Annotated in this window: 57 protein-coding genes, 3 pseudogenes and 1 riboswitch (2 of these 61 only partly in view); of the genes and pseudogenes, 32 read left to right on the top strand and 28 right to left on the bottom strand. The window is 59.6% G+C overall.

Features of this window, described 5'->3' with window-relative positions; genetic code table 11:
• The 6 genes from J5M56_RS04400 to J5M56_RS04375 all read right to left on the bottom strand — a co-directional run.
• On the bottom strand, positions 1-598 hold the 5' portion of the coding sequence (locus J5M56_RS04400; protein WP_207869932.1) for a Ku protein. It extends 242 nt beyond the left edge of the window; the window shows 598 of its 840 coding nt (coding positions 1-598); it begins with the start codon at positions 596-598; its stop codon lies off the left edge, out of view.
• A 67-nt stretch (positions 599-665) separates the two neighbouring features.
• Positions 666-1,268 (bottom strand): nucleosidase, encoded by a 603-nt coding sequence (locus J5M56_RS04395; protein WP_207869930.1) that lies wholly within the window; start codon positions 1,266-1,268, stop codon positions 666-668.
• A 129-nt stretch (positions 1,269-1,397) separates the two neighbouring features.
• Positions 1,398-1,568: a KGG domain-containing protein gene (locus J5M56_RS04390; RefSeq protein ID WP_060477369.1), complete on the bottom strand. Its 171-nt coding sequence runs from the start codon at positions 1,566-1,568 to the stop codon at positions 1,398-1,400.
• Between the two features lie 160 nt (positions 1,569-1,728).
• Positions 1,729-3,012, bottom strand: coding sequence for an MFS transporter (locus tag J5M56_RS04385; RefSeq protein WP_207869928.1), 1,284 nt, complete (start codon positions 3,010-3,012; stop codon positions 1,729-1,731).
• 4 nt (positions 3,013-3,016) lie between these two features.
• Positions 3,017-3,925 (bottom strand): aldo/keto reductase, encoded by a 909-nt coding sequence (locus tag J5M56_RS04380; RefSeq protein WP_207869926.1) that lies wholly within the window; start codon positions 3,923-3,925, stop codon positions 3,017-3,019.
• A gap of 88 nt (positions 3,926-4,013) precedes the next feature.
• The gene (locus J5M56_RS04375; RefSeq protein ID WP_060477366.1) at positions 4,014-4,895 is read right to left on the bottom strand and encodes a Dyp-type peroxidase; all 882 of its coding nucleotides are present in this window, start codon (positions 4,893-4,895) and stop codon (positions 4,014-4,016) included.
• 193 nt (positions 4,896-5,088) lie between these two features.
• Here J5M56_RS04375 and J5M56_RS04370 point away from each other — a divergent pair, with 193 nt between their 5' ends.
• Positions 5,089-5,976 (top strand): bile acid:sodium symporter family protein, encoded by an 888-nt coding sequence (locus J5M56_RS04370; RefSeq protein ID WP_186477272.1) that lies wholly within the window; start codon positions 5,089-5,091, stop codon positions 5,974-5,976.
• On the opposite strand, the gene J5M56_RS04365 is transcribed toward J5M56_RS04370, so the two are convergent.
• On the bottom strand, positions 5,933-6,406 hold the full coding sequence (locus tag J5M56_RS04365) for a sterol desaturase family protein (RefSeq protein ID WP_207869924.1): 474 nt from the start codon (positions 6,404-6,406) through the stop codon (positions 5,933-5,935). The genes J5M56_RS04370 and J5M56_RS04365 overlap by 44 nt on opposite strands.
• A 386-nt stretch (positions 6,407-6,792) precedes the next feature.
• On the opposite strand from J5M56_RS04365, the gene J5M56_RS04360 reads away from it, so the two are divergent.
• Positions 6,793-7,506, top strand: a complete 714-nt coding sequence (locus tag J5M56_RS04360) for an MgtC/SapB family protein (protein WP_207869922.1) — start codon at positions 6,793-6,795, stop codon at positions 7,504-7,506.
• Here the strand turns inward: J5M56_RS04360 and dksA are convergent.
• On the bottom strand, positions 7,503-7,910 hold the full coding sequence (gene dksA / locus J5M56_RS04355; protein WP_186477275.1) for an RNA polymerase-binding protein DksA: 408 nt from the start codon (positions 7,908-7,910) through the stop codon (positions 7,503-7,505). The two genes, J5M56_RS04360 and dksA, sit on opposite strands and share 4 nt — an antisense overlap.
• A 26-nt stretch (positions 7,911-7,936) precedes the next feature.
• Positions 7,937-8,260, bottom strand: a complete 324-nt coding sequence (locus tag J5M56_RS27205) for a hypothetical protein (protein ID WP_347709417.1) — start codon at positions 8,258-8,260, stop codon at positions 7,937-7,939.
• Here J5M56_RS27205 and J5M56_RS04350 point away from each other — a divergent pair.
• Positions 8,165-8,548, top strand: a complete 384-nt coding sequence (locus J5M56_RS04350) for a GNAT family N-acetyltransferase (RefSeq protein WP_347709416.1) — start codon at positions 8,165-8,167, stop codon at positions 8,546-8,548. The two genes, J5M56_RS27205 and J5M56_RS04350, sit on opposite strands and share 96 nt — an antisense overlap.
• Here the strand turns inward: J5M56_RS04350 and J5M56_RS04345 are convergent.
• The 3 genes from J5M56_RS04345 to J5M56_RS04335 form a co-directional block, all read right to left on the bottom strand.
• Entirely contained in the window at positions 8,527-9,510 is a 984-nt protein-coding gene (locus tag J5M56_RS04345; RefSeq protein WP_207869918.1) for a DNA-binding protein, read from the bottom strand. The genes J5M56_RS04350 and J5M56_RS04345 overlap by 22 nt on opposite strands.
• Before the next feature lie 543 nt (positions 9,511-10,053).
• Complete coding sequence (tenA, locus tag J5M56_RS04340; protein WP_081016608.1) at positions 10,054-10,719, bottom strand: thiaminase II; 666 nt, start codon at positions 10,717-10,719, stop codon at positions 10,054-10,056.
• A complete protein-coding gene (locus J5M56_RS04335; protein ID WP_060477359.1) occupies positions 10,716-11,363 on the bottom strand; it encodes a TenA family protein in 648 nt (215 codons plus the stop codon). The genes tenA and J5M56_RS04335 overlap by 4 nt, the downstream gene beginning before the upstream one ends.
• Before the next feature lie 79 nt (positions 11,364-11,442).
• A riboswitch (TPP riboswitch) is annotated at positions 11,443-11,556 on the bottom strand.
• A gap of 171 nt (positions 11,557-11,727) precedes the next feature.
• Here J5M56_RS04335 and J5M56_RS04330 point away from each other — a divergent pair.
• Complete coding sequence (locus J5M56_RS04330) at positions 11,728-14,043, top strand: EAL domain-containing protein (RefSeq protein WP_207869916.1); 2,316 nt, start codon at positions 11,728-11,730, stop codon at positions 14,041-14,043.
• 65 nt (positions 14,044-14,108) lie between these two features.
• A complete protein-coding gene (locus tag J5M56_RS04325) occupies positions 14,109-15,062 on the top strand; it encodes a site-specific integrase (RefSeq protein WP_207869914.1) in 954 nt (317 codons plus the stop codon).
• A gap of 25 nt (positions 15,063-15,087) precedes the next feature.
• Here J5M56_RS04325 and J5M56_RS04320 read toward each other — a convergent pair whose 3' ends face one another.
• Positions 15,088-16,563 carry a helix-turn-helix transcriptional regulator gene (locus J5M56_RS04320; protein ID WP_207869911.1) on the bottom strand — a complete coding sequence of 492 codons (1,476 nt, stop codon included), beginning with the start codon at positions 16,561-16,563 and terminating at the stop codon, positions 15,088-15,090.
• A gap of 197 nt (positions 16,564-16,760) precedes the next feature.
• On the opposite strand from J5M56_RS04320, the gene J5M56_RS04315 reads away from it, so the two are divergent.
• A complete protein-coding gene (locus J5M56_RS04315) occupies positions 16,761-17,747 on the top strand; it encodes a hypothetical protein (RefSeq protein ID WP_060477355.1) in 987 nt (328 codons plus the stop codon).
• Positions 17,748-17,821: 74 nt separating this feature from the next.
• Positions 17,822-18,001 carry a CsbD family protein gene (locus tag J5M56_RS04310; RefSeq protein WP_060477354.1) on the top strand — a complete coding sequence of 60 codons (180 nt, stop codon included), beginning with the start codon at positions 17,822-17,824 and terminating at the stop codon, positions 17,999-18,001.
• Between the two features lie 81 nt (positions 18,002-18,082).
• Here J5M56_RS04310 and J5M56_RS04305 read toward each other — a convergent pair whose 3' ends face one another.
• Both J5M56_RS04305 and J5M56_RS04300 read right to left on the bottom strand, forming a co-directional pair.
• Positions 18,083-19,222, bottom strand: coding sequence for a glycerate kinase (locus J5M56_RS04305; protein WP_186477283.1), 1,140 nt, complete (start codon positions 19,220-19,222; stop codon positions 18,083-18,085).
• A 112-nt stretch (positions 19,223-19,334) separates the two neighbouring features.
• Positions 19,335-20,432, bottom strand: coding sequence for a sugar diacid recognition domain-containing protein (locus J5M56_RS04300; RefSeq protein ID WP_207869909.1), 1,098 nt, complete (start codon positions 20,430-20,432; stop codon positions 19,335-19,337).
• A 163-nt stretch (positions 20,433-20,595) separates the two neighbouring features.
• Here J5M56_RS04300 and J5M56_RS04295 point away from each other — a divergent pair, with 163 nt between their 5' ends.
• The gene (locus J5M56_RS04295) at positions 20,596-21,924 is read left to right on the top strand and encodes an MFS transporter (RefSeq protein ID WP_207869907.1); all 1,329 of its coding nucleotides are present in this window, start codon (positions 20,596-20,598) and stop codon (positions 21,922-21,924) included.
• 128 nt (positions 21,925-22,052) lie between these two features.
• Entirely contained in the window at positions 22,053-23,573 is a 1,521-nt protein-coding gene (locus J5M56_RS04290; protein ID WP_207869905.1) for an apoptosis inducing factor family protein, read from the top strand.
• Here the strand turns inward: J5M56_RS04290 and J5M56_RS04285 are convergent.
• Positions 23,570-24,265 (bottom strand): TraX family protein, encoded by a 696-nt coding sequence (locus J5M56_RS04285; protein WP_186477287.1) that lies wholly within the window; start codon positions 24,263-24,265, stop codon positions 23,570-23,572. The two genes, J5M56_RS04290 and J5M56_RS04285, sit on opposite strands and share 4 nt — an antisense overlap.
• A 1-nt stretch (position 24,266) precedes the next feature.
• Positions 24,267-25,352, bottom strand: a complete 1,086-nt coding sequence (locus tag J5M56_RS04280) for a metal-dependent hydrolase (RefSeq protein ID WP_207869903.1) — start codon at positions 25,350-25,352, stop codon at positions 24,267-24,269.
• A 605-nt stretch (positions 25,353-25,957) separates the two neighbouring features.
• On the opposite strand from J5M56_RS04280, the gene J5M56_RS04275 reads away from it, so the two are divergent.
• Positions 25,958-27,040, top strand: coding sequence for a 3-deoxy-7-phosphoheptulonate synthase (locus J5M56_RS04275; protein ID WP_207869901.1), 1,083 nt, complete (start codon positions 25,958-25,960; stop codon positions 27,038-27,040).
• 110 nt (positions 27,041-27,150) lie between these two features.
• Here J5M56_RS04275 and J5M56_RS04270 read toward each other — a convergent pair whose 3' ends face one another.
• The gene (locus J5M56_RS04270) at positions 27,151-29,850 is read right to left on the bottom strand and encodes a hypothetical protein (RefSeq protein WP_207869899.1); all 2,700 of its coding nucleotides are present in this window, start codon (positions 29,848-29,850) and stop codon (positions 27,151-27,153) included.
• Between the two features lie 199 nt (positions 29,851-30,049).
• Here J5M56_RS04270 and J5M56_RS04265 point away from each other — a divergent pair, with 199 nt between their 5' ends.
• From J5M56_RS04265 to J5M56_RS04235, 7 genes are all read left to right on the top strand, one after another.
• The gene (locus tag J5M56_RS04265; RefSeq protein WP_060477345.1) at positions 30,050-30,331 is read left to right on the top strand and encodes a peptidylprolyl isomerase; all 282 of its coding nucleotides are present in this window, start codon (positions 30,050-30,052) and stop codon (positions 30,329-30,331) included.
• 7 nt (positions 30,332-30,338) lie between these two features.
• Positions 30,339-32,267 (top strand): extracellular solute-binding protein, encoded by a 1,929-nt coding sequence (locus J5M56_RS04260; protein WP_347709415.1) that lies wholly within the window; start codon positions 30,339-30,341, stop codon positions 32,265-32,267.
• A complete protein-coding gene (gene yejB / locus J5M56_RS04255; RefSeq protein ID WP_207869895.1) occupies positions 32,264-33,322 on the top strand; it encodes a microcin C ABC transporter permease YejB in 1,059 nt (352 codons plus the stop codon). Before J5M56_RS04260 ends, yejB begins: the two co-directional genes overlap by 4 nt.
• A complete protein-coding gene (locus J5M56_RS04250; protein ID WP_060477342.1) occupies positions 33,322-34,338 on the top strand; it encodes an ABC transporter permease in 1,017 nt (338 codons plus the stop codon). The genes yejB and J5M56_RS04250 overlap by 1 nt, the downstream gene beginning before the upstream one ends.
• A gap of 96 nt (positions 34,339-34,434) precedes the next feature.
• Positions 34,435-35,205: a 3-hydroxybutyrate dehydrogenase gene (gene hbdH / locus J5M56_RS04245; RefSeq protein ID WP_207869893.1), complete on the top strand. Its 771-nt coding sequence runs from the start codon at positions 34,435-34,437 to the stop codon at positions 35,203-35,205.
• 158 nt (positions 35,206-35,363) lie between these two features.
• On the top strand, positions 35,364-35,639 hold the full coding sequence (locus tag J5M56_RS04240) for a peptidylprolyl isomerase (RefSeq protein WP_186477295.1): 276 nt from the start codon (positions 35,364-35,366) through the stop codon (positions 35,637-35,639).
• 133 nt (positions 35,640-35,772) lie between these two features.
• Positions 35,773-38,115: an autotransporter outer membrane beta-barrel domain-containing protein gene (locus tag J5M56_RS04235; RefSeq protein WP_207869891.1), complete on the top strand. Its 2,343-nt coding sequence runs from the start codon at positions 35,773-35,775 to the stop codon at positions 38,113-38,115.
• Here J5M56_RS04235 and J5M56_RS04230 read toward each other — a convergent pair.
• Positions 38,112-38,735 carry a LysE family translocator gene (locus tag J5M56_RS04230; protein ID WP_207869889.1) on the bottom strand — a complete coding sequence of 208 codons (624 nt, stop codon included), beginning with the start codon at positions 38,733-38,735 and terminating at the stop codon, positions 38,112-38,114. The two genes, J5M56_RS04235 and J5M56_RS04230, sit on opposite strands and share 4 nt — an antisense overlap.
• Positions 38,736-38,865: 130 nt before the next feature.
• Here J5M56_RS04230 and J5M56_RS04225 point away from each other — a divergent pair, with 130 nt between their 5' ends.
• Entirely contained in the window at positions 38,866-39,684 is an 819-nt protein-coding gene (locus J5M56_RS04225; protein ID WP_186477298.1) for an AraC family transcriptional regulator, read from the top strand.
• A 60-nt stretch (positions 39,685-39,744) separates the two neighbouring features.
• Complete coding sequence (locus J5M56_RS04220) at positions 39,745-40,359, top strand: LysE family translocator (RefSeq protein WP_186477299.1); 615 nt, start codon at positions 39,745-39,747, stop codon at positions 40,357-40,359.
• Here J5M56_RS04220 and J5M56_RS04215 read toward each other — a convergent pair.
• Positions 40,313-41,032: a metallophosphoesterase gene (locus J5M56_RS04215; protein WP_207869887.1), complete on the bottom strand. Its 720-nt coding sequence runs from the start codon at positions 41,030-41,032 to the stop codon at positions 40,313-40,315. The two genes, J5M56_RS04220 and J5M56_RS04215, sit on opposite strands and share 47 nt — an antisense overlap.
• Before the next feature lie 246 nt (positions 41,033-41,278).
• Between J5M56_RS04215 and J5M56_RS04210 the strand changes: the two genes are divergently transcribed.
• Positions 41,279-42,013 (top strand): carbon-nitrogen hydrolase family protein, encoded by a 735-nt coding sequence (locus J5M56_RS04210; RefSeq protein ID WP_207870147.1) that lies wholly within the window; start codon positions 41,279-41,281, stop codon positions 42,011-42,013.
• A gap of 13 nt (positions 42,014-42,026) precedes the next feature.
• Here J5M56_RS04210 and J5M56_RS04205 read toward each other — a convergent pair whose 3' ends face one another.
• The 3 genes from J5M56_RS04205 to J5M56_RS04195 form a co-directional block, all read right to left on the bottom strand.
• Positions 42,027-42,527 (bottom strand): methylated-DNA--[protein]-cysteine S-methyltransferase, encoded by a 501-nt coding sequence (locus J5M56_RS04205; protein ID WP_207869885.1) that lies wholly within the window; start codon positions 42,525-42,527, stop codon positions 42,027-42,029.
• A 24-nt stretch (positions 42,528-42,551) separates the two neighbouring features.
• Positions 42,552-42,884, bottom strand: a complete 333-nt coding sequence (locus tag J5M56_RS04200; RefSeq protein WP_243430495.1) for a hypothetical protein — start codon at positions 42,882-42,884, stop codon at positions 42,552-42,554.
• Between the two features lie 185 nt (positions 42,885-43,069).
• On the bottom strand, positions 43,070-43,438 hold the full coding sequence (locus J5M56_RS04195; protein WP_207869884.1) for a hypothetical protein: 369 nt from the start codon (positions 43,436-43,438) through the stop codon (positions 43,070-43,072).
• A gap of 238 nt (positions 43,439-43,676) precedes the next feature.
• On the opposite strand from J5M56_RS04195, the gene J5M56_RS04190 reads away from it, so the two are divergent.
• Positions 43,677-44,015: a hypothetical protein gene (locus J5M56_RS04190; RefSeq protein ID WP_060477332.1), complete on the top strand. Its 339-nt coding sequence runs from the start codon at positions 43,677-43,679 to the stop codon at positions 44,013-44,015.
• A 36-nt stretch (positions 44,016-44,051) separates the two neighbouring features.
• Here the strand turns inward: J5M56_RS04190 and J5M56_RS04185 are convergent, their stop codons facing one another.
• Positions 44,052-44,210: a hypothetical protein gene (locus J5M56_RS04185; RefSeq protein ID WP_186477304.1), complete on the bottom strand. Its 159-nt coding sequence runs from the start codon at positions 44,208-44,210 to the stop codon at positions 44,052-44,054.
• Between the two features lie 191 nt (positions 44,211-44,401).
• Between J5M56_RS04185 and J5M56_RS04180 the strand changes: the two genes are divergently transcribed.
• The 5 genes and pseudogenes from J5M56_RS04180 to J5M56_RS04160 all read left to right on the top strand — a co-directional run bounded on the left by J5M56_RS04180 (position 44,402) and on the right by J5M56_RS04160 (position 47,133).
• The gene (locus tag J5M56_RS04180; RefSeq protein ID WP_186477305.1) at positions 44,402-44,638 is read left to right on the top strand and encodes a hypothetical protein; all 237 of its coding nucleotides are present in this window, start codon (positions 44,402-44,404) and stop codon (positions 44,636-44,638) included.
• A gap of 123 nt (positions 44,639-44,761) precedes the next feature.
• Complete coding sequence (locus tag J5M56_RS04175; protein WP_060477330.1) at positions 44,762-45,085, top strand: YceK/YidQ family lipoprotein; 324 nt, start codon at positions 44,762-44,764, stop codon at positions 45,083-45,085.
• Positions 45,086-45,168: 83 nt separating this feature from the next.
• Positions 45,169-45,383: pseudogene (locus tag J5M56_RS04170) on the top strand (GrpB family protein); the annotation flags it as partial.
• Positions 45,384-45,633: 250 nt separating this feature from the next.
• Positions 45,634-45,930 (top strand): hypothetical protein, encoded by a 297-nt coding sequence (locus tag J5M56_RS04165; protein WP_207869883.1) that lies wholly within the window; start codon positions 45,634-45,636, stop codon positions 45,928-45,930.
• A 330-nt stretch (positions 45,931-46,260) separates the two neighbouring features.
• Positions 46,261-47,133 (top strand): hypothetical protein, encoded by an 873-nt coding sequence (locus tag J5M56_RS04160; RefSeq protein ID WP_207869882.1) that lies wholly within the window; start codon positions 46,261-46,263, stop codon positions 47,131-47,133.
• A gap of 798 nt (positions 47,134-47,931) precedes the next feature.
• On the opposite strand, the pseudogene chrA reads toward J5M56_RS04160, so the two are convergent.
• From chrA to J5M56_RS04140, 4 genes and pseudogenes are all read right to left on the bottom strand, one after another.
• Positions 47,932-49,137 (bottom strand): annotated as a pseudogene (chrA, locus tag J5M56_RS04155) (chromate efflux transporter).
• Positions 49,138-49,396: 259 nt separating this feature from the next.
• Positions 49,397-49,684 (bottom strand): annotated as a pseudogene (locus tag J5M56_RS04150) (integrase); the annotation flags it as partial.
• 235 nt (positions 49,685-49,919) lie between these two features.
• Complete coding sequence (locus J5M56_RS04145; protein ID WP_207869880.1) at positions 49,920-50,561, bottom strand: DUF1109 domain-containing protein; 642 nt, start codon at positions 50,559-50,561, stop codon at positions 49,920-49,922.
• Positions 50,548-51,138 carry a sigma-70 family RNA polymerase sigma factor gene (locus tag J5M56_RS04140; protein WP_060477327.1) on the bottom strand — a complete coding sequence of 197 codons (591 nt, stop codon included), beginning with the start codon at positions 51,136-51,138 and terminating at the stop codon, positions 50,548-50,550. Before J5M56_RS04140 ends, J5M56_RS04145 begins: the two co-directional genes overlap by 14 nt.
• A gap of 225 nt (positions 51,139-51,363) precedes the next feature.
• Here J5M56_RS04140 and J5M56_RS04135 point away from each other — a divergent pair, with 225 nt between their 5' ends.
• The 6 genes from J5M56_RS04135 to J5M56_RS04110 all read left to right on the top strand — a co-directional run.
• On the top strand, positions 51,364-51,651 hold the full coding sequence (locus J5M56_RS04135; protein WP_060477326.1) for a DUF2282 domain-containing protein: 288 nt from the start codon (positions 51,364-51,366) through the stop codon (positions 51,649-51,651).
• Positions 51,652-51,667: 16 nt separating this feature from the next.
• Entirely contained in the window at positions 51,668-52,501 is an 834-nt protein-coding gene (locus tag J5M56_RS04130; RefSeq protein WP_207869878.1) for a DUF692 domain-containing protein, read from the top strand.
• Entirely contained in the window at positions 52,498-53,253 is a 756-nt protein-coding gene (locus J5M56_RS04125) for a DNA-binding domain-containing protein (protein WP_207869876.1), read from the top strand. The genes J5M56_RS04130 and J5M56_RS04125 overlap by 4 nt, the downstream gene beginning before the upstream one ends.
• A 10-nt stretch (positions 53,254-53,263) precedes the next feature.
• Positions 53,264-53,731 carry a DoxX family protein gene (locus J5M56_RS04120; protein WP_207869874.1) on the top strand — a complete coding sequence of 156 codons (468 nt, stop codon included), beginning with the start codon at positions 53,264-53,266 and terminating at the stop codon, positions 53,729-53,731.
• A 218-nt stretch (positions 53,732-53,949) separates the two neighbouring features.
• Positions 53,950-54,300 carry an integrase gene (locus J5M56_RS04115; protein WP_243430494.1) on the top strand — a complete coding sequence of 117 codons (351 nt, stop codon included), beginning with the start codon at positions 53,950-53,952 and terminating at the stop codon, positions 54,298-54,300.
• 32 nt (positions 54,301-54,332) lie between these two features.
• On the top strand, positions 54,333-55,713 hold the 5' portion of the coding sequence (locus J5M56_RS04110; protein ID WP_060477322.1) for an ABC-F family ATPase. The gene runs 206 nt beyond the window's last position; 1,381 of the gene's 1,587 nt are visible here — the first part of the coding sequence; its start codon is at positions 54,333-54,335; the stop codon falls past the right edge of the window.

Here is a 55,713-nt window from a genome sequence, read left to right as displayed (position 1 = left end):
CAACCAGCCGCTTGGCCATGGCCAACTCACGCTTGTCTGGCTTGCTTTCGGTAACCGTCTTGTCCAGCTCGAGGCTATCCAACCCACGCACTTCCTCGGGCCAGCGCAAAGTGATCATCACGACGGCATCGTCCAGCGGTCGTAGCAAAGCCAAGTGCTGGCGGGTATGCAGCACTACCGTTGCCAGCGCCACCTTACCGGTACTGGCCAATGTTTCACGCAGCAACGCATAGACCTTGCCACCTCGCTTGTCGGGGCTCAGGTAATAGGGCGTGTCGAAATGCTGGAGTGGGATTTCTGCCGCATCGACAAACGAGAAAATATCGATGGTCTGCGTGGCTTCGGGGCGGGCCTTGCGAATCTCGTCTTCGCTGATAACCACGTATCGGCCCTTCTCGTATTCAACGCCTTTGACGATATTGTCCTTGTCGATTTCCTTGCCGGTGACCTTGTTGATGCGCTTATAGCCTACTGGCTCCATGCTGCGCTTATCGAGCCAGTCAAAATCGACGCGCTCGGTACGCACAGCGGTATTGAGTGAAACCGGTATATGCACCAAGCCAAAACTGATAGCGCCTTTCCAGATAGCCCTGGCCATTACAGGTACCCTCCCGATTCGGATAGTAGGACTGATACCTGAAATGACTACCGCTAGCGGCGAAGGTTTACTCCAGACGCGCAACCGGATGGCTGAACAGCACCCGTTTGAAAGCCTCGGCGGCCAGGTGCACCTGCACGGCCCAATCATCGGCAGCATCGCTGCCAGCGTCATCTGAAACGTACTTCAGGCAAACGAAAGGTATGCCTTCATTGCGCGCGATCAGCGCAAACACATAGGCTTCCATGTCGACGACGTCGTAGGGGGCATCACCGTGGTTGATCTCGAAGCTGTCGCCGCTGCCGCAGGTTTCCAGCGGCAGGCCATCAATTGCATGACCATGCTCCAAAATCACAGGGGTATCGGAGAGTGGCGTCTGGTAGCGGGCGAAACCTAGCGGGGTCACGTCCATGTCGCGCTGCACGAAACGCGTGCAACACACAACCTCACCTTTGCCATGGCGCTGGCTACCGGCCGAGCCGAGGTTCACGATCAGTTTGGGGCGTTGCTGCGCTATCGCCTTGGTCAGAGCAACCGCGGCATTGACCTTGCCAATACCGGTGAACAATGTGTTCATACCGGTGAACACATCCCCTGCTTCGGCTTCCAAGGCAAATACGAACAAAATGTCGGAGGGAGAGATAGTGGGAAACTGCTGGGTCAGCATCATGGAGCTGGGATTCCAAATGGCATGCGGTTGAAGCATGCATTCTGTGCAATCGATTGCCGATTGCAACCCTCCCATTTGCCACAGCCTGTGTCTGCAGTGCCAGGGCGCCCCGGCACTGCATACCATCAGTTACGAACGCCCGCCCTTGCGGCCTGATTCGTGATCCTGGTGCGCTGCGCCTCCTGAGGCTTGGCCACCTTTACGGCCCGCTTCGGATGCCTTTTGCTTGTCGTTTGCAAAGTTGCCTGGATTCTTGTTGCCGCCCTGGCTGCCGCTGCGGCTGTTGTCTTTGTTGGCCATGGTGTGGAACCTCATTTGGCTTGAGAATGGACGGCGTTGTGCCGTACATAAATTCCGAGTCCAGCCCCCGCGCAAGATTCGCTTTATCGCCAAGCCGTCAGACCGGTGGCCCTAATAAACCGTTCAGGGTGTATTTGGTGCGCGAATAGCCGCTTCATGGCTACGCCGACTTCGACGCTTCCTTGAGCTGATGTTGGCGGCCCAGCCAGTGCCCGACGACGCCCCAGCCCAATGCGATCAACGCTGCGATCATAAGCGTTGCTTGAGGATGGTCAGCTAACGCATCAAGCCCTCGCTTGACCCAGCCGCCAAGCGCATCACCGCCGCGATAGACCACCGTGTCGATGAAGTTCTTGGCCTTGTATTTATCCTCGGCCGGCAGCACGGTGAACAGCATCTCGCGGCCCGGCCTGACCAAGGCGTACTCACCGGCGCGCCTCACCACCATTACAACCACAAATACCGCGAACACGGGGGCAAAGGCCAGCCAAACGAACCCGGCGGCGATCACTAACGGAACGGCCACCAGTAACACCCCGACCCCCAGGCGTCTGGCCAGGCGCCCGGTAAGAAACAGCTGGGTCACGATAGCCAGTGCCTGCACTACGGCATCGATAAGCCCGAACACCTGGGTCTGGCGGGTGCGGTCGGTAAAAGTCTCACTGACGATGCGCGCCTGTTCGAAGTAGAGAAAAGTACTGACGCTGGCAAGTAACACGACGAACACGCCGATCGCCAGCAAAAAGGGAGAACGAGCAACCGCCGTAGCCCCCGCAAAAGGGTTGCCGCCCAGGGGCCGGGATGAAGCGGCCCCGCCGATGACGGCTTCCCGGTAACCATCTCGCCAGTGCTGCACGTAGGAACAGGCAGCTACGCTGCCTACCAATAGTAAAGCCGCCAGCAACAGCAGCCCTGCATGTCCCAATGGCGCCACCAGCAGCGTACCTAGAACAGGCCCACTCAGGCCGCCCATACTCGCACCGGCTGCCAGCAGGCCGAACAGGCGTTTGCCTTGGCTGGTCGAAAACAGGTCGGCAAGTACGCTCCAGGCCAGGGAAATGCTGAGTAGGTTGAACACAGACAACCAAATGTAAAAAGCCCGAGCACCCCATATCGACTCTGCATCAAAGGCAAAAAGCCACGCGAACAGCGATAACTGGCAGGCGAACAAGCCGTAGGTCCAAGGCAAGATGTGACGGCGTTGCACCTTGCTAGCCAGCCAGCCGTAAAGTGGCAGGCAAACCAATGTGGCGAGGAAAGTGCCGGTGAAGAGCCATTGAAGGTTTTCGACCCCGCCGGCTATGCCCATGGTTTCGCGCACCGGGCGCAGCATGAAATAGCCCGTGAAAAGCAAATAGAACAGCAGCCAGGCTGCTACCACCGCAGGGCCTTCGCCGGGACGGATATTCAGCCCCCGCTTAAGCCCTTCGAGCCAACTGCTCATGATCTCAGGCGAACTGCTTGATCAGCGCTTGCCGTTGCGCCTGGCTCAGCAGTGGTTCATAACCGGCTTTAAGCTGGTCGATCTGGCGATCCGGGCGGCTGGTCGCGGGGATCACCGTAGTGACTGCCGGGTGGCTTATGGCGAACTTGAGAAACAGCTGCGCCCAGCTGCCGATGCCGGCCTCGGCAGCCCACGCCGGTAGGGGCTGGCCTTTGACCCTGGCAAATAGGCGACCGTCATCGAATGCACGATTGACCAGTACAGCGACACCTTTGTCCTGACATAACGGTAAGAGCTCGTGCGCAGCTTGGGGGGCAGTGACCGAGTAATTGATCTGAATGAAATCAAGCCTCTGGCTGCGCACAATTCGCGCCAAGGACTCGTGGCCGCTATTCAAATAATGGGTGACGCCGACGTAACGCGTTTTGCCCTGCTGCTGTAGCTCCCGGGCATAGGGCAACTGCGTCTGCCAGTCGCGCAGATTGTGGACTTGCAACAGATCGACGTTGTCCGTGCGCAGGCTCTTGAGTGTTCCCAACCATTGCGCCTGGGCATCGGCGGGGTTGTCGGCAGCGATTTTTGTGGCGATGAAACATTGGTGATGCCAGCCGCCCTCTTCCAGCAACTGGCCCAGAATGCTGTCAGCACCACCATAATTGGGCGAGGTATCGATGACTTTGCCACCCCCCTGGAAGAAGGCTTGGAGAACCTGCTTGAGCTGCTGGTACTCCGGGGAGTTGGCTGCTACCTCGAAGCTGCCGGAAGTGCCGGCACCGATGATTGGCAGAGCCTCGCCCGTGGCTGGAATAATACGGGTCAGCAAGCCGCCCGTGCTGCCTGCATACAACCAGGGCGTGGCGGCTGCTACGGATAGAGTCGCGCCAGCGCGTAAGACATCGCGACGTTTAAGCATAGGAAAGCTCCCGCCCCGGAGGGAAACTTTCAAGGCTAGCCGTTGAGGCCTGAACTGATCGGCGATTCTGTATCCGGATGTAAAATGACTAAGCCTGCAACAGCGCCCGCAAGTCCAGGCCGCCCTCGCCCATGGGGGGGCACCAGTAGTAGCCGCCGGTCAATGGCCGGCTAAAACGGTATAAAGCATCAGTGACGCCATCTTCCAGGCCGCTCATACGCCGCAACTGGGCTTCGAAAGCCTCAAAGCTGCGGCCGAGGGCGACGAATGCCAAGCCAGCACCGCGATTATCGGCCCAAGATACCGAGCGGCGGACCATGAAAGCTTCTGGCGCATAGCTTTCCTGCGCCGTACGCTTGACATGGGCAGACGCTGGGGCGTCATCAAGCTCTTCGTTGTCGCTCAGGCGGCGGCCGATGATATTGTCCTGATCGGCTTGAGGCAGCGCCTTGAAATACGACAGGTCATGTTTCCAGAGCTGGAAGGCGGCAAAGCTCGAACCGTCCATACCCGGCTGACCGTTAGCCAGAATGGCGGCGTGCACAGCATCGTCGTCGGAGGGGTTTTCAGTGCCATCTTCGTAACCGGTCAGGTCAAGGCCACCGCGATGCAGGAAACCATCGACGCTATCGGCCAGGCGCAACGCGGGTGCCAGCATCTGTTCAAGTGCCTGGGCTTGCAAAACCAGATCACCGCGTTCATCGCTGCGTAGCCACAACCAAAGCGCGTGCTGAGTACTTGGGTTTTCCACGGCGGCGTCAAGCTGTGGGAACGCACGCAAGCCTGGGATGTCGCGGCCTAGGGCTTTGACCAAGGGTGCGCCGATACCAAGGATCAGGCTACGGCCGTCTACGTGTGGCAACAGGGTATCCAGTACCGCGGGCAACGCCTCGGGCGACTGCAGGGCGAAGAACAGGTGACGAGCGTGCACCGGCACGGGCGTAGCAAGCAGACCTTGTTGGAAAGGCATTACAGGCGAATCCTCGGCAAAAAAGCGAATGCTACTGCGCCAAGAGCCCTATCGCAACGCGATATGGCGACGCTCTGTGCCGCAGTTTAGCGAGTGTTCGGTAACAACTGGTAAACAAGTGCTGGCTCAGTGCAATCATACAACGCCTAGAGCCCACCTAGACTGCTTGCATCCTTCACCCGAGTGCCCGCCCATGACCGCATCCCCGTTGCTGACCGCATTTCTTCCTTTGGCGCTTGGCATCATCATGCTCGGCCTAGGATTGTCTTTGACCATGGCCGATTTCGCTCGCGTGCTGAAATACCCAAAGCCGGTGATGATCGGCCTGTTTTGCCAAATCCTCCTACTGCCATTGGTATGCTTCCTCATTGCGAATGGGTTTGGCCTTGAAGCGGCGCTGGCGGTCGGCCTGATGTTGCTTGCAGCGTCACCAGGGGGCACCACCGCCAATCTGTTCAGCCACCTGGCCCACGGCGATGTGGCGCTGAATATCACCCTGACGGCGGTGAACTCGTTGATCGCTATCCTGAGCATGCCGCTGCTGGTCAACCTGTCGTTGAGCTATTTCATGGCGTCGGACCAAGCCATCCCACTGCAGTTCGCCAAGGTGCTGCAGGTATTCGCTATCGTGCTACTGCCGGTGGCGCTGGGCATGCTGATCCGTCACTGGGCACCGCGCTTCGCTGCGCGGATGGAAAAGCCCATGAAGCTTGTGGCAGCGCTGTTTCTGGCCTTCACCATCGTTCTGGCCTTGGCCAAGGACTGGCAGACCGTAGTGGAATATGCCCCGGTGGTGGGTTTGGCGGCCCTGTTGTTCAACTTGATCAGCCTTGCTGTTGGCTACTGCGTACCTCGCTTGCTCAATATTCCCAAGCGCCAGGCCATCGCTATCGGCATGGAAATCGGCATCCACAACGGCACGCTGGCCATCGCCCTCGCGCTCAGCCCATCGCTGCTCAATAACGCGACGATGGCAGTTCCAGCGGCCCTGTACAGCCTGATCATGTTCTTCACCGCCGCAGGGTTCGGCTGGTGGGTCAGCCGCGGCCGCGTGGCCAGCGCGCCTGCAACTGGCGCTTGAGCACCTTCAGCGGTGGCGCATAGAAGAAGCCGAAGGACACACAGCCGGTGCGCCCCTTCACGGCATGGTGCAGTTGATGAGCGCGGTGCAGACGTTTGAAGTAACGGTTGACCGGGCGTGGCGCGCGCGGCCAATGCCGGTGGAAGAGACCGTCGTGGGCCAGTACGTACAATACCCCATACCCTGCCACCCCTGCGCCCACCCATTGCAGCGGAGCATGGCCAGCTTTGCCCAAAGCGATGAGCGCGGCGGCGATCAGCGCCAGCGCAAGTAGGTACAGGTCGTTGGTTTCCAGCATGCCCAACTGCGGCTCATGGTGCGAGCGGTGCAGCCACCAGCCCCAGCCATGCATGACGTACTTGTGGGCCAGCGTACCGACACCTTCCATGGCCACCAAGGTGCTGAGCAGCACAACGAGATTGAACAGCATGTAACGATCCGGGCAATGGCGGAGAATGGCGCAAGGGTAACCAGTGCCCCGGTTTTTTGCCATGCCGGTGGCGCAGGTTGTAGGAAATTTCCTGATGAAGCCCTTGTCATGTTTCAACCCTTGACCCTCGGAGCTTGGCGGCGTAAGGTCCGCAACGCAATTTCGCCCCCCCCGAACAGGAGCCCTGCTTTGGACAGTAGTCCCAGTCGCTTGCGACAGGCCCACAAGGCGAGCTAGTCCGGCAGTTTCCTGCCACTGTCTCGCCAAAAGTCAGACAGTGGAACCTCTGAGCCTATTAGGCATTACTTCCCCTTCTCTTTCGTGGTCCTGCGCTTATTTCTGGTTTTTTTAACCGTGCGGGCGTACGCCCGTGAAAGAGGTTTGCTATGGATTGGAAAGTCTTTCTTCTGCGTGTTGGCGTCGCCCTGCTGCTGGGCGCTCTGATCGGTGCCGAACGCCAACTGCGCCAACGCCTGACCGGGCTGCGTACCAATGCCCTGGTCAGCACGGGCGCCTGCCTGTTCGTGCTGATGACCCAGGCGGTGCCGGGCATGGCCCCGGCAGACGCGTCGCGAGTTGCCGCCTATGTTGTGTCGGGTATCGGTTTCTTAGGTGGTGGCGTGATCATGCGCGATGGCTTCAATGTGCGTGGCCTGAACACCGCCGCTACGCTCTGGTGCACCGCAGCTGTCGGTGTGTTGTGCAGCCTGGGCCTGCTGCTGGAGGCAGTGTTGGGCAGCCTGATGGTGCTGTGTGCCAACATCCTGCTGCGCGACATCGCCCAACGGCTTGACCGCCAGGAAGTGCTACCGGCTAGCGAAGTGGAACAGCATTATGAAGTGCGCATCATTTGCCGCGCCGAGGATGAGATACAGGTACGCAGCCTGATGCTGCATAGCTTCGGCGACCCGCAATTGCGCCTGCAGTCATTGCACAGCGAGGATCTGACTAACCCTGCTCGCCTGGAAGTGCGCGCAGAGCTGCTCGGCAACCCGCAAGCCCCGGCACAACTGGAACGGCTAGTCAGCCGGGTTAGCCTTGAAAAAGGCGTGAGCTCGGTGCGCTGGCAGTTGCAGCCTCAGGTCATGGCGGCTGACTAGCGCTCATCGCGCAGGTGCCGCTCTTTCTGCTCCTGACGCTCCTTGGCCTCAATGCATAGGGTTGCGGTTGGGCGCAGGAGTAGCCGTCGCAGGCCGATTGGCTCCCCGGTTTCCTCGCACCAGCCGTACTCACCACGGGCCAGGCGCTCCAGTGCCTGGTCAATCTTGTCGAGGAGCTTCTTCTCCCGCTCCAGGGAACGCAGCCTCCACTGTCGTTCCTCCTCTGCACTGCCGATATCAGCCGGGTCGCTAAGCACCTCTTGTTCGCGCAAGGCCTGAAATTCTTCCTCGATCCGAGCTTGCAGATCAGCGCGTTGATCCAGCAGAAGTCTACGGAAAAATTGCTGTTGGACTTCGTTCATGTAGGCTGCAGGCGCTTGGCTGAGCAGTTCATCTTCTGTCATCTAGGCACTCTCGCTTAACCGAAAAGTCAAAGTGTTACGTTATAACGATTGAAGTGCAAGCTTCGCGCTACCATCACTTTGGCCCGCCAGCCCATCAAAGGATCATCAGCATGCACATCCGCCCCACCCTGCCTTCTGATATCAGTCGATTGATCGAGATTGAACACTCTGCGGCCCAAGCTTTTCGGCAGTTTCCGGAGCTGGCGTGGTTGGCAAGGGCCGAGGGGCTTGATAGGGATGCGCACACAGCCTTCATCGCGGCCAGTGCCAGTTGGCTGGCCGAAAATGATCAAGGCCAGGCCGTGGGTTTCGTGTGCTTGACCATTGAGGAGCAGGCGCTGCATGTCCACGAGCTATCGGTGAGGCTGCAGTCGCAGGGCAAAGGAATCGGCAGGTGCTTACTGGACAAGGTGTGTGCCCTAGCACGCCTGAGTGATCTGCCCATGGTGACCCTGACCACATTTGCCCATGTGCCTTGGAATGGCCCTTTTTATACAAAATACGGTTTCGAGGTACTCGAAGAGCAACGCCTTGGGGCCAGGTTGCAAGCTGTTCTTGCAACTGAGCGCGCTCAGGGTTTGCCCAGGCGCTGCGCGATGGGCCTGTTGCTAAGCACTCAGGATGCAGAGGGCGGTTGAGGGAGGCTTCCATCGCCGACTGCATCGCGTTTTTGCAGTTCATCCTTGAGCAGTTGCAGTTGCCTGGCCTGCTCGATGGAAATAGCACGACTGTTTTCCAGGCTCTGTGCCTGCGCCTGAAATTGACGGCGCATCTCATCGCTGGCGCCTTGAGCCTGGGCCAAGATCGTTCGCAGCCCCTGGATCTGCGCATCGCGTTGTTCAAGTAGCTCGTCTTTGACCTTGCATTCACTGGCCGCCTGACGATGCTCACCGAGCATACGTTCGTTGTCGCGATGCAAACGAGTCAGCTCGTCCTGTTTGACGATCATGCCCTGCTGCAATTGACGCAGTTCCACCTGCAGTTGCTGAACCTGCGCTTCTTGTCTGCGCTGGTCTTGCTCACGCTGTTCGCGACTGGCGCTGCGGTAGTGCTCTAGTGCCTCGCGCGCATGGCGGTGCTTGTCCTCCAACGAGCGGATTTGTTCATCCTTGTCTGCCAGACGCACCTGCAGCTCACCCAATGACTGATTGAGGCTGGCATTACGCAATTGCTCGGCCTGCAGGGAGTTCTGTGCGGTGACCAGGCGCTCGGACTCTGCCGCCAGGGCAGTGGCTTGAACCTGATTTTGCTGCTCAGCAGCCGCCAGCGCCAACTGGGCTTGTTGTAAAAGATTCTCTAGCTGTTGCCGCTCCTCAAGAAACGCAGCCTTGGCCTGTTCAATACGGATATTGCCCTCTTCCTCCACCTGAGCAGCCAGTTGCGAAACCAGCTTGGTGAGCGCATCACTAAGCGCCGCCTGGCCCTGCAGGCCGGCAGGCTTGGAGGCCTCCAACTCCTTCAAGTAGCGGTGGATGGTGGTCTTTGAGCCGGTATTACCCAGTTCGATACGTACTGCATCGATGCTGGGGTATTCGCCCCGGGCGATCAGGACTTGCCGAGCCTGCTGCACTACTGCTTTGTTGATACCACCCCGGGCCATGGTTACTCCTACTATTTCGTAGCATGGTACGTACCATGTATTTACATGTGATTTTTGCTCTTTCAAGAACGAATTTCAAGATCTTTCTCAGATGGAATAATCACGGTTTATCACATGTATGTGCAGGCAAGCCAAGCAGTACGGTGCTGAATGCACGCTTAAGTCGGCACAAGGGTCGAGAGGGCTGGTTATGCTCGGCCACTTCATGAAATCGCTGCCAATCAGCGATGACTCCTGGCGCCGAGTGGGCAGGGCTTCGGGGTGCCTTTGGGAAGGTCCAGAGTCAAGCAGCGCGCCGAGATCGACCTTGAGCCGCGCACTTTCCTAGCTGCGCACCATCAGTCAGTAGCTCAAGTGAGATTGGAAGGGCAATTCAGGTAACTGCGCGACCGGAATCTAACAACTAGCAGCAGCGTGGCTGCTGCCAGTCGAGTCGGACAATGCGCTGGGCACTAGGAAAGGGCTGGCGCACTTATGTGCGTAGGTATGGTGCGGGGCGCTTTACGTCTACATGCGCACTGACGGGGATGACCGCTGCTCGGGTCAACGTTGTGCATCGAGCCCCATCTGCCAGAAATCTGCCTCTAGCCGCGATGCCTGACCGAAAATCTGCGCCAACTCGATGAACCGCTGTTCAGTCATGCTTCGCGCTGCCAGCTCATCCAAGTGCTTGCGCGCCGCCGCTGCCACGCCTTGGTAAGCCTCGCCGGCATACTCGCTGATCCATTCTCGGTACGGGTGCTGGCTCAAGTCGCCAATACGCTGCGCGAGTGTGCGGCCGATTTCGGCGTAACCGATTACACAGGGTGCCAGCGCCACATGCAGTTCGAGCAAATCACCTGCTGCGCCGCAATCCAGAACGTAGCGGGTGTATGCCACAGTCGCCTGATGCTCCGGTGCTGCCTGAATGTCGGCTTGCGACAAGCCCCACCGCGCGCACAACCTAAGGTGCAGTTCGGTCTCGTCAAGTATTGCTGCAAGGCCGGACTGGGCCGCACGAATGTCCGCGGGCAGGCGGCTTTTGTAAGCCGCCAGTGCCCAGGCACGGGCGAATTGAATGAGAAACAGATAATCCTGGATCAGATAAGTCCGAAAGGCCTCTTCGGGCAAAGTGCCCTCGCCCATCTGCCGGACGAAATCGTGATCGACATAACTATTCCACTGCGTGCTGCCAGCGGACTTCAAACGTTCGAAAATATCCATGCTCAGGCCTGCTCGTGGTAAACGGCATCGAAGAAAGACAGTTCCAACGCCACCGTCCGTGCGAAGAAATCGCTGGCCACCGCCGCCTCTTTTGGCCCTACCCGGTCCAGTTCGGCTTTGAGAAACCCTACGAAATCACAGAACGCTGGGTTGTCATGCAGCGTGATCCATTCGGCGTAGACGAAGTTGTCAGGCAATGGCTTGGGTGCCTTGAGCGCCCAGTCCAGGTAAAGCCCCTCCGCCACATTGAGCACGGCCAGGGCCGCTGCATAAGAGCGAGTATCAGCAGCCTCGCGCATGATCGCCTTGAAACCTGCGGTGGGCGCGGTATCGGCAGGTTGCATACGTTGCGCCTCACTGACGCCCAACGCCTGGAAGGCGCGTAGGAAGTAGGTGTTTTCATCGCTGCAGATCATGCCCGCGAAGCGGCCAAAGCGCAGACGAGCTTCATAAGTATCCGCGCTGGCGATGGCAGCGCCAAGCAGGGTCACGAAGCTATCGAGAAAGCGGTGATCCTGGATCAGGTAACGGATCATAACCTGATCCGGCACGCTGGCCGTGCAAAGCTCGGTGACGAATCGGTGTTCAACCGCCGCTGACCAGGTCGATTGGTTCTGACGTTGCAAAGTATCGCTGAAGCGTTCAGCCATGCTGCTCTCCCCCTTGGGAATGACAGCGAGACCTTTGTGGCTTGGCATGGTGTGGCCTCGCAGTGAGGCCGGCTAAAAGGCAGGTCGGCAGTCCCATCCCTTCGCCGGCATGATCCGGATCAGGTTCGAAGGGTCACCGCGCTGCTATGCCAGCGGTTTCTCAGCCCGTTGCAGGGCTCCCCTTGGTAGGCGACAGATATACAGCGCCAGACTCCGCTTGTCATCATTGGCCTGGTGCACGTGGCCTGGGCCTTTACCTTGCCGCGCATCGAGGCAAACAGGTAAGGCATTTAGCCACTAGTCATCAGGCTGTCATCTGCTTGTCGTATTTTCATCTGATCACCCAGGGTCAGGACTACCAGCAGTGATCCGTCGCTCTCACTCTTCTACAGGCGTTCTACGCTTGTTGATCCTGACGCTCTGCGCAGCAACCCTGATCTTCCTGTGGGGGCTGTACTTCACTCAGAAGGCCGCTGCGCGCAGGGATGTGCTGGCCGCCAAGGCAGCGCAGCAGCTGAACCTTGCCAGTGTCGTTGCACAGAGCCTGTGCCAACTGGTCGACCGCACCCAGCGTATGCTCCAGATAACCCTGAGCGAGGGTAAATCCCTGAATGCCGGCAACCTTAACCTGCCCAGGCTGTTCACCGACGACCCGCTCTTCAAGGGCATAGGGCTCTATAACCGCCAGGGCCAGTTACTAGTGGCTAGCGTCGAGGGCCAACCAGCCCTCCTACCGCCCAGCTGGCTGGATCAACTGAACCTGCACGCCAGGCAATTCGGATTCACGCCCTTCCTGCTCCCGCCCCCCCTGCCAGCCCCGCTCGACTGGCATCAGTTCTTCATGCTGCCGCTGCCGGGCCTCAATGGTGATGAGCCAAACACGCTTGTTGTTATGCAGCTCGACCTGAGTTACCTAGGAGCATTGTTGCAGCCTATCGATCTGGGCGAGAGCGGCTTGGTACGGCTGCTCCAGAGCAATGGCCAGGAACGCCTGCACATCGATACCCACGCAATGCCGGTGGCAGGCGACAGCTTCGCACCGGGCATGGCGGATACCGGCCAGCGCGCTGGGCAAATGACACAGTTCGTTGACGGCGTTCCCTATCAGAGCCTGTATCGCAGCGTGCCTGAGCACGCTTTCAGCGTAGTGGTCAGCCAGCGGTATGACCAAATGCTGGCCCCTTGGGCAAAAGCTTACGCACGCCAGTTATGGTTCAACCTAGGTATGACACTGGTGATTCTCACCGGTTTGGCCTGGGCCTTGCGCCTACTGCGCAAGCGTCAAGAGGCGTTTTGCGACCTCGAGCACGCTCAGCAGGTCAACCAGCAGTTGATCGGCCGGCTCGAGGCCGAGCACCGGCGCAGCAGCCACGCGGCTGCGACCGACCACCTGAGCGGCCTACACAACCGCCGCCAGTTCGTCGAAATGGCCGAGCAAGCGCTGACCCGACAGCGGGGCAAGCGCTGTTTGATGGCTATCCTGTTCATCGACATGGACCGCTTCAAATCGATCAACGACTCTCTGGGGCACAAAATTGGCGACCTGCTGCTGCAGGCGGTGGCCGGGCGCATACGCCGGCTGCTTGAGCCTGGGGATGAGGCGTCACGCTTTGGCGGTGACGAATTCGTGGTGCTGCTGGCCGGCGAACGCAGTGAGGAACAGATCACCGTCTGGGTGCACACACTGGTAAAAAAACTTTCGGCCACCTATGCCCTCGATGGCCAAGAGGTCAATACCAGCCCGAGTGTCGGGGTCAGCATCTGCCCGCGCGACGGCCAGGACATCGACAGTTTGATACGCTTTGCCGACGCTGCCATGTACTGCGCCAAGCAGGCTGGCCGTGCGCAGTATCGGTTTTTCGACCCATCGCTCAACCGCTCCGATATTCAGGCCTTTGCACTCGAACAGGCCTTCGGCAGCGCCTTGAGCGGGCGGCAGTTCGTGCTGCACTACCAGCCTCAAGTCCGCCTGGATAACCATCGTGTGCTCGGCTATGAAGCTTTGGTAAGGTGGGACCACCCCGATTTCGGGCTGCTTTATCCGGACAGATTTATCGATCTTGCCGAGCGCAGCGGCTTCATCATTGAGCTTGGCTGGGAGGTGTTGCGTTTGGCGTGCGAAGACCTCGAACGCTGGCAGGCAAAGGGCCAAGAGGCCCGGCTGGCCGTCAATGTCTCAGCCATGCAGTTGCGTCAGGCCGACTTCAGTACCCGCTTGCTGGCCAAGCTGGAGTATCACGGCATCATGCCCCATCGCCTGGAGCTGGAAATCACCGAAACCACCATTCTTGACTCGCAAGGCACCGCAATCGATCACCTGCATCGCCTGCGCGCTGCCGGCCTGGGCATCAGCCTGGATGACTTCGGCCGCGGCTATGCGGGCTTCGCGCACCTGCAATCGCTGCCACTGAGCAAACTGAAGATCGACCGCTCGCTGATCGCCCCCTTATCCAACAGTTACGACGACAGTCCAATCGTGTCATCGACCATCATCCTGGCCAAACGGCTGGGCCTGGAAGTGGTGGCCGAAGGCGTCGAGACCCGTGAGCAAGTGGTGTGCCTGAAGCTAGCTGGCTGCGATATCGCCCAGGGTTATCACTTCAGCCGCCCCCTGTCGGCAGCGCAGTTGCGCGAATATCCACCGTTCAACGGCTGCGAGGAAAAACCTTGCCTGGCGTGAGCCAGACCGGACAGGCAACGCGTTAGGCGGTATGGTGTCGGCAATACGAAGCTGGCCACACTCCCATGACCGACATCGAGCGTTACGTCCGCGCCGCTACCCGTGACAACACCCGGCGCAGCTACCGGGCCGCCATCGAACATTTCGAGGCCCACTGGGGTGGTTTCTTGCCCGCCACGGCCGAGAGCATCGCCCGCTATCTGGCCGACCATGCCGAGCAGCACGCGGTCAGCACCCTGCGCCAACGCCTTGCCGCGCTGAGCCAATGGCACATCAGCCAAGGCTTCCCCGACCCGACCAAAGCGCCATTGGTGCGCAAGGTACTGCGCGGCATCCGCACCCTGCACCCAACGCCACCCAGGCAGGCCGCACCCTTACTGCTGCAACACCTGCAAACGGCCGTCGACTGCTTCGAGGCAGAGGCCAGGCAGGCCCGTGACTGCCATGACCTGGCAACCCTGCGCCGAGCTCGCCGGGACACCGCCTTATTGTTACTCGGCTTCTGGCGCGGCTTTCGCGGGGATGAACTGGCACGCCTGCAGGTGCAGCACATTCGCGCCGAGGCTGGTGTTGGCATAACGCTGTACCTGCCTCGCAGCAAGGGTGACCGCGAGGCTCTTGGCGTGCAACACCGAACCCCGGCATTGAAAACACTCTGCCCAGTCACGGCCTATCTGCAGTGGCTGGAGGTGGCGGGCATCGCCCATGGCCCGGTTTTTCGCAAGCTCGACCGCTGGGGCAACCTTGGCGACCTGCCGCTGCACAGCAACAGCCTGGTCGGCATGCTGCAGCGTATGCTGCAGCGCGCAGGCGTGCCGGGCACGCTGTACACCAGCCATTCCCTGCGCCGCGGCTTTGCCACCTGGGCGACCGCCAACGGCTGGGAGCTCAAGGCGCTGATGAGCTACGTTGGCTGGAAGGATGCCAAGTCGGCCTTGCGCTACATCGATGCTGCACAGGGCTTTGGCGAGCTGGCCGTGTTGCCGCAAAGCGCCCCGATCAAAGCGCTCACGCCTTGAACGCAGTAGCTGTCGAGAGTGGAGCTCAACCTACGAACAGCCTGCGCTCCCTAGCCCAGACCATCGCTTCACTGCGGCTGTGCACATCGAGCTTGGAGTACACCGTGGACACATGGTTGCGCACTGTGTTGAGGGCCAGGTTCAATCGCGAGGCTATCTCTTTGTCGGCAAGGCCTTCGCAGATCAGCGCCAAGACCTCACGCTCTCTGCGTGTCAGGTCGGTGAACGAAGCGTCAGGTAAACGGCCGGTGTTGATGCGTTTGGCATTGGCCAGCTTCTCTATCAAGGTCTGGCTGAACCACGACGCATCTTTCATGACCGCCTCGATCGCCTCGACGAGTTCCAACTCTGAGCGCTTGCGTTCGGTGATGTCCATCAGAACCAACAGGTAGCAGGGGGTGTCCTGCAGGCTAACGCTGTCGGCCTGCAGGACACAGTCCAGGCGCTCATCGGTTTTTTTTCGCAGGTTCAGGTCTAACGACTCTATGCGCCCGGTCTTCTCCAACATATCGAAGATTTGAGAGGTAACGCGTTTGTCTTCGAAAAAATCCATTTCAGCCACGGTCCTGCCGATCGACTCCTGGGCGGTGTAACCGAGCGTTTGAAGAAACGCATCATTGGCATCGATCAGCTGCTGCCGGTCTGCGCTGCACAACAGCGTTGGCACGGGGCTCAGGCGAAACGCCTTGGCAAAACGCTCCTCGCTCTGACGCAGGGCATTTTCCGCCTTGCGCCGTGGCTCAAGGTCGGTGAACGAGAACAACATGCAATCTTCCTCATGCATGTCCAACGGCTGTCCAGCCACGATGACCAGCTTCGTGCCGCCATCGGGTAAGCGCAGTTCGGCCTGCATCTGGGGAATGGTCGCGCCCTCGATCAGCCGCTCGATCGCCAGCTCTTTGCGCTCTGCGTTCTCTAGTACGTCCACCTCGTAAACAGACCTACCGATCACGTTTTCTCGCACGTGCCCGGTCATCTCCAAAAAGCCCTGATTGACTTTGATGAAACGCAAATCGCTGAGCCTGCAGATGACCGCAGGCGCCGGGTTGGCATTGAAGGTTTTTTCGAAACGCTGCTCGGCGCTGGCCCACTCGGTGGCATCGGCAATGATCAGCACCAGAGATTCAGCTTCACCTCGGCTGTCGGTCAGCACCATGCTGCGCACGCGGTGAACCCGGCTGCGCTGCTCCTCATCATCGACCCGCGCCACCTCCACAACTACGTCGCTGAACACCTCGCCTGCAGCCACCCGCGCCATTGGGTACTGCTCGGGCTCCAGCGGGTGGTTGTTGCGGTAACGCAGGGCGAAGCGCGCGCGGTAAGCCTCGGCGTTGCCTCCTAGTTGCTCCAGGCTGTCGACCCCATGCATACGCAGCGCGGCCTCGTTGGCCCAGATTATCGATTGGTCGACTTCCAGCAGGATCACACCGTCGGACAGCCCGGCGATGATTTGCTGGAGCTGACGGCGATTGGTTTCCCGGGAGAGCACGGCATCGCTCATGGCAGTTCTCCAAAGCATGTTTGGGTAGTGACTGGAGCATATAACGCTGCAATCAGGCCTAGGGTGGTGCCAATGCACTAATCGATCCGGTGCAGATGCGCCATCACAGCCTTGCATGAGACCGGCAAACTGACCCTGACGTTGCACTAGCGCTAGCAGTTGCTGGTACTTCCACTCTTCATCTCGAGGATGCATAGATGACTCAATCGTATGTGACCGCCCCAGCCAACGCTGTCAGCTCGCTGCGGGTATCCTGGAGCGCCGTGTTCGCAGGCGGCGCCATCGCCTTGGCCAGCTACCTGGTGCTGAGTGTACTGGGCACAGCAATTGGTGCAGGCGCCGTGGACCCCATGGCCGAAGGTAATCCCTTGCGAGGCTTCGGTACGGGCGCAGGCGTTTGGTTGTTCGTCAGCACGCTGGTGTCGGTAGCAGCCGGTGCCTGGGTGGCTGGGCGTACCGCACCGACCCGTGGTGGCCTGCATGGCCTGTTGAGCTGGACAATCACCACGTTGATGGCTACCTGGCTGTTGGCGTCGCTGGCCGGTAGCGTGGTTGGCACCGCTGGCAATATCGCCGGCAAAGGCCTATCGCTCGCTGCCGACGGTGTGGCCGCCGCAGCGCCGGGGGTTGGCCAAGGCATCAAAGATCAGCTCGACAAACGTGGCATCTCGCTGGACTGGGATAGCCTGGAAGCGGAGTTGAACAAGACCCTGGAACAGACCGGCAAACCCGAGCTGAACCCTTCGACGCTGCAGAACAAGGCCGATCAGGCACAGGCCCAAGGTGAGTCGGCAGGTCAAGTGGCAGCTGAAAACCCTACCTTGGCGATCGACCAGCTCAAGCAATGGTTCGAGCGCGTGCGCAAAGCGGGTGAGCCTGCCCTGAGCGCTGCAGACAAACAAGCCTTGGTCAATATCGTCGCGGCCCGCACCGGCAAAAACCAGCAGGAGGCTGAGCAGGTGGTGGACAACTATGCCCAGGCGTATGCGCAAGCTGCCGAACAGGTCAAAGCGCTGAAGGAGCAGGCAGAGCAGCAGGCACGTGAGGCTGCCGAAGTTGCCGCCAGCAACGTCTCGAAAGCGGCCTGGGGCACCCTGGTGACCTTGTTGATCGGTGCCGCCCTGAGCTTTGCAGTCGGTCGCTTCGCACTGTCGTCACGGCAGCCCCAGGTGATTGTTGAGTGATAGAGCAGTCCAGACCCAACTACGCCTATCTGAACCACCCGATGTTAACTGATGATCATTGAAGGAGAATCTCCATGAGCAGCACTTCGGACAAAGTTAAAGGCATGGCCAACGAAGCCGTCGGCAAGATCAAGCAAGCTGTCGGCAAGGCCACCGGCAATACAGAGCTTGAAGTCAAGGGCAAGTTGCAGGAGAAAAAGGGTGAAGCCCAGCAAGTGGTGGGTGACGTTAAAGATGCCGTCAGCAAAGACTGACGCAATCGCTGGTTGAAAACGAACGGTCGCCCTCGGGCGGCCGTTCGTTTTTTTCAAGCAGGGGCTAGGGCGCGAGCGTGGTTATTTGCGTGAAGCCGATTGCCAGAGGCGGGCAATGTCAGCGGCGCGATGCTGCAACAGCTGTGCGGCGTTCGCGCAAGCCTGTTGCAAAGTCATCGGCCCGCTGGCCAAGGCAAAAGCTGCATCGATGCCGTGAGCATAAAGCTGCTGGTAACCGTCGCCCAAGGTTCCAGCCAGCACCACCACTGGCACTGCATGACGCTTGGCTACCCGTGCAACGCCCATTGGCGTTTTGCCGCGAAGGGTCTGGGCATCGAAGCGCCCTTCACCGGTGATGACCAGGTCGGCGTCGCGCATCAAGGCATCAAGCCCAGCCAGTTCGGCAACTACCTCGACACCTGGGCGAAACCGCGCACCCATGAATGCCTTGGCGGCAAAACCCATCCCCCCTGCCGCGCCGCACCCAGGATATTCACGCACGTCCTCACCCAAAAGCTGCGCGCAGTGGTCGGCGAAATGGCCGAGAGCCTGATCCAAGGCCTGCACTTGCTCGGGATTGGCGCCCTTTTGCGGGCCGAAAATAGCCGAGGCACCATTGGCGCCACATAACGGGTTATCGACATCGGCTGCTACCTCGACCTGCACCTCGGCCAGGCGGGGATCCAGGCCACTGGCGTCGATACGGGCAAGGCGCGCCAGATCCAAGCCACCCTCCTCCAGTGCGTGCCCATGAGCATCAAGCAAACGCATGCCAAGGGCCCGTAGCATTCCGCTGCCGCCGTCATTGGTGGCGCTGCCGCCTATGGCCAGTACGATACGCTGGGCTCCGGCCGCCAGCGCGGCGCCAATCAGCTCGCCGGTACCCCAGGTGCTGCTGCGGCAGGCATCTCGCTGGTCGCTTGGAACTAACTGGATGCCGCTGGCCTGAGCCATTTCAATCACTGCCGTTCGGCTTTGCGGCAGCCAGCCCCAGCCGGCCAGCACGGTTTGCCCCAGCGGCCCACGTACGCTCTGGCGACGCAGCTCACCTTCACTGGCGGCGAGGATCGCTTCCATGGTGCCTTCGCCACCATCAGCCATTGGGCATTTGACCAATTCGGCAGCGGGCCACACTTCGCCGAGGCCTTTGGCGATGGCGTCGGCGACGCCAGCAGCGTCGAGGCTGTCCTTGAACGAGTCCGGGGCGATGACGACTTTCATGGGGATTCTCCTGTCCTGATGCCTGGCATGCTGACAGTTGAGCAGCGCGCCGGCCTCAGTCGGATGCACAATTGGCGGCTACCGTTGTTTGGGCAAATGCCTGCGCCAGCGCTCACTCGACCGGCAGCAGCTGCAGACCCAGGTACAGGCTTAGCATGCCTTCCAGGCGCACTGGGTCCACTTCGCCCAGTTCAGCGATACGTTCAAGGCGGTAGCGCAGGCTATTGCGGTGGATACCCAATGCATCGGCGCAGGCTTGGCTCTGCCCATCGTGCGCGCACCAGGCCCGCAACGTGATCAGCAACTGGCCACTGGCATCCCGTGCGCGAATGCGCTGCAGCGGTTCAAGCAACTCGTCCAGGGCATCTTCGTTGCGATGGCGCCACAGCAGGGCTGGCAGACGGTAGCGAGCCAGGCTGAGCAGACGAACATGGGGCAACACCTCGCGGCCGTAGGCCAGCAAGTCCCGCACGCGCCGGTAACCTCGCCGCAGTTGCTCAAGGCTTTGCGCCGGGTTGCCAAGCGCCACACGCTCGACATCCCAGCCATGGCGTTGCAGGCGCTCGATCAGGCGTGTTTCGTCCAGCACCTGTGCCGCTGGCCGGCACCAGAGCAGCGACTGGCGTGACGGGCTGACGCACCAGCTGTCCGGGTATCGGCTCATCAACCAGGCGGACAGGGTTTCAGCCGGTGCGCCAAGGTGCAGCTCGAACAGGCATGGCACCCGCGGCAGGTGGGGTTTGAGGCCCAATTGCTGGGCCTCGTCCAACAGCCTTGGCGAATCGCCATTGGCGCCGAGCAACAACGCCAGCAAGTCGTCGCACCGCTGACGCCGCCACTGCTGCTCGACCTGCAGGTGCCGCTGAGCCAAGAGCATTTCGGCGGTCATGCGCACCAGCTCGCCGTAGGTTCGCAACTGCTGCGGCTCGCCAGTCAGGCCCAGTACGCCAATCAAGCGGCCGTCCAGCATCAGCGGCAGGTTGACTCCAGGCTGGACGCCCTTGAGGCACCTGGCGGCGTCTGTGTCTAGCTCGACTACCCGCCCATTGGCGAGGACCAGTTGCGCGCCTTCATGGCGGGTATTGATACGCTCAGGCTCACCACTGCCCAGGATCAGACCTTGGCTGTCCATGACATTGACATTGCAAGGCAAGATGGCCATCGCTCGATCGACGATATCTTGTGCCAGGTCATGGTCCAGTTCGAACATTCAGCGGTCCTTAATCGTGTCAGCTTTTGTGATATGGCACAGCGCCGGACACGATACGCTGTGCAAACGCACAAAGACAGCCGCGCCACACTCCCCGAGACTCGACAGTGCGAGCGCCGGCACAGGCGACGCGGCGACAATCATAACAACAGAGAATCCGATCATGGCACACAGCCCAGCCTCTGACCAAGGCAACGATATCACCCGCAACGCGCTGTACCGGCGCATCACCCTGCGACTGATCCCGTTCATTTTCATCTGCTACCTGTTCAATTACCTGGACCGCGTCAACGTTGGCTTTGCCAAGCTACAGATGCTTGATGCACTCAAATTCAGTGAAACCGTGTACGGCCTTGGTGCCGGCATTTTCTTCATCGGCTATGTGCTCTGCGGCCTGCCGAGCAATCTTGCGCTCAACCGCTTCGGCCCGCGGCGCTGGATTGCTGCCATGATGATCGCCTGGGGAAGCCTGTCGACTTGCCTGCTGTTCGTCACCACGCCCACCGAGTTCTATACCCTGCGCCTGCTCACCGGGGCCGCAGAAGCTGGGTTCTTTCCTGGCGTGGTGCTTTACCTTTCGCGCTGGTTCCCCACCGACCGTCGCGGCCGAATCATGGCCCTGTTCATGTCGGCCATCCCTGTGTCTGGGCTGCTGGGCGGACCTTTCTCTGGCTGGATTCTCGAGCATTTCGCCGCTGGCCAGCACGGGCTTGCCGGTTGGCAATGGATGTTCCTGATCCAAGGCCTGCCAACCGTTGCGCTTGGCTTGTTGGCCATCAAGCTGCTTAGCGATGGTTATCAGAAAGCCGCTTGGCTGAGCCCAGCCGAGCGCCAGTTGATCGAAGCTGACCTCGCAGCCGATGCCGCCTGCAAACCAAGCACTGCCGGCGACAGCGTCCTGGCGGTACTGCGCAACCCGCTGATCTGGACCTTCGGGTTCGTGTATTTCTGCATCCAGAGCGGTGTGTATGCAATCAACTTCTGGCTGCCTTCAATCATCAAGAACATGGGCTTCGACAACCCTCTGCTGATCGGCTGGCTTAGCTCCATTCCCTATCTGCTGGCCGGTGTGTTCATGATTCTGTGCGGCCGCTCGGCGGACCTGCGCAACGAGCGCCGTTGGCACCTGGTGGTGCCGATGTTGATGGGCGCTGTGGGCCTGCTTATCGCAGTCAATTTTGCCGGCAACCCAACCATTGCCATCCTGGGATTGTCGATCGCTACCATGGGCGCACTGACCGGGCTACCGATGTTCTGGCCGATGCCCACGGCGCTGCTGAGCGCAAGCGCAGCGGTCGCAGGTTTGGCGATCATCAACTCGGTTGGGCAGATGGCGGGCTTTTTGAGCCCGTACCTGGTGGGCTTCATCAAGGACCAGACCGGTTCGACCGACGCTGCCCTTTACTCCCTGGCAGCGCTGATCGTCTTGGGCAGTCTTGTGGCCTTGCGGGTCACGCGGGCTGGCGCAAGGGGCATGGCTCGGGCTCACTGAGCCCCATGCGGCGGCTGCGGGTACCCAGCCGCCGCAACAGCTTAACCCTGCGGCACCGATCGTCAGGTCAATGCATCCGGTGCACACCCCAGGCGTCAAAGCTCCAAAGCCCTCTGTGGAGCAGCTCTATGACCCAGCATGCCGTGGCCCGTTTCGATCAACTCGACGCCAGACGCCCTATGCGCGTACAGGCCGGCAGCGAGGAAGTGATTCTCGTACGCCAGGGCAACGAAATCCATGCCTTCCAAGGCAACTGTCCACACGCGGGCGCGCCGTTGGAAGAGGGCCTGATTTGCGCAGGTGTTTTGGTTTGCCCTTGGCACAAGGCCGCCTTCGCGATCAAAGACGGTTCGGTGTGCGAACCGCCGGCGCTGGCTGGCCTGCGCAGATATCGGGCGTGGGTCGAAGACGGTGAAGTATGGGTTGATGACCAGCCGCTACCCAGAAGCGAGCCGCCCAGACGTAGTGATGCGCGCACTTTCGTGGTGGTCGGTGCAGGTGCCGCAGGTTCTGCAGCCGTAGCAACGCTGCTCGATCATGGCTTTGGCGGGCGTCTGATATGGCTGGACCAGGAGCGCCACCCCGCCTACGACCGCACCGCCCTCAGCAAATTCGTCATTTCCGGCGAGCTGTCGCCGGACGAGGTCCCTTCACTGTTGGAGCCTGAACAATTGCGCAGGGGCCAACTAGACCGGCGTATCGGCAAAGTACGTAGCTTGGATGCGAAAAAGCAACGCATCACCCTCGCCGACGGCCATCACATCGATTATGACGCTGCCTTGCTAGCCACTGGCGCTATACCTCTACGCCCAAACGTGCCAGGTATCGACCTGCAAGGCATCATGACTTTGCGCTCACGCGAAGACGCCGCCCGCCTGCTCGATGCCGCCGAACCGGGCAAACCTGTGGTGGTGGTAGGTGATGGTTTCATCGGCCTGGAGGCGGCTTCGGCGCTGCAAAAATATGGCGCGAAGGTACATGTGGTCGCCCGGCACGAAGTTCCTTTGGCCAATCAACTCGGTGATCGGATTGGCCACAGCATTCGTATGCTGCATGAACGCAAAGGCGTCACGTTCCATGCCCCAACCGAGGTCGAGCGTTTCCTCGGTGACGGCACCGTGGAGGCCGTGCAATTAGCCAACGGCGAACGGCTCGCAGCTTCGGTTGTGGTACTTGGCACGGGTGTCAGGCCGGCCACTGGTTGTGTGCAAGGTGTCCAACTGAGCGAAGACCATTCATTACCGGTAGACGCCGAGCTTAAGGTCGCGCACGGGCTTTGGGCCGCTGGCGATCTGGTGACCTTCCCCTGCGCAGGGACGCCCGTGCGTATCGAACACTGGCGTCTGGCGCAGCAGCACGGGGTCATAGCCGCCATGAACATGCTGGGTGAGCATCGCCGCTACGATGATGTGCCATTCTTTTGGACGTACCATCACGGGCGCACTTACGAGATGCTCGGGCATGCTCAGGATTGGGACCGCATCGAGTTCGTCGGGGCGCCAGAAACGGGAGAGTTTCTGGCGCTGCAATGCACCGGTGAACGGGTGCAAGCCGTGATCGCCAATGGTTATTCGGATGCCATGGCAATGCTGTCACAAAGGATGAAACAGCCTCTGAGCCTTGATGATGCCCTGAAGTTGATCGGCTAAAGGCGCAAGCCGTGGGCCTGGATCCACAGCTGTATCAGCAATAGATGCACTGGATAGAACAGATAGCCCCACCGCCGCACTGCAGGCACTGGCCAGTGCTCGACCTGTAAAAGCCGCCAACCCAGGGGTATGGCCAGCGCCGCAGAGGCCATGGTCATCCAGGTTATCGATGCGCCGAGATGCTCACGCAGCCAGCTGTTGGTCAAATTGCCCGCCACAGCGAGCGCGCCTGGCAGCAACCAGGAAAGCCCCCCTAGGCGGCGCGCTACCAACCAGCCCGCGGGCAGCAGCGCCCCCGGGAGGCCGTACATCAAGTGTCCGCTAAAGACGGCCCCTACCATCGAGGCTGCCAGCCCTACCAACTGCACGCCGATCTGCCGGTGCTGCACACCCCAAGCGATCAATAACCCCAGGGTCAGCGTTGGAATGATGTTGAGGGTTTGCGAGTCCGGCTCTACCCAACGATAGGGCCCCTCGGACAGCACTGAAAACACCAGCAGCCAGCCAAGGTAGCGCAGGTTGATCGTGCCACCGCGCGCCACATTGGTGGCCACGGCCAGGCAGAACAAGGGAAAGGCAAACCTGCCTACGATGAACAAGGCCTGAGCTTCTGGCCATATATACCGTAGGTGGTCGACAACCATTGTGATGATCGCCACCCACTTGACCAGGTCCAGCCCCGCCGAGCGCACCCTAGGGCTCTTGCTCGCTGGCCTGACCTTGATAGCTGCCAGTCCAGGCGGCCAATGGCAAGGGCGGTTGCTGATCAAATATGCGTCGCCAGATCAGTGTCAGCTCGCCGTTGGCAATCATCGCGCCGACACCAGGCCCGACCCAACGAGTGGGTGTGTCGCTCACCCACTGGCCCTGACCATCGCGGTGGGCCATGTTGAAGCGGAACGTATAGTTGCCAGGTAGGCCCATGCGCAGGTCGCTGACCACCAGGTCGTTGCCGATAACATCAAAGCGTAGCCAGCCCCCTGTAAACCAGCGTAAGCGTTCGAGCAACGGCGCATTGTGGAGTGCCTCACCCAAGGCTTGATTCAGTGGCAGGCGCTGCATCTCCGGCGATTGGCGGTCGAAGATACTGCTGATGCCTTCGTAGTAGTAACCGTCTGGTGTCTTGGCCAGTACGCGCCAGATCAGGCTGTTGAAAGCGATCGGCACGGCACGCACCTCACTGGGTTGGATTCCCTTTTCTTCCAGCGCCAGTTGCAAGCGCTGTTCGGCCGCCATGCGCGAAGCAAGGCCGAACCCGAGGTAAGCGGTGCTGATCGCCAGAGCCAGGCTCAATACCCGCACAGCTCGACCCTCCAACCCTTTGAAAGCGGCGTAGAGCACCGCTAACAGCAGCGGCACGGTATACAGCGGATCGATGATGAATACCGCCGCCCAGCTTTGCGGCGTGAGGTGCAGCGGCCAGAACAGCTGCGTTCCATAGACGGTGAAAGCATCCAGGATAGGGTGCGTCACCAGCACCAGCCAGAATGCCAGAAACAGCCTTGTCAGACTGTAACCCTTATCGGGCCAGCGCCGTCGGGCGACTGCACTCACCATCCAGGCCAGTAGCAAGGCCAGCCCTGTGAGCACGAAGATCGAGTGAGAGAAGCCGCGATGATAGGTCATCTGCGACACCGGATCGGCGTAGCGAATGACCACGTCGAGGTCGGGCACAGTTGCCAGTACGGCGCCGTAAACCAGCGCACGACGGCCTTGGATACGGCCAAGCACCGCGCCTTGCAGAGCTGCGCCGAGTACGGCTTGAGTGATGGAGTCCAAAGGATACTTCCTGGTAGGCAATTGACCAAACCTACCTTTCGGACAGACCCGTACGCAATCAGTGCCACTTGGTTATCGGCGCAATAGCATTTATGCATTGAACACTGCGTAGGGCTTGAAGTAAGCTCGATGCCATTCACTGGAGAGCAACATGCCGCCACTCACCCACAACCACGCTAACCTCACCGGTCGCAACCTGCGCCCTGTGTTGGCCGTGGCTGGTTGCCAGGCCGCTGCCAGTTTTTATTTCGGGTATTGGTTTAGCCACTAGGCGCCGACACCCATCCGGCGCCCACCTTCGAGGGGCCGCCGAACATGAGAATACTCAAACCCCCGGTCGGCTTCCCGACCGGGGGTTTTTGCTTTCAAGGCCATTGTATTTTCACCGATTCGAACAGAGGACAGATTCATGAACTACGTCACTTATCACTACCCAAGCACCGCTGCCTGGCGATTTAGCCAATCCCGTTCGGGCCAGCCTGCCGCCTCCGATCGGTCGCTCATCGGTGGCAACGCTGCAGCGCATCATTCAACGAATAGTCGAACACCTCGATAGGGCCGACAGCGCGGGCCAGAACCCGCCGTCCGCCCAGGGAACACAAGCCATGCAAGCCTCCAACCTCGCACTGAACCTGTCCCAGCCACAAGCTGCCAATACCACTGTCAGTCGGCGCCTGCCCAGCCCGCACCTGCTCAAACAGCAGATGCCGCTGCAAACTGAACTCGCCCAGCAAGTCCACAATCAACGCCAGGCCATCCGCGCCATCCTCGAGGGCCACGATGAGCGCCTGTTGGTGATCGTTGGCCCCTGCTCTATCCACGACCCGCGCTCGGCCTTGGAATATGCCGATCGGTTGGCCGCATTGAGCCGTAAGGTCGATGAACACATGCTGCTGGTAATGCGCGCCTACGTGGAGAAACCTCGCACTACGGTGGGCTGGAAAGGCCTGGCCTACGACCCGCACCTGGACGGCAGTGACGACATGCATGCCGGCATCGCCCTGTCCCGCGGCTTGATGCTGAGCATGCTCGAACGTGGCCTGCCGATCGCCACGGAATTGCTGCAACCGATGGCCGCCGGCTATTTCGACGACCTGCTGGCCTGGGCGGCAATTGGCGCACGTACGACCGAGTCGCAGATCCATCGTGAAATGGTCAGCGGGCTGGAACTGCCGGTGGGCTTCAAAAATGGCACCGACGGCGGCATCGGCATCGCATGCGATGCCATGCGCAGCGCCGCCGCACCGCACCGCCATTTCGGCATGGATGCCCAAGGCTACCCGGCAATCATCGAGACGTTGGGCAACCCGGATACGCATCTGGTGCTGCGTGGCGGCCACAAGGGCCCGAACTACGATGCCAACAGCATTGCCCAGGCACGCCAGGGTCTGGTGAAGGCCGGCTTGCAGCCAAGAATCGTGGTCGATTGCAGCCACGCCAACAGCGGCAAAGACCCTGCCCGCCAGCCAGCTGTGTTCGAGGACGTTCTGGCTCAGCGTCTGGCAGGTGACCGTTGCATAGTCGGTGTGATGCTTGAAGGGCATCTGTTCGATGGCTGTCAGGCGTTGGAAAAAGGGGCGCTCGAGTATGGTGTTTCAATCACCGACGGCTGTTTGGGTTGGGCTGCGACTGAACACCTGCTGATGCATGCCAACTGCCAGCTGGAGACTGGGTCGGCCAAGCGATAACGATCCTCGCTAAAGGTCCGGCGGTAGTTGGAATAACTGTCTCGTTGCAAAGCAGACTGCAACGAGACAGTTACATACGCGACTGCACAGCCCCCAAGCCAACGCTCAGGTCAATAGCGCAGGTTGTCTATATAAATCGTATTTCTGGTTTTACTCATATTCACGACCTGAAAATGCGAGACCGCAGCCCCTGTGGTCGAGTAGCTAAAGCGAGTCGTATAGACTGTATAGCCTTTGGGCGGAGACGCGGATGGTGTAGGCATCGGCAGCGTATCGATGACCTTCCCAGCGTCGTCGATAATTTTCACCTCACTCCCTGAAACCGTGGTGAAATCAAAAGAGAATGAGGTGACGGGGTTTTTGAGGAAGAAACTCACTGTACTACCGAAATGCCCGGCTATCACGCATCCGCTTACGGGTAAGTGTATCGCCTCGCGCGTAGACATGATCCAGCCCAAACCACTGTCAAGTCGTACATCAGCAGCAGGGTATTTATATTCTTTACCCCGGACCATTGCAGACTGCCCGGTTCCAGTTCCGAACGTTTCAGTGCGGTTGTAGCTGGGGATTTTCAGCTGTCCGGAAATCCCCACGGGCATCGGTTGGGATGTTGTTTTTGCACCCGAGGGATAGTGCTCCACCTCGTAGGTCATCACCGCGTTTTTCAGACCGCTTACCGGCGTAAGGTCAGCTGAGGTCAGGTTGATGGTCTGTTTACCTATACTTGCAACCGTGTGCTCCTTGACGGTCAAATTATCAAATTTGATGCGTATCTTGTCGCCGACCGCCATGCCTTCATACTGCGGTATCTCTACCACCAACCCACCTGTAGCGACCTTGCCAAGGTCCAGGTTGCCGCCTTTGACTCCGGGAAGGCTCAGCGCTGGTGGCAATTTCGCCACGGCCTGTTGGGTGCCGATACTGAACTCGAAGTCTTCTGAAGCCTTGCTGGGCTTGTCTTCCCAATCGACAACGTAGTAGACCCACACTTTGTTCGGTTTATCGCCTTTGTAAGTAAGGTGTTCAGCAGGCACCATGAACGGGCTCACTTCATCACCTGCTTCGAGCACCTGTTCGTCCTCGTAGTATTCACCATCGGAGGTTTCCCAGTACAAGGTCACTGTACAGGGAGTCGGTGTTACCTGGTCGGCAGGGATGACGATCTGCATGTCGTATTCATATTCTGGCAGCGTTGGGTCAACCAGGCCTTTGGCCAGTAGCGGGTCCGTCGTCGGTGCAGCCAGCGTGCTGGCAGGTTCGCCCAGGTAATACCTGACCACTTCAGAGCGCAGCACGAGGGTGCCGCGTTTGACTGCATACGACACATCCACCCAGCCACCGTCGAAAGGCTTGATGAAAGTTGCACCCTTTAAATTGATGGGCAGCACTTTTCCTACCCGTTTAGCGGTCATACGGAACATCTTGCTGCTCAAGGCCTTGACGCTGGCATCGGAGGCGGTACCCACTACATGCACAGTCACCTCGTCCTCTTCCAGCAGCGCAGCTTCAATAGGAATCAACACATGAACAAAGGCATGATCGGCCTCGATCCAGTGATCCAGGTTCTTGTCTTTGTTCAGGACAGGTGCCGGTAGCCCGATCGGTTCACCCTGAATATCGACCACAGCGACTTTTGACGTGCTGCTAACGCCATTACGGGTGAGTGTGTAAGTTACCCGCGCACTGCCGCCGGTCAGGGCGGCAAGTACATCGATTGGCACCTTGAAAGTCAGCGCAGTGCTGTCTTTGGCCAATACCTGAGGGCCGTAAACTTTCGCTAGCGATTGGCCGGCGTCGCTCAAACCCGTCCAGTTCAGGACAATGCTGTCACCGGCTTTGAAGTCACCCTTAGCCTGCACCGCAAGGTGGTCCGCGCCCAAGTCGCCCAAGTCGACCAGGCCAGAAGTATTCACGCTACCATTTCGGTCCAGCAATACAGGGGCGGCTGCCAACTCGACTGGCTGCACCTTCACGTTGACTAGCGCATCGGCTGACCATTCGGACTCGTTGCCAACTTCGTCGGTCACAAAGTAGTAAACCGGCAAGAATTCGCTATCGCCTGCCGCCTTGATCACGCTCTCATCCACCTCGATGATCACCGGCGTACTTTCATCGGCTTTGCTCTTCACCGTCACCACGTGTTCGATCGTCTGGTCGCCCCAGAACAGGGTAATCCGGTCAAGATTCTGTTTGTTGAGGTAAGCCGGGATGTGCACTTTGACCTTGGCTTTGGCTTGCGCAGGCCCCACGACCTTGGATGCCGGCAACTCGACAACAGGAGCAGCCAATTCCTCATCTACGCCCTGAGCGCCAAGCACGCCTGGCTGGCCCATACGCAACAAGGTGATGGTCTCCAGAGAGGTCGTGAACACTTTCAGACCCGTGGTGACGTAATAGCGTAAACGGCTTTGGCCCTTGGGGACTTTTTCAGGGGGCACGCGGATACTCACATAAGACCCCACATCGGCCTCGGTCACCTTGGCGCTTCCAACGATGGCCAGCCCCCAAGCCAAACGTAAGCTATGGCCATCCTTCATGCCCGGATAAGCTGGGACAATGACCAACAAGCCAGCGTCATCGTCTTCAAGCAAGGCAACGCTGATCCCCTGATCCGCAGTAGAAACCCCGTTGAGCGCGTCGTAAACCATGGGGCGTGGAGCCTTGCCGGCCGGATCGTTTGGGTACTTGGCCTTCATCGCCTTGGCAAAAACATCGAGCGAGGCTTTAACGCTCGTCGTGCCATCAGAATCATCCTGCACGACGTCAGCTGCACTGAAAACCGGGTCTTTGAGACTCTCTGCGGTAACCATGGAGGTGCCCCTTGCGCATTGGCGCATTGATGGAAGTGCCGCCTCAGGTTAGGAACCGGCAGCTACACCAACAACTGGCAGAAATATCAGTTACGCGGTGTGCGAGTCTGTCGCAAGAATGCTGCCCCCGAGCGCAACGAGACATTCACTGGCCAAGTGCGCTAGGCTTGCCGTTTTTACCCCTCAAGGAGTAGTACCCATGGCACGCGCTACCGCACGTCACATCCTCGTCAGCACTGAAGAGAAGTGCAACGAACTCAAAACCCAGATTGAAAACGGTGCCGACTTCGCTGAAATCGCCAAGGCCAACTCCACCTGCCCGTCCAGCCGCCAGGGCGGTGACCTGGGCTCGTTCGGTCCAGGCCAGATGGTCAAGGAGTTCGACACCGTGGTGTTCAGCGCCCCAGTCAACACCGTCCAGGGCCCGGTGAAAACCCAGTTCGGCTACCACCTGCTGGAAGTCACTAGCCGCCAGGACTGATCTGCTGATCATCATGCCCTGTGTGGCGGCGGGCTTACCGGCGAAAAGCTTCAGGCAGCCCTTACAAGTGCCTGGCTCGGCCTTATCGCGGGTAAACCCGCTCCTACGCGTCATCGTTGGGGCGTTGTCCTGGTATTTGGGCTCGATAGCCCAGGCAGCGCCGACACACGCCCTCACCGTCTATGGTGACGCGCCGCGCTACAGCGAGGGTTTTCGCCACTTCGACTATGTCAACGCCAGCGCGCCCAAGGGTGGGCTGATGCGCCGCTCGGCCATCGAGATCGGCCAGTTCGACCACATACTGCCCTACATCGACAAAGGCATCGGTGTCAGCGAGGTCGATGGCTGGTTGTACGCGCCTTTGGCGCAGCGTTCGTTCGATGAACCCTACACCGTTTATGGTCTGATCGCCCGACGCATGGAGCGTGGCCCGGATGATGCCTGGCTGCGCTTTGAGATCGACACGCGAGCGACCTTCGCCGATGGCAAGCCGGTGCGTGCCGAAGACGTGCGGTTCAGCTTCGACAAGCTGATGGCCGAGGGCAGCCTCAAGTACCGTACGCAATTCGCCGATGTGGCCCAGGTCACAATCGAGGGCCCACAGCAGGTGCGCTTCGATTTCAAGCGGCCCCACAGCCGCACTCTGGCCCTGGATTTGGCCAGCTTGCCGGTAATGCCCGCCCACGACTGGGCCAACCGCGACTTCGCCAACGGTGCAGGTTTCGACAAACCGGTTGGCAGTGGCCCATACCGTATCGCTCGTATCGATAATGGGCGCAGTATCACTTTCGAGCGTGATCCGAACTGGTGGGCCAGAGACCTTCCGGTCAACCGCGGGCGCTACAATTTCGAGCGCATTCGTATCGAGTACTTCGGCGACACCGAAGTGGCGCGCCAGGTGCTCAAAGGCGCAGGCTACGATTACAACCGCGAATTTTCCGCCACTGCCTACACCTTGGGCTACAACGGGGCGCAACTGGATGATGGCCGCCTGCAGCGCGCGCACTTGGGCCCGGCCAAGCCGCAGCCGGCCCAGGGTTTCGTGTTCAACCTCGACAGGCCGCAGTTCAAGGACCGCCGGGTACGCCAGGCGCTCGCCATGCTGTGGGACTTCGAGTGGAGCAACCGGCAGATGATGCGTAACCTGTACATCCGTCAGCAAAGCGTATTTTCCAATACCCCGCTGGCTGCCAGGGCACTGCCGGACGCCGCCGAACTCAAGCTGCTCGAACCCCTGCGTGGGCGGGTGCCGGAAGAAGTGTTCAACCGCGTGTTCAGCGCACCGGTAACCGACGGTTCGGGGATCGTTCGGCCCCAGCAGCTGCAAGCGCTGGCGTTGCTGCAACAAGCCGGCTGGCACCCTGAAGGCGATCGCCTGGTCAATGCCCAAGGCGAGCCACTGACGTTTACCTTCCTCAACGGGCAGTCGGGCATGGAGCGGTTGCTGCTGCCGTGGAAGCGCAACCTGGCACAGATTGGTATCACGCTGAATATCCGTAACGTCGATTCGGCGCAATATGTGAATCGATTGATGGCTCGCGACTACGACATGATCGTCACTGGGTACAGCGTGACATTGTCGCCGGGCACAGAACTCTACAATTACTTCGGTTCGGCAGCTGCCAGTGATCCGGGTTCCAACAACCTGATGGTGCTCAAGGACCCCGTAGTTGACCAGTTGATCGATGGGCTGGTGCGCGCCGATACTCAGGCCGACATGTTGCGCCATGCCCATGCTCTGGATCGGGTGCTGCAATGGAACTATTACTGGATCCCTAACTACTACCCGCCAGGGAGTTCGACCGTGTGGTGGAACCGCTTCGGCATACCGAACATTCAGCCTGCCTATGACGAAGGACTGGACAGCTGGTGGGAAATCAGCCCAACCGCGCTGACCAACGAAGAGATGGCCAAACGGCGCAAGGCGCAGCCATGACCAGCTACATCCTGCGGCGTCTGCTGCTGATCATCCCGACCCTGCTGGCGATCCTGCTGGTCAATTTCGCCATCGTTCAGGCTGCGCCCGGTGGCCCGGTCGAGCAGGCAGTGGCACGCCTTCAAGGGCTGGGTGGCGGCGCGCCCGGCACTCGGGCCGAGGTCGTCCACGGAGAGTCCCGAGCCACCCGCGGCCTGGACCCGAAGCTGATCGAAGAAATCAAGCGTCAGTACGGGTTCGACAAGACCGCTCCCGAGCGCCTATGGCTGATGCTTGGCCAGTACGCCAGACTGGACTTTGGCCAAAGCTTCTTTCGCGGAGCCAAGGTCACAGACCTGATCCTCGATAAGATGCCAGTGACGCTGTCACTAGGGTTGTGGGCCACACTGATCACATATTGGGTGTCCATTCCCCTGGGTATCCGCAAAGCGCTACGCCATGGCAGCCGCTTCGATGCCTGGAGCAGTGCGCTGATCGTGGTCGGCTATGCCCTGCCCTCCTTCCTGTTCGCATTACTGCTGATCGTACTCTTCGCCGGCGGCACTTCGCTCAATTGGTTCCCGGTACGTGGGCTGGTCTCGGAAGACTTTGACCAACTGAGCCTGCTAGGCAAGCTGGCCGATTATTTCTGGCACTTGGTGTTGCCGGTGGGTGCGCTGGTAATCGGCGGCTTCGCCACGCTCACACTGCTGACCAAAAACGCGTTTCTCGACGAAATTTCCCGCCAATACGTGACCACCGCTCGCGCCAAGGGCCTGAGCGAGCGCCGGGTGCTATACGGGCATGTGTTGCGCAATGCCATGCTGCTGGTACTGGCCGGGCTGCCGCAGGCGCTGATTACCGTATTCTTCGCAGGCTCTTTGCTGATCGAAGTGATCTTCTCACTCGATGGCCTGGGCCGAATGAGTTACGAAGCCGCCGTGTCACGGGACTACCCGGTGGTGTTTGGCACGCTGTTCATCTTCACCCTCGCCGGGCTGCTGTTTCGGCTGATAGGCGACCTGGCCTTCACGGTGCTCGACCCGCGCATCGACTTCGACTCGAGGGCGCACTGATGCTCTCGCCGGTTTCGCGTCGTCGCCTGCAACGCTTTCGCCGCAACCGCTTGGGTTGGGTCTCGCTTTGGCTGTTTGCCGGCCTGATGCTGCTGAGCCTGTGCGCGGAACTTGTGGCCAACGACAAACCGCTGTTGCTCAGTTACCAGGGCCAGCTGTATGTACCGGCACTCAAGCGCTATAGCGAGCAGCAGTTCGGCGGCCAATTGCCGTTTCAGCCAGACTACCGCAGCGCCTATGTGCGCCAACTGATCGAGGGTCAGGGCGGCTGGATGTTGTTCGCGCCTATCCCGTTCAGCGCCGATACACCCAATTACGACCTGCAAGTGCCCACGCCCAGCCCACCTAGCCCGAGCAACTGGCTAGGCACCGACGATCAGGGCCGCGACGTGCTGGCAAGGGTACTGTACGGCACGCGTACTTCACTGCTGTTCGCCTTTGCACTGACAGCGATCAGCGTGCTGATCGGGGTGGGCGCCGGTGCTCTGCAAGGCTATTACGGCGGCTGGGTAGACCTGTTCGGGCAGCGCTTGCTGGAGGTGTGGTCGGGGCTGCCTGTGTTGTACCTGTTGATCATCCTCAGTGGTTTCGTAGAGCCGGACTTTTGGTGGCTGCTGGGGATCATGGCGCTATTCTCCTGGTTGACCTTGGTCGACGTGGTACGCGCTGAATTCTTGCGGGGGCGTAACCTTGAGTACGTAAAGGCGGCTCGCGCTTTGGGGTTGCCGGATACCCAGGTGATGTTGCGGCACGTGCTGCCCAACGCGATGAACGCAACGCTGACCTACGTGCCGTTCATGCTTACCGGAGCTATCACGACCTTGACGGCGTTGGACTTTCTTGGCTTTGGCATGCCCGCCGGCAGCGCCTCTTTGGGTGAGTTGGTTACCCAAGGCAAACAGCACCTGGAGGCGCCCTGGCTGGGCTTTACCGCGTTCTTTGCGTTGGCGGTGATGCTTTCGCTACTGGTTTTCATTGGCGATGCCCTGCGCGAAGCGTTCGACCCCCGTAGCTAGTTAAGGACATTTCGGTATTACCCTGATCAGGACGCTGGCGGTCATCATCGTCATCGCCATTTTCTACGCCACCGGTATCGTCTGAGGAGTTTCTCCATGAGTTTGAAAGGCAAGACTGCACTGGTCACAGGTTCCACCAGTGGTATCGGCCTTGGCATCGCCCAAGTGCTGGCCCGCGCCGGCGCCAATATCGTGCTCAACGGCTTTGGCGACCCTGCTTGGGCCACCGCGCAGATCGCCACGCACGGCGTTAAAGTCATCCACCATCCTGCGGATCTTTCGCAAGTGGAACAGATAGAGGCGCTGTTCGACCAGGCCGAGCGTGAGTTTGGCGGGGTCGATATCCTGGTCAACAATGCTGGCATACAGCATGTGGCTGCGGTGGAGCAGTTCCCAGTGGCAAGCTGGGACAAGATCATCGCCCTGAACCTTTCGGCAGTGTTTCATGGTACTCGCCTCGCCCTGCCAGGGATGCGCGCCCGTAACTGGGGACGAATCATCAACATTGCCTCGGTGCATGGGCTGGTTGGCTCTACGGGCAAGGCAGCGTATGTCGCCGCCAAGCACGGCGTTGTCGGCCTGACCAAGGTGGTGGGGTTGGAAACCGCCACTAGTAACGTGACCTGTAATGCCATCTGCCCAGGCTGGGTACTGACGCCGTTGGTGCAAAAGCAGATCGACGACCGCGCCGCCGATGGCGTGGACCCGCAGCAAGCCCAGCACGACCTGCTGGCTGAGAAGCAGCCCTCGCTCGCCTTCGTCACACCCGAGCACCTTGGTGAGCTGGTACTTTTCCTGTGCAGCGAGGCCGGTAGCCAAGTACGCGGTGCCGCCTGGAACGTCGATGGAGGCTGGTTGGCCCAGTGAAAGGCAAACTGGCAATCCGTAGCGCCGTTAACGGGCAATCGCGGTGAAAACCCCGATGCCCTGGCCAACCCGCAAGCGTTGGAGCAGTTGCGTGACCGCACCGCGCTGCTCGATCAGGCATAATGTTGCCCTTTTTGCCCCGCAAGCACAGGTGCCCCATGAAAGCTCAAGCCCGTCACATCTTGGTCAAGACTGCTGAAGAAGCTGAAAAGCTCAAGCAGCGCATTGCCAACGGTGAGGCATTCGACGTGCTGGCAAAGAAGTTTTCCATCTGCCCTTCAGGCAAGCGCGGCGGCGACTTGGGCGAAGTGCGACCTGGTCAGTTGGTTGGCTCGATCGACCAGGTCATCTTCAAAAAGGCGCTGCGGGTGGTCCACGGGCCGATCAAAAGCAAGTTTGGTTACCATCTGGTTCAAACTTTCTACCGCGACTGATGGCTATGTGCCCCCTGACATTTTTGCCAGTTGTCTTGTTACGACCTTTTACCTAAAAACACAGGCAGGGCCGAAACGGTACATAAGTGCCGCTTCAGGTAGTGGCTTCTTCGCAGACTAAGGAGACCTGCCGATGCGTTGCCATGACCTGCTGCCTGTCGCCTTCAGCCTGCTCACCTTGCCTCTTGCGGTAGCTGCTCAATCGCTGGAGGTCGGGCCAGGGGACACCTTAGGCGCTATCGCCCAAAGCGCCGCGATTGATGATTTCAAGATGCTCGGCGGCACCGTGCAGTCGCTCAATCAAGGGGAAGGTTACGACACGTTTTACATGTCCGGAGGGCGAATCGTTGGCGCATTCGAAGATGGCGATTACGCCATCTTTGCAGGCGGGCGGATTGGCAGGGTCGACCTAAAGCTAGCCGACAACTACTTCGAGATGTCTCAGGATTCAGGGGTCGAAACCCTGATTGACGGCAACCTGGTCAGCGGGTTCGGTAACGACACCATCATTCTGCGCGGTGGCACCATCGGCGGCAATATCAGCACCAGTGGCGGGCGAGATAGCATTACCATCAGTGGGGGCATGCTCAATGGCAACGTGCTCGCCAGCGCGGGCAACGACACACTCAATTGGTCAGGCGGCACCATCGGCGGGCGTGTCGACATGGGCCTGGGCGACGATCAGGTAAGCATCAGCAACCTGACTTCGCAAACCTTGAACATCACGCTCGATGGCAATGCTGGCAACGACCGGCTGGACTTCATCAACAGCACCTTCGAAGGTGGCGCACGCTACCTCAACTTCGAAGCGATCGAGCTGCAGCAGGGCAGCCGTCTGACGCTGGATGACACCCTGGTTCTGGGCGACGCGGACAGCGGCACTGGCACCCTGGTAGTCGATGACACAAGTGCGCTGGTTTCGCGCCTGGGCACCGTCGCGCCTTTGATTTCCGAACGGCAGACCAGTGTCCGCAATGCAGGCACCATCGATTTAAGCGCAGGCCAGGATGCTCAAGGGCGGTTGAATATCATCGGCAATTATCAAGGTGACAATGGCCTGTTGCGGGTCAACAGTGTGCTCGCTGGCGACGACGCCGCGTCCGACCGCTTGGTGGTCAGCCGTGGCAGCATCACAGGAAGTACCCTACTGCAGGTCAATAACCTGGCTGGTACAGGTGCCGCCACCCAGCAAAACGGCATACTGGTCGTCGAGGCCCGTGACGCCGCCACCAGCAGCGCGACCGCCTTTGTCCAGACCCAAACGTTGTCAGCGGGCGCCTACGACTACAGGCTGTTCAAAGGCGGCGTGACCGCAGGCAGCGAAAACAGCTGGTACCTGCGTTCCACCTTGGTCACAGTGCCGGCTCAGGACCCTGTCGAGCCTTCACAGCCTTCACAGCCTTCGAAGCCCTCCTTCCCTACCGAGCCTGAGGTCGAGCCAGCAGTAACACCTCCAGTGGCTGCCCCAGCGCCTGGCCAAGCTGAACTGCCCGCTCCCATTGCCAGTACCAGCCTGCCCCTGTATCGCCCCGAGGTGCCGGTGTATGCCGCTGCATCACGGGGAGCGGCGGTCATCGCCCGCCAGGCACTTGGCACCTTCCATCAGCGTCAAGGTGACCAGCGGCTTATGAACGGTCAGGGCGCGCTGCCTGCCAGCTGGGGTCAAGCCTACGCTCAAGGGTTACGTCAAGGGTGGAGCGGCACCGTCAGCCCGAGCCTGGATGGGGACCTGTATGGTTTCAAGGTGGGCCAGGACCTTTATGCCACGGCCAGCGACAGTGGTTATCGCCGGCATCTGGGCCTTTACGTCGGTCACAGCCGGCTGGATGCCGATGTCAAAGGTTTCGCGCTGGCCGAGGATGGCCGCAGTGTCGGCGACTTGCGCCTGACCGGGGACAGTGTCGGCGCCTACTGGACGCTCATCGACCCACGCGGGGCTTACATCGATGCGGTGCTGCAGTATACCCACCTCGAAGGCCGCGCCCGCTCCAACCGAGGCGACCGTTTGAACATCGACGGCCACGCCTGGAGCGCGTCTATGGAAGCCGGTTACCCGCTCCGCGTGGCTGAACGCTGGACTCTGGAGCCTCAAGCCCAACTGATTGCTCAGAAAGTCTTGCTCGACAGTGCCAGCGACAGTGTCTCGCGGGTCAGCCACGACGCCCAGGTGGAGATCACCGGTCGGCTTGGCGTGCGCCTAGAAGGGGCCTATCACACAGCGAATGGGCGCTTGTTGCAGCCCTATGTGCAGTTTGACGTGTGGCACAGCGACGGTGGGCGCGACACCCTCACCTTCGATAACGTCGACAGCATCAAAACCGACTATCGGTCCAGCTCGCTGCGCGTTGAAAGCGGGCTCGTAGCGCAGATAAGCAGTGCGCTGAGCATGCACGCGGGGGTGCACTACGCAAGCAACCTCGACAGCCGCCAGCAGCAGGCCAGCGGCGTGAACCTGGGGGTGCGTTGGGAGTTCTAGCGCCGCGATGCCAGCAAACCGAGGCCGGCACAGCCGAGCAGCGAAGCGCTTATCCGGTTAAACAGCCGACGTGAGCGCGGCTGGCAGAACCAGCGCTGCAGGTAGGCACCGAGCCCCGAGTAGATGGCAATCGCCGCCCATTCCAGCAGCAGAAACAGCACGCCGAGCCAAAGGAACTGTTCACTCACCGAAGTGGCGCTGCCGACCGAGACGAACTGCGGCAGGAATGCGGTGAAAATCAGAATGGCCTTCGGGTTGCCCGCCGCTACCCAGAATTCCTGACGCGCAAGGCGCCACGTGCCACGCGGTTGATCGCCGGGCGTAACAGCCTCGCCAATTGGGGCGCGCCAGAGTTGCCAGGCGATATAGAACAGATAGGCCGCGCCCACTACTTTGATTGCCAGAAACAGGTATTCGCTAGTGTGCAGCACCGCGGCAAGGCCCATTGCCGCTAACGCGATCATGCCGCTGAAAGCCAGGATGCGCCCGGCCCCGGCCACACAAGCGGTGCGCAGGCCAAAGCGGCTGGCATTGTGCAGTGACAGCAGGTTGTTCGGCCCCGGCGCCATGTTCAGGGCAAAACAGGCCGGGATGAATAGCAACAGGCTTGGCAGGTCCATTTTGTTCTCCAGACAAGGCGCCGTTACTGTCGATGCACGGTGGTGTTGGGTCAAGGTACAGCCACCGACAAAAACTGTACGGCCACCGGCTCTGCGCTGCTAAGCTGCGCTGCCGATCAAGGAGCTTGCCATGCCCGCTGCCCGCTCTGTGCTATGGCGCGACCCGGCATTGCCGTGGGTAGAAGCCCGGCGTGCCTGCCATAGCCGCGCCTGTTACAAAGCCCATAGCCACCCGACTTTCTCCATTGGCGCGGTGGATGCCGGCAGCAGTTGCTTCACTGGCGCTGGCGAGGGGGAAGAGCGCCTGAGCCCTGGGACTCTGGTCCTGGTGCCGGCACAGCGGGTCCATGCCTGCAACCCGCAACCGGGCCAAGCCTGGAGCTACCAGATGCTTCACATCGACGCTACCTGGCTGGCGCAGATGCGCCTGGAGTCAGGTTTGGCAGCCGCGCAGCCCGGCGCCCCAGCACGGGTAAGCCGCAAGCCTGCGCTGTATCGTGACTTTTGCGAACTCAATGCGCTGCTGTTCTCTGCAGCCAGCGTTGCCGAGAAAGGGGCGGCGCTGGTGGCATTCCTGGGCGATCACGATTTTGCCGCGCAGCCAGCGTGCCCGGCGGCGCCGGTTCCTGAGTTGACGAAGCCCGCCGTACACGGCCTGATCAAGTACATCGAAGTGCAGGATCTGGCGCAACTTAGCCTTGAGCATCTGGCCAACCAAGTGGGCATGGGCCGCTATCAATTGATTCGCGCGTTCCGGGCAGCGACCGGCTTGACGCCCCACGCTTATCTGCTGAACGCGCGGATCAACCATGGCCGGTTATTGCTGCGTGAAGGGCTGGGGTTGGCAGAGGTTGCCTACCGTTTGGGTTTTGCCGATCAGAGCCATTTCCAGCGCGTGTTCAAACACCACGTTGGTGTGACGCCGGGGCAATATCGTCAAGCGCAATAATCTTCAATACCGCTTCAGGGCTACCACTCAGACTACGGCTTTAGCCATGAGTAAGCTCTGATGGAACAGTTCTTGATAGTCGCCCTCGCCCACTTCCTCGCCCTCCTATCACCGGGGCCTGACTTTTTCCTAGTGGCGCGCACTTCGATATCGGCAGGTTGGCGGGTGGCCAGTGGCACCTGCCTCGGTATTGCATTGGCCAATGGGTTGTTCATCGCCATGGCGTTTGCCGGGCTGGCAATCCTGCGCGAAGGCAGTGCGCTGTTCGCCGCCGTACAACTGGCCGGGGCCGGCTACCTGCTCTATATCGGTCTGCTGTTTTTGCGCCATGCGGGCAGCAGCGAGCTGACAGCCGTGACTACTCAGGGGGCAATCCCTGGTTGGGGACGCGCGCTGGGCATGGGCTTCGTCTGTGGCGCACTCAACCCAAAGAACGCGCTGTTCTACGCCAGCCTGGCGGGCATGGTCGCGAGCACCAGCACAGGTTGGAAGTGGCTTTACGGCGCGTGGATGTTCGCTATCGTGCTGTTGTGGGACCTGCTGGTGGCCGGCGCCATTGGCAACCAGCGGCTGCTCAAGCGCTTCGCCGGTGCTCTGCCATGGCTGGAGCGAGTGGCCGGGTGCGTGCTCATCCTGCTGGCCCTGGGGCTTTTGATTCATCTGCTGTGGCGCTGATCAGCTGCAGGCTGGCCAAGTCCATCAGGCTGAAATGCCCGGTTGTCCAACCGCCGGTATCCAAGTGCCAGACGTTGCCAAGTTGCTTGGCTTGCAGCACGGGTGTATGGCCCACCAACAAAGCCCGCACCCCGTGTACGACCTCATCGTTGCCATCTTTGAGGCGCTGACGCGACCACTGACACACTTGGCGAACCGTCGGGTCGTCGTCGAATAGCAGGCTATCGCGTAGCGCTTGCCACTGATTGAACGGGGTGTCTGCATGCAACAAGCCGATCAGGCCGCTTTCGGTCTGGACTTCCATCGCGAGCGGCAGTTGCATGAAACGTTCAACGAACACCGCCTGCTGCTCGGTAGGCATATCCATGAACCAACCCCCACCCGCTGCACGGTACATGTCCAGGTCCAGGCGCCCACCGTGCAGGTAACTGATCGCCAGTGCCTCATGGTTCCCCTGAACCGCGTGAAACCAAGGCTGAGACAGCCACCAGAGGCACGCTTCGCTGTTCGGTCCACGGTCGACCAGGTCGCCAACGCTGAATAGGCGGTCCACTTTGGTGTCAAAGCCCACGGCCTGCAGGCACTGCTCAAGCCTTGGGAAATGCCCATGGATATCGCCCACGGCCAAATCCCGTCCTGCACTGTTGGCGGCTACCCGCCGAAACCGGCTCATCGCCCTGCTCCTCTACTGCCTGGGTTGTCCGGCGTGGCCATCGGCACGCGCGCATTTGCCAACAGCATGGCACAGGCTCGCTTGCCTGCGCAGGTCCAGGTTGCGATTCGATGCTCGGCCTGCATGCTCATGGCACTGGCCACGGCAGCTACGATTGGGTACGACCACTGGCGCGAGGCTCTACTGGTGCAGCTCAGCCCGCGGGGGGTATGCTCGGCCATTCTGGCACCCTGGAAGGCACGCACCATGAAACTCTGCGCCGTACAACTGGCGTCGCGCAAGGGCGACCTGGCGAGCAATCTGCTCCGCCATATGCGTTGTATAGAGCAAGCGGCGTCACTTGGCATCGAGCTTGTGGTTTTCCCAGAGTTGTCATTGACCGGCTACGAGCCGACCCTGGCGCGCCAGGTCGCACTGCCGCTGACTTGCGCCAGCCTGGAACCCTTGCAGGCACTGTGTGACAAGCTGGCAATCAGTGCCGCGGTGGGGCTACCGTTGCCCAGCGCAGAGGGTATCCGCATCGGCATGCCGATCCTGCGCCCAGGCATGCCCGCCCTGGCCTACGTCAAGCAGCGCCTGCACGAGGATGAGCGGCCGTTTTTCGCGCAGGGGGATCATCCCCTGGTGTTCGATGCGGGGCCACTGACCATTGCCCCGGCGATCTGTTACGAGTCGATGTTCATCGACCATGCTGCCCACGCCCATCGCTTGGGCGCCGAGCTGTACTTGGTCAGTGTTGCCAAGACCGCAAAAGGAATCCGCGAGGGCCACGAGCATTATCCGCAAGTGGCCCGAGCCTTTAGCATGCCGGTTTTGATGGCCAACTGTGTTGGCCCCTGCGACTCATTCGTCGGTGCAGGAGGCTCTGCGGCATGGGACCGCCACGGCAATTTGCTGGCGGCACTGACTGACAAAGCAGAGGGCATGATCCTATTGGACGTCGCAAGCAATACAGCATGCGCGGTGCCGCTGGAAATCTAGGTAAAACTGTGCACTACAGATCCAGCGCAAAGGTCTGTCGCCCTTCCAATGCCAAGAGGTACTGTTTGGCCGGCAACCCTCCGGCGAACCCAGTCAGGTTACCGGATGCACCGATCACCCTGTGACAAGGGGCGATGATCGAGATCGGATTACGCCCGTTGGCCGCCCCCACCGCGCGCACTGCCTGGGGAGCGCCGATCTGCCGGGCGATGTCACTGTAGCTGCGCGTCTGGCCGAAAGGAATGGTAAGCAAAGCCGTCCACACTTGACGCTGGAAATCGGTACCGGCGAACTCCAGTGCCAGGTCGAAGCGCTGGCGCGTGCCGGCGAAGTACTCGTCTAACTGCCGGGCCGCTTCCCTGAGCATGGGGTGTTGGTCATCGCGGTGCAGTTGGCCCAGCCTGACGCGGTTCTCCCGCTCGGCCTCCCACAGCACGGCGCCAAGCCGCTCACCCCGTGCCACCAAAGTAAGGGTGCCGACTGGCGACGACATGAACGTGAAGGCGTTGGACATCGGCATTTCCCATGCAGCCGGTTACTACAAGCACTCTCTGGCAGCCAAGCGCAGCTTGTCAGTGGACAGGAAGCTCCCTTTGTAGAAAGTTGCTCGGCTGCCTTCACGGCTTTCCACTACTTCCAACACCTCGTCCGAGGCTACGGCGCTGGGCGCCGTCAGTCGATAACCGTGGCTGATCGACTTCTGCGTAGTTTGCGCAGAGACGGCTTGCCACTTCGGCAGGACACAAGCAGCGTAATCTTGCGGAGATTTTGCCGTGAGTTTGCTTGCGGTGGGCTTGCCAGGGTTGGCACAGGCGGCAAGGCCAGCTGTGATTGCCGAAAGAACAAAGATGCGAAAAATTGGCATTTTCATTTAACCAGTCTGGAACGTGGTTCATTGTATCCGGGATAGGTGCTGCGACGTAATCCACTAAAGTCGCGGGCTGAACAATCTCACGCAGAATCGGAAGTCTACGTTAGATCCGGACGGGCCTGGAGCAGTCTGAATGCAAACAGCCCGCTTACTGTTGCGGGCTCTTCGTGTGTGCAGGTCCTGCCTCAGACTCTTTTGCACATCAAGGCTGCATCGAGTAGCCGGCCATGGTCGTACCAGGCGTCACGCTGGTAGGCAGTAAACGCGTGCTGGTTGCCTGTTTCTCGAAGTTCGATCAAGCCGTCGGCCTTATCGGGGTCAATGCTTTGAACATAAAGCTTGAGCGAATCTCCGGTAGCGACTTGGTAGGTTTTCACGTTACTCGGGAGTTCATCTTTGACGCACCCCAGATAGGCCTGTGGGCTTCGCTGCGTGTAACCAGAGGTGAAATCATGCCCTGCCCGTACATCAGGGTGCTGGGCGCATCCAACCAAGGACAACGCAGTGAGGGTGGTCGACAGTATTGCGCCTGCAAATACGCTTGAGCTTTTCACGCGACACGCTCCAATTACCCCCTCAAGAATGCTTTGCCAAGTCACAACCCGTTTTTGAGCTCTTATCGGCCTATGTTACTGCGCAAAGAAGCGGGCGCTATAGGTTTTTTGGCTATAACGCCAGCGAGCGTGTTCAGGCCTGTGCACGGTCTTGAGGTAATTTTTTCCGCCAGCGGAACGTTTGTTTCGCTCCATGATTCTCATGCATAAGAACCCCGCATGACCTCAGGAGAACGCCATGGTGTGGTGGCTGGAAATACTCACCCAGTTCTTAACATCTACCGCCTTGGCGGTGTGCAGCATCTTTATATTCTGGGCTTACATGTCAGCATTCGGGAGGACCTACACGCGGCTATTGTCAACCGCGTTGGCGGTCGCCTTGCTCAGCATTGCCGCCTTCCCGCATGGCGCGAGCCTGGCGCTCAGTCATACAATGATTTTGGGAGAGGGGCGCGAATTTCTGCTGCTGCTCGCCGATGCAATGGGCGTTGTCAGCGCGGTGATCATTGCATCGTTCTTCTTCAATCCAGAAAGGCTGCTTGATGATGCTGATTGCCAGACCAGCGAATCGCCATAAGCTTGATCACTGATGAGTCAATTGAACATTTGAGGATCAGCGGTGGCCGCCGCCAGGCCCCTCGCCCATCATACCCGGCCCCCCATGACCGCCACCGTGCCCACCGCCGCCTGGCGGCATGAACATCCAGCAACCTGTAAGGATCGATACCACTGCTACGGCCATGATCGCACGCACGACATGCTTGAACCTCATTACACGACTGCAAAAGTTACGAATCACAGCCCCGGTTAGTGCACGGCAGGGCTGTGCCGCAGAGCGTAATTTCCAAACAGCAAGCCTGGGCAAATTTTGCCATTTCTTTACAGTTGTTAAGCCCATGCATGCCCGCAAAAGCCAACGGGTACCGACCATCAGTAGCGGTGATAGTTTTGAAGGAGAAAGGCATGAGTATCCGAAGCCTTGCAAAAAACCTTCCTGCTGATCCTGATAATCCAGGCTGGGTCCTCGGATGGGGTGTGCTACGAGCGACTCATCCTTGGCATTTCGTCGACATCTATGCCGACCAGCAAACCGCCAGGGCCGAGGCACAGCGACGTGGTACCGACTATGTCGTCGAGTTTGGGTCGCACCGGCTTGGGTCCGATGAATTTATCTGTGGCGTTACTGCCCCAGAAGGCTAACTCAGGTAACGCGCCCGGCTCTCGGCTTCTGTAGCTATTTTTCGCGTTGGGGAACGAGCGGCACCGCGAGCACCGTCGGACATCGAGGTGCTATGATCTGGCTACCTCAAATGGAGTTTTCGAATGAGCAAGCTATGGAGTGGCGTGGCGCTAACGATATTGCTGAGTGGCTGTGCCACGGTGCACACGGTATCGGACGAATCAAAAGCCGTAGACGACTTGGCGAAATGGCAAACCAATTGTCATACCCTTAGTCGAGCATACAGTGGCGTCGCTTATCAGTATTGCAACTTAAATGGGCCGCAACGAACGGGAGCACACTGGGCGCCGTTTCCTATCCTGATTGACATGGCAGCCTCTGGAGTTGCCGATACGATTATCTTGCCGTTCACCGCCTACCAGCAGTACAAACGCGGTAGCGTGCCGATCCGCCGTCTGGCGTATTGATCGAAGGTGCTAATCAGCCATGCTAAATAGGGCAAGCTCTAAGACAGTTCTCGACTTCGAGTATTTCCCGCCAAGGAACGTACATGGTACTGACCAGCAAGATCACTCCCTATGACCCCGCATTCTGGCAGACAAGATACTCATCGCTTCGGCCTTTGGCGAGGCGCTGATTGCGATACACCACGTTGGAAGCACCTCTGTTCCAGGTCTCGCGGCGAAACCCGAAATCGATGTGCTCATCGAGGTATACGATCATGGCAATGCCTCGGCGCGAGACGAGGTGTTGAGAGATTTGGGTACGTTCGAGGAACGTGACCTGTCGGACGCGCCGCGGCACAAGCGCCGAATCCATGCGGTATGTTTGAGATGTGTCTTATTGTGTCAAACGTAGGCGCGGCTGTAACGTTCAGGTCTTAGTTATCGAACCGGTGAATTTAGCAATTTCGAACGGCACGCCGGCGCAAGATCATCTGGGCGATTCATCACTGCTAGCCATTTGCACTGCAAGGTTCCACCCAAGTTGTTGACTAACCATCGAGGAGCTGAACGTGTCGCACACTTCCAGGAAAAATAGAAAAGTCATTGTTCAAACGCTTCGCTGCGTAGAGCGGGACTTGATTCTCAAGGTCTTGACACTCATCAACGAGGCAGAGGCAACCGCAAACAACAAATTCAAATCGGAAAGTATATCTTTCGAAGAGCACTCACCTGCCAATGCCCAATACTTGATGCTGTTTGTTTTTGCCGAGCTTTTCGATCGTCTGCACGATGGCGATAAAGATGTCGGGAAAATTATTTTGAAAATGGAAGCAAACCGCCTTGGAATCGATGCCAATCTCGGCTAGAACCGTCGCATCAGCACTGAGGCCCACCGCGCGATTACCTGTTTCTGCTGTGCCGCCGCCGATAGATCTAACCCTGGGCAGTACTGCTTTTTTTGTAGCACAGCATCATCCTCGCCTGCCGTCGTCACTTCATTAGCCTTGAGATATTCACGCTTGCGCTGTGGGTACTATTCACGCGACCGGACCTGCCTTACAGGGTACCTTTGAGTTTTTAAATTCAGTAACTCGACTGCCTAGCTGGGCAACACAGATATTCAAATAGGACCTGAAATGTCAACGCTACGCGACAATAGGCGATTCCGTGCATTTTGGCGGATTTTGATAATTTGCATGAGTATTACAGTCAGCCTATTTTCCACCAGTGCATTGGCCATCCAAGGGGGGGCAAGATGCACGCGCCCTTACTCGGGTGGAGAAATCTGGCGAGTAGGGACAGTAAGTGCAGGGCAGGAAATTACCGTTACAATCGACATCAGTTGCATCATGTCCTTCACCTATCCATTCGACATGAATCTCAGCCAGCTGTCTGGCTATACGACCTACCCCGGGGTGCCCGCACCGCAGGCTAAATCCATAACCGTCAAAGGAGCGCAGCTGATGCAAGGCGGCTTCGGCACTCAGGGAAATGTCTGCCCATTAGGGGCATGCAGGTCTCTTCAGCAAAATGTGCGCTTTTATTCAAGTGTCACATTCAAGCTAGAGGCAGGAGTTGAGCCGGGATACTATGAGTTCAAATGGCAGGTATTCGGCACTCATAGATCAGCCCCCCAGTATTCAGATGAAGTCAATGCTGGCGTTATTACTTATAGGGTGGAAAGCCCGGCATGCGACCTGGTTTCTGGGGCAGCGGTAAATCTATATCTCGGGGCTTTCTCAGGCAGCGACATCTCCACAGCCAATCAAACAGCCAACATAGCTGTTTCCTGCAAAAAAGACGTCCAGGTAACAGCCAAGCTGACACCGAGTCAAAGCATAATTAATAGCACACCAGGCCTTTCAGCAACCACGTTGAGCGGACTGTCCATGGTAAGCTGCTGGGCAGACACAGGTCAGCCCGTGGATTTCTCTGCCGCGCGCACGTTTAGCTTTAAATCGGGCGGCAACTCACTGCGCCTGCGCTTCACTCCACGTTTGAATGGCGCCAGCACTCAACCGGTTGGAAACTTTTCAAGTAATTATACGCTTACTCTCAACTACCAATAATGACCCGCATTTTATAGGGGTTCAAATCATCGGTCAGCGCCGGCACGTTGCCGAATACGCCAAATGGCAGAGATGGCTCACGCCTGGTCGTAGAAGGACATCCCAATGCATGATGCCTGACCAACCTCTGCGATTTACCGCACGGTCGCTGGCCCTTTGATCACAACAGTGATCCCGGGCCCAATACTGGCGCTCTTCGTGTTGCAATCGCCCGCCACTTCCCCTGTAAACATTTCCGGCTTCCTTGCGTTCGCCGCCCAAATGCCTATCGGTAACGCTTTAGGTTCAAGCCGGTCTGGCAGTCGTTACGTTGGTTCCATTCCGACTTGGAGGAGAAGCTTTTCGGCCAGAACGTTCCACCAAAAGGCAGGGTACGGTTACCCATGCGACAATCTGCGTAAACAAGCCCGCATCTATCGCTCAACAGCAGGGTTACAGCGTGCAGACGCTGTCGACGTATGCCCGTCCGACTGGAGCGGGCTGGAAAAGCCCTTTGATCTCCACCGCCAACATCACCACACGATTATTTTCGCGGTGTTGAGCGGTGTGCAGTGCCTGTTTTCGCGGGCTCCAGCCTCTCATCACCGCACCACAACTCATACATTGGCCCAAGGATTGGGCCATGACTTCAGGTGGAAACCCAGGCGTATTTTCGGTGCCGCCCAACAGCTTTCCAGACTGCGTACGAGCGTCCAAACAACGAGGCAGTGAGGTCAGCGGTGAAAGGCAACTATCGAACCATAGCCGCCTTTGGCGAGATGTATTAATCGGCTGATTGCGGACATTCAGCAATTAGCCTCACACAGCGGTATTCAAGAGCCCGCCCAGCACGCCAGTGCCGAGTACAACCAGCCACGGCGGCAACTTTCAGAACATCAACGCAACTAGTGCCACAATGGCCAGACCAAAATCCTGTGGGGCGTGAATCGCACTCGTCCATACCGGCTGATATAGGGCGGCAAGCAACAGCCCCACCACAGCCGCGTTGATGCCCAGCAGTGCCGCTTGGGTGCGGCTGTTGCGACGCAGACGCTCCCAGAACGGCAAAGCTCCGACCACCAGCAGGAAAGAAGGCGCGAAAATCGCCAGCAAGCAGATCAGGCCTCCAAGCCAACCGCCGGGTGCCTGGTTCATTGAGGCGCCGAGAAATACTGCGAAGGTGAATAGCGGGCCAGGGACTGCCTGAGCTGCGCCATAGCCAGCTAAGAATATATCGTTGTCGACCCAACCAGAATGCACGACCTCAGCCTGCAATAGCGGCAGCACTACATGCCCGCCACCGAAGACCAGCGAGCCGGCACGGTAGAAAGCGTCCACCATCGACAGCATCTGACATGGGAACAACGTTGCCAGGAGCGGCAGCCCGATCAGAAAAGCAAAGAACAGGGCCGACCAGAATAGGCCAGCGCGCCGCCGGATGCTAATGGGCAATGGATCATGGGACTCGTCCGGCAGGGGCTTGAACAGCAACAGACCAATGGTCGCGGCGATAACAATGACGCCCATTTGCCCTAAGGCGGACGGCATGATCAGCACCAAGCAGGTCGCTGCCGCCATGATGGATATACGCGGCACGTCAGGGCACAAATTACGCGCCATACCCCATACCGCCTGCGCGACCACCGCCACGGCAACCACCTTCAAGCCGTGCAGCACGCCAGTGGGCACGGCATGGCCATAACTGGCGATGCCCAAGGCCAAGAGGATCAGAGCAGTCGCGGAAGGTAAGGTGAATCCCATCCACGCAGCCAGTGCGCCGCCATAGCCCGAGTGAGACAGCCCAAGCGCGATGCCGACCTGACTGCTAGCAGGCCCCGGTAGAAGCTGGCAAAGGGCGACCAAATCCGCATAACTGCGCTCACTTAGCCACTGTCGACGCACAACGAATTCGTCTCGGAAGTACCCCAAGTGAGCGATTGGGCCACCAAAAGAAGTCAGGCCCAATCGCAGAAAGATTAAGAAAACAGTCCAGTGGTTGCGGGCAGTGTGGGGGGTATCGCTCATGGCCGTTTGATCCATCATTGGCAAATCCACCATACGATAACCGACAATCGTAAAGGAATATGATGGGCTTAGCTGCGCAACCTGATGATGCAGAGACCTACTGAACCTTGCCGAGTAGCGGGTTGAGTTCCACCGCATCAATCGCCGAGAGAAAGCGCCAATTGCTCATCAGCTATGACCAGTGACCCATTGCGGCCTTTTGTGAAGGGCTGCTTTGGGTCGAGTCGCGACGGTCATACCTCGAACGTCGTTGGACGCTGTCTGTAATTTCAAACTGTACGCAACGTTGGGTTTTCTGCTGCATCACTATCGCTCGCGATGACACGTGCTCCCCATGAGCAATGTCGCGTACGCAAAGCTTGGTCAGAACGCACGCTCGTAGCTTGCGATCGATGGCCAGATCGAAAAGTGCCAAATCACAGGTTTCCTCCGCGATTTGGAGCCTCAACCCGAATGGCCCAGATATCTTGCAGTCGGAGCGGGACTTTCTGCCCGACCAATTTTCCTTGCTCCAAGGCTGATGGCTGCTGCTCGTAATAGCGTTCATGGCTTGTCCTTCATGTGAAGTAGGACAAGGATGGTTTACCCAATCTAGAGACGCTTATTGACCCTTTGTAGCCATTCAAATGTCTACAAAACCAGGGGCGATTCAAGGCTCATGCAATTAGGCCGCCCCATAGGGACGACATGCTGGCCGCATGAATCGCCGAATCGTCCCGCACCTGCGACAACCGTAGCGCACCGCGGCTTGCGCGGGTGCTACCTAGACCGGAAACGCCGCGCTACCAGCGCAACAAGCGAGGTCCGAGCAGCACGCCCATGGCTGTCGGCAGCAACATGCCAAGCAGATACCAGACGCTCCAGAATGGAATGCCCATCTCCGGGCAGTGCAGGCAGTAGGCAAGCGCCGCCGTGCTCCCCGCCAGCAGCCCTCCCGCCGCGCCGGCAAGGCGCAGGCGGGTTGGCGCAAGACCGCGCAGCGCCCAGAACGTGCCGGCGAAAGTCGGCACCGAGAGCAGCGCAATATTCAGCGCACAGGTGCGCCAGGTCTTGCCAAGAATAAGGTCGGCGCGGACGTCAGCAGGTACTGCAGCCAGCTCCACCGCTGCGCCGATCCAGACCAGCAGCAGGGGCAGCACCAGCAGCAACCAGGCTGCACCACCACCCACGCCTGGCCGCGCCAGGCGGCTGCTCAGCCACAGGGCAAGTGCGGCAAGGCTACCGGGTAGGGCAACCTTGGCCCAGAACAGCGGGGTGCGTGCGATCTCGCCCAGGTCAGGTCGCACACCGAAAATTGCCGCCATCAGCAGCAACGCGCCCAAGGCGCCGACCCCCAAGGCGATGGCGAAACGCTTGCCAGAGAGGTGTCGGTCAACCGCGCCCTCACCGGCGCTCAACAGGTCGATCAGTTCATTGGTCTTCATCGTTTCGCAATTCTCGGATGATAGTCGCCAAGGCCTTGAGCCCACGGTGGATGCCGACCTTCACGGCAGAGCTGGATAGCCCAGTCAGACTGGCAGTTTCCTCAATCGACAGGCCATTGAGCTTTACATGAACAATCGGCAGGCGCTGCTTTTCGGGTAGCTGGCGCAGCAGCTTGCCCAGATCACGGCTGGCCTGAGCGGGTTCGCCATCCTCAACGGCGAACAGTTCTCCCTCGTCGTCCGCCAGCGGATCGTGGCGGGCCTCCCTGCGCGCGAAGGCGCGGAAGTGGTCAGCCAGCTTGTAGCGCGCGATGGCCTGCACCCAGGCAGTCAAAGGCTGGTCCGCGCGGTAGGTGTGGCGGGCATTATGGACCGCCAGCAGCACCTCCTGCAGCAGGTCTTCGACCTCGTCGGGGCGCTGGCTCAGGCGCCGGCCCAGGAAAGCTCGCAAGTGCGAGCCGAGCGCACTGAGGAACTCGCGATACGCCCTGCCGTCACCGTCCAGGCCACGCAGCAGCAACGCCTGCAGCTGAGCCTCACGCGCGATCAGCACCTCCTGGCTGGTAGTTCGTTGCATCGGCCGTCCTGGTTACACCGTAAATGAATTCTGTCCCGCCCTCCTCCAAGCCAACTGGCGTGCCGTTGGCATGCGGAAAACAGGTATTCGTTCAATACGTTAGGGCCGCAGCTAAAAAATCTCAAAAAATTTTAAGGCGCTGTAACCGGATCGCAACTGCTGGCGAACTACTCATCGAGCCGACGGATCCTTCCGCGGCCCCTTACTCGAACCGGAGACCGCACTATGAAAACCCTGCCCCTCATCACCGCCGCCCTTGCCCTTGCCGCCATCACCGGTAACGCTCTGGCCGAGGACATGAACACCAAGGCCAGCAATGGCACCACCATGGAGAAGTGCTACGGCGTCGCCCAGGCCGGCAAGAACGACTGCAAGGCAGGTGCGGGTACAACTTGTGCGGGCAGCGCCAAGAAGGACTACGACGGCATGCACTGGAAGAACGTTCCGGCCGGCACCTGCACCACCATCAAGACGCCCAATGGCATGGGCTCGCTGACCCCAAGCAAAGCCTGAACCAAGGCCGCCGACCATGAGCGCATTCCATCAACTTGGCGCCGGGCTGGGGCTCAGAGGCGAACACTACGCCCAGGCGTTGGCTTGCTCTGGCCAAGGTCTCTGGTTAGAAGTGCATCCGGAGAACTACATGGTCGGCGGTCCCCGCCTTGCTTGGCTGGAGCGGATCGCCGAGCGGCATCCGCTGTCGCTGCACGGGGTTTCGCTGTCCCTGGCGGCCGATGCCGCACCTGACGAGGCAAACCTTCAACGCTTGCGCGTGTTGGTCGAGCGCGTGCAACCGCTGCTGATTTCCGAGCACCTGGCCTGGTCAAGCTGGCGCGGCCAGTATCACCCGGACCTGCTGCCCTTCCCGCGCAGTCATGCTGCCCTGGCACGCATAACTGAGAACATCCAGCGCACACAGGAAGCTCTGGGCCGGCGCATCGCCATCGAGAACCCCAGCCACTACGTGCGCCTGGAGGGCCACGACTGGGGTGAAATCGAATTCCTCACGGAACTGGCGCTGCGCACTGGCTGTGGCCTGCTGCTGGACGTCAACAACGTGCACGTCAGCGCACACAACCTAGGCTTCGATGCCATGCGCTATCTTGATCTCTTCCCCGCGGCGGCCATTCTCGAAATCCACCTGGCCGGGCACAGTCACGATGAGGGTGGCCAATTGCTGATCGACTCCCACGACGCACCTGTCGCCGAACCGGTCTGGGCGCTCTACGAGCATCTCATTCAGCGTATTGGTCCAATACCAACACTGATCGAGCGTGACGACCATCTGCCAGCCTTCGACGTCCTGCAGGCCGAACGCCATCGCGCCCAGGCGATCCTCAACCTGGCTCAAGTGACCCCATGAAGACCGCACTCGGTGCATTCCAGGACGCCTTCGTCGAAGCCCTCCATCGGCGCCCTGTCCCGGCGCTGCGAAGCCTAACCGCGCAGTCGGGGTTTGAGGTGTATCGCAACACCGTACTCAAGGGCTGCGTCGATGCGCTGTGCGACAACTTCCCGACCATCGAACGCCTGGTCGGGAAAGACTGGCTACGTGCCGCGGCCGCCATCCACGCTCGCGAGACGCCGCCTTGCGATGTCAGGCTGATTCTTTACGGTGAGGGTTTCGCAGACTTCCTCGAAGCGTTCGAACCCGCGCGGGAGCTTCCTTACCTTGGCCCTGTGGCGCGCCTGGACCGACTGTGGAACGAGGCCTTCGCCGCCCCTGCACAAGCGCTATTGGAACTGGCCAGCCTCGCCGGCATGAGCGCGCGTGACCTCGCCGCCTGCCGCCTGGAGCCGCGCACCTGCGTGCGCTGGGGCTGGTTCAACGGGCAACCGATCTACAGCATCTGGCGTTACAACCGCGAGGCCCTGCCGATACCGGAGGAACTACCCTGGCGGGGCGAGGGCGCATTGCTCGTCGGCCATGCCGAAGGCGTCACCTGGCATGCGCTGGAGGCAGGCGGCTGTGCTTTCCTTGACGCCTGCGCGGCCGGCAACGACCTGGACCGGGCCTCGGCCCTGGCGCTCGCGACGCAACCCGATCTGGACTTTCACGACCTGCTCGGCCGGCTGCTCGGTGCCGGGGTTTTCCGTCCCATCAACCTCACTTGAGGAGGCCACCATGGATATCGCCCGCCCCCCCCTTCACGGCAGCGGCCTGCGCCGGCGCTGGAATCGCCTAGCCGAATTACTGCAGCACCGGCTCAGCGACGCGCTTCTGTGCCTGGTAGCGCGATTCGGGATTGCCTCAACCTTCTTTCTTTCCGGTCGCACCAAGGTCGAGGGCCTCCTGAGCATCACTCCGAGCACCTACGAGTTGTTCCGCACCGAGTACATGTTGCCGCTGCTACCACCGCACATCGCCGCGCACCTGGCAACCTACGCGGAGCACTTCTTCCCGATGCTGTTGGTACTGGGCCTGTTTACCCGCCTATCGGCCCTAGCGTTGCTGGGCATGACCACGGTAATAGAGGTGTTCGTCTACCCGGACGCCTGGCCCACCCATTTGGTTTGGGCGGGCCTGCTGCTGTTGCTGATCGGCAGAGGGGGCGGAAGCTGTTCGCTGGATCGAGTGCTGGGCATTCGATGAATGCTTCGCCTGCAACCGGTCAGTTGAATCGCCCATGGTTTCCTAGACGGCTCCAGCGACTCCAACGGTCGATAGCAGTCGTTAGCGGAGGCCGATTTCGAGACGCCGCACAGAGGCAACCTCGCACCAGAGAAACGCACGAAGACTAAGCATCACAGGGAGGTGCCACTCAACGAGCCGCCATCACCCAGGCCCAGCAGATGGCGACTCTTCGACCCATGGCATCCAAATCAGCTCACCCAATTAGCCCTTTTGTGTTCCAACCGAGCAAAGGTGGGCTGTGGATCAACGAGCCAAGTGTTACAATCGGCCACTTTAAATCGGCGCTCAAGGCGCTGAACATCCGTGAACGCCGTCAGTACGACACCCGCCACATCTACGCAACCATGCGCCTCATGTCTGGGATGAACCCTGCGCTCATCGCGAACCAGCTTGGCCATAGCGTCGAGATGTTGCTTTCTACCTACGCGAAATGGATCAGCTCCTCCTCGGATTGGAGGGAGCTGGAGAAGCTGCCGCTCCGAGTCGAATTGGCCCAAAATTGGCCCAAAAATGACGAGAGGGCCTAAATACACCTCTGGAACCCCCGCAGGACAAGCACTTGATCTCTACCGCCAACATCACCATGCAGTTCGGCTCCAAGCCACTGTTCGAAAACGTTTCAGTCAAATTCAACAACGGCAACCGCTATGGCCTGATCGGCGCCAACGGTTGCGGCAAGTCGACCTTCATGAAGATCCTCGGCGGCGATCTTGAGCCGTCCGCAGGCCAGGTCATGCTCGAGCCGAACACCCGCCTGGGTAAGCTGCGCCAGGACCAGTTCGCCTACGAAGATTTCACTGTGATCGATACCGTGATCATGGGCCATGGCCAGTTGTGGAAGGTCAAGGCTGAGCGTGATCGTATCTATTCGCTGCCAGAAATGACCGAAGAAGACGGCATGGCCGTCGCCGAGCTGGAAACCGAGTTCGCCGAAATGGACGGCTATACCGCCGAATCCCGTGCCGGTGAGCTTTTGCTGGGCTTGGGAATCCCCCTGGAGCAGCACTTTGGCCCGATGAGCGAAGTGGCGCCTGGCTGGAAGCTGCGTGTGCTGCTGGCCCAGGCGCTGTTCTCTGACCCGGATGTACTGTTGCTGGACGAACCCACCAACCACCTGGACATCAACACTATCCGCTGGCTGGAAAGCATTCTCACCGCGCGCAACAGCACCATGGTGATCATTTCCCACGACCGGCACTTCCTCAACAGCGTGTGCACGCACATGGCCGATTTGGACTACGGCGAGCTGCGGGTATTCCCAGGCAACTACGACGAATACATGACCGCTGCTACCCAGGCGCGGGAGCAACTGCTGTCGGACAACGCCAAGAAGAAAGCCCAGATCGCCGAGCTGCAGACCTTCGTCAGCCGCTTCTCGGCCAACGCCTCGAAGGCCAAGCAGGCAACCTCGCGCGCCAAGCAGATCGACAAGATCCAATTGGCCGAAGTCAAGCCGTCGAGCCGGGTGAGCCCATTCATCCGCTTCGAACAGACCAAGAAGCTGCACCGCCAGGCAGTCACCGTCGAGAAGATGGCCAAAGCCTTTGACGACAAGGTGTTATTCAAAGACCTGGGCTTCACCATCGAGGCCGGCGAGCGCGTGGCGATCATTGGCCCCAACGGCATCGGCAAAACGACCCTGCTGCGCACGCTGGTCGGTGAAATGACCCCGGACAAAGGCGAAGTGAAGTGGACCGACAGCGCCGAGGTAGGCTACTACGCCCAGGACCATGCCCATGACTTCGAAGACGACATGACCTTGTTCGACTGGATGGGCCAGTGGACCAGCGGCGAACAAGTGATCCGGGGCACCCTCGGGCGCATGCTGTTCTCCAACGACGAGATTCTCAAGTCAGTGAAGGTGATTTCCGGTGGTGAGCAAGGCCGTATGCTGTTCGGCAAGCTCATTCTGCAAAAGCCGAATGTGCTGGTGATGGACG

The sequence above is a fragment of the Pseudomonas sp. 51_B genome, assembly GCF_017491595.1.
Taxonomy (GTDB): Bacteria; Pseudomonadota; Gammaproteobacteria; order Pseudomonadales; family Pseudomonadaceae; genus Aquipseudomonas; species Aquipseudomonas promysalinigenes.
This window is presented reverse-complemented; position numbering and strand designations above follow the sequence as displayed.

Bases quoted from the DNA above. Each gene is read 5' to 3' on its own strand.
- J5M56_RS04395 (WP_207869930.1), bottom strand. From the start codon at position 1,268: ATGATGCTGACCCAGCAGTTTCCCACTATCTCTCCCTCCGACATTTTG.
- J5M56_RS04390 (WP_060477369.1), bottom strand. From the start codon at position 1,568: ATGGCCAACAAAGACAACAGCCGCAGCGGCAGCCAGGGCGGCAACAAG.
- J5M56_RS04385 (WP_207869928.1), bottom strand. From the start codon at position 3,012: ATGAGCAGTTGGCTCGAAGGGCTTAAGCGGGGGCTGAATATCCGTCCC.
- J5M56_RS04380 (WP_207869926.1), bottom strand. From the start codon at position 3,925: ATGCTTAAACGTCGCGATGTCTTACGCGCTGGCGCGACTCTATCCGTA.
- J5M56_RS04375 (WP_060477366.1), bottom strand. From the start codon at position 4,895: ATGCCTTTCCAACAAGGTCTGCTTGCTACGCCCGTGCCGGTGCACGCT.
- J5M56_RS04370 (WP_186477272.1), top strand. From the start codon at position 5,089: ATGACCGCATCCCCGTTGCTGACCGCATTTCTTCCTTTGGCGCTTGGC.
- J5M56_RS04365 (WP_207869924.1), bottom strand. From the start codon at position 6,406: ATGCTGTTCAATCTCGTTGTGCTGCTCAGCACCTTGGTGGCCATGGAA.
- J5M56_RS04360 (WP_207869922.1), top strand. From the start codon at position 6,793: ATGGATTGGAAAGTCTTTCTTCTGCGTGTTGGCGTCGCCCTGCTGCTG.
- dksA (WP_186477275.1), bottom strand. From the start codon at position 7,910: ATGACAGAAGATGAACTGCTCAGCCAAGCGCCTGCAGCCTACATGAAC.
- J5M56_RS04345 (WP_207869918.1), bottom strand. From the start codon at position 9,510: ATGGCCCGGGGTGGTATCAACAAAGCAGTAGTGCAGCAGGCTCGGCAA.
- J5M56_RS04335 (WP_060477359.1), bottom strand. From the start codon at position 11,363: ATGGCTGAACGCTTCAGCGATACTTTGCAACGTCAGAACCAATCGACC.
- J5M56_RS04325 (WP_207869914.1), top strand. From the start codon at position 14,109: ATGACCGACATCGAGCGTTACGTCCGCGCCGCTACCCGTGACAACACC.
- J5M56_RS04320 (WP_207869911.1), bottom strand. From the start codon at position 16,563: ATGAGCGATGCCGTGCTCTCCCGGGAAACCAATCGCCGTCAGCTCCAG.
- J5M56_RS04315 (WP_060477355.1), top strand. From the start codon at position 16,761: ATGACTCAATCGTATGTGACCGCCCCAGCCAACGCTGTCAGCTCGCTG.
- J5M56_RS04310 (WP_060477354.1), top strand. From the start codon at position 17,822: ATGAGCAGCACTTCGGACAAAGTTAAAGGCATGGCCAACGAAGCCGTC.
- J5M56_RS04305 (WP_186477283.1), bottom strand. From the start codon at position 19,222: ATGAAAGTCGTCATCGCCCCGGACTCGTTCAAGGACAGCCTCGACGCT.
- J5M56_RS04300 (WP_207869909.1), bottom strand. From the start codon at position 20,432: ATGTTCGAACTGGACCATGACCTGGCACAAGATATCGTCGATCGAGCG.
- J5M56_RS04295 (WP_207869907.1), top strand. From the start codon at position 20,596: ATGGCACACAGCCCAGCCTCTGACCAAGGCAACGATATCACCCGCAAC.
- J5M56_RS04290 (WP_207869905.1), top strand. From the start codon at position 22,053: ATGACCCAGCATGCCGTGGCCCGTTTCGATCAACTCGACGCCAGACGC.
- J5M56_RS04275 (WP_207869901.1), top strand. From the start codon at position 25,958: ATGCAAGCCTCCAACCTCGCACTGAACCTGTCCCAGCCACAAGCTGCC.
- J5M56_RS04270 (WP_207869899.1), bottom strand. From the start codon at position 29,850: ATGGTTACCGCAGAGAGTCTCAAAGACCCGGTTTTCAGTGCAGCTGAC.
- J5M56_RS04265 (WP_060477345.1), top strand. From the start codon at position 30,050: ATGGCACGCGCTACCGCACGTCACATCCTCGTCAGCACTGAAGAGAAG.
- yejB (WP_207869895.1), top strand. From the start codon at position 32,264: ATGACCAGCTACATCCTGCGGCGTCTGCTGCTGATCATCCCGACCCTG.
- J5M56_RS04250 (WP_060477342.1), top strand. From the start codon at position 33,322: ATGCTCTCGCCGGTTTCGCGTCGTCGCCTGCAACGCTTTCGCCGCAAC.
- hbdH (WP_207869893.1), top strand. From the start codon at position 34,435: ATGAGTTTGAAAGGCAAGACTGCACTGGTCACAGGTTCCACCAGTGGT.
- J5M56_RS04240 (WP_186477295.1), top strand. From the start codon at position 35,364: ATGAAAGCTCAAGCCCGTCACATCTTGGTCAAGACTGCTGAAGAAGCT.
- J5M56_RS04235 (WP_207869891.1), top strand. From the start codon at position 35,773: ATGCGTTGCCATGACCTGCTGCCTGTCGCCTTCAGCCTGCTCACCTTG.
- J5M56_RS04230 (WP_207869889.1), bottom strand. From the start codon at position 38,735: ATGGACCTGCCAAGCCTGTTGCTATTCATCCCGGCCTGTTTTGCCCTG.
- J5M56_RS04225 (WP_186477298.1), top strand. From the start codon at position 38,866: ATGCCCGCTGCCCGCTCTGTGCTATGGCGCGACCCGGCATTGCCGTGG.
- J5M56_RS04220 (WP_186477299.1), top strand. From the start codon at position 39,745: ATGGAACAGTTCTTGATAGTCGCCCTCGCCCACTTCCTCGCCCTCCTA.
- J5M56_RS04215 (WP_207869887.1), bottom strand. From the start codon at position 41,032: ATGAGCCGGTTTCGGCGGGTAGCCGCCAACAGTGCAGGACGGGATTTG.
- J5M56_RS04210 (WP_207870147.1), top strand. From the start codon at position 41,279: ATGAAACTCTGCGCCGTACAACTGGCGTCGCGCAAGGGCGACCTGGCG.
- J5M56_RS04205 (WP_207869885.1), bottom strand. From the start codon at position 42,527: ATGTCCAACGCCTTCACGTTCATGTCGTCGCCAGTCGGCACCCTTACT.
- J5M56_RS04200 (WP_243430495.1), bottom strand. From the start codon at position 42,884: ATGAAAATGCCAATTTTTCGCATCTTTGTTCTTTCGGCAATCACAGCT.
- J5M56_RS04190 (WP_060477332.1), top strand. From the start codon at position 43,677: ATGGTGTGGTGGCTGGAAATACTCACCCAGTTCTTAACATCTACCGCC.
- J5M56_RS04185 (WP_186477304.1), bottom strand. From the start codon at position 44,210: ATGAGGTTCAAGCATGTCGTGCGTGCGATCATGGCCGTAGCAGTGGTA.
- J5M56_RS04180 (WP_186477305.1), top strand. From the start codon at position 44,402: ATGAGTATCCGAAGCCTTGCAAAAAACCTTCCTGCTGATCCTGATAAT.
- J5M56_RS04175 (WP_060477330.1), top strand. From the start codon at position 44,762: ATGAGCAAGCTATGGAGTGGCGTGGCGCTAACGATATTGCTGAGTGGC.
- J5M56_RS04160 (WP_207869882.1), top strand. From the start codon at position 46,261: ATGAGTATTACAGTCAGCCTATTTTCCACCAGTGCATTGGCCATCCAA.
- J5M56_RS04145 (WP_207869880.1), bottom strand. From the start codon at position 50,561: ATGAAGACCAATGAACTGATCGACCTGTTGAGCGCCGGTGAGGGCGCG.
- J5M56_RS04140 (WP_060477327.1), bottom strand. From the start codon at position 51,138: ATGCAACGAACTACCAGCCAGGAGGTGCTGATCGCGCGTGAGGCTCAG.
- J5M56_RS04135 (WP_060477326.1), top strand. From the start codon at position 51,364: ATGAAAACCCTGCCCCTCATCACCGCCGCCCTTGCCCTTGCCGCCATC.
- J5M56_RS04130 (WP_207869878.1), top strand. From the start codon at position 51,668: ATGAGCGCATTCCATCAACTTGGCGCCGGGCTGGGGCTCAGAGGCGAA.
- J5M56_RS04125 (WP_207869876.1), top strand. From the start codon at position 52,498: ATGAAGACCGCACTCGGTGCATTCCAGGACGCCTTCGTCGAAGCCCTC.
- J5M56_RS04120 (WP_207869874.1), top strand. From the start codon at position 53,264: ATGGATATCGCCCGCCCCCCCCTTCACGGCAGCGGCCTGCGCCGGCGC.
- J5M56_RS04115 (WP_243430494.1), top strand. From the start codon at position 53,950: ATGGCATCCAAATCAGCTCACCCAATTAGCCCTTTTGTGTTCCAACCG.